The organism is Kitasatospora sp. MAA19, from assembly GCF_029894125.1.
Taxonomy (GTDB): domain Bacteria; phylum Actinomycetota; class Actinomycetes; order Streptomycetales; family Streptomycetaceae; genus Kitasatospora.
Genome location: NZ_JARXYZ010000014.1, coordinates 57,672 through 114,292, shown reverse-complemented (window position 1 = coordinate 114,292; position 56,621 = coordinate 57,672). Strand labels below are relative to the sequence as shown.

Below are 56,621 nucleotides of genomic sequence, written 5' to 3'. Positions count from 1 at the left end.
GGCCGCCTCGGCCGGCCTGGTCGCCGCCGGGACGGGCTCCGCCCAGGCCGCGACCCCGCTCCCCAGCCGGGTCTTCGCCCCCTACTTCGAGTCCTGGACCGGACAGAGCCCCGCCACCCTGGCCGCCCAGTCCGGCGCCAAGTACCTGACGATGGCCTTCCTGCAGGCGGCCACCAAGGGCTCCTGCACCCCGTACTGGAACGGCGACACCTCCAAGCCGGTCTCCTCCTCGACCTTCGGTGCCGACATCGCCACCATCCGGGCCAACGGCGGGGACGTGATCCCCTCCTTCGGCGGCTACACCGCCGACAACACCGGTACCGAACTGGCTGACAGCTGCACCGATGTCAACCAGATCGCGGCGGCCTTCGAGAACCTCATCACCACCTACGACGTCAGCCGGATCGACCTCGACATCGAGGACAACTCGCTGACCAACGCGGCCGGAATCGACCGCCGCAACAAGGCGATCAAGATCGTGCAGGACTGGGCCGCCACCAACGGGCGGAACATCCAGTTCTCCTACACACTGCCGACCACCACCACCGGGCTGGCCTCCAGCGGCCTCGCCGTACTGAAGAACGCGGTCAGCAACAACGCCCGGATCGACGTCGTCAACATGATGACCTTCGACTACTACGACGGCGCCACCCACGACATGGCGGCCGACACCCAGACCTCCGCGCAGGGCCTCTACAACCAACTCGCCAAGCTCTACCCGGCCAAGACCCCCGCCCAGCTGTGGGGTTCGATCGGCATCATCGAGATGGTCGGCATCGACGACTACGGCGCGGCCGAGACCTTCACCGTGGCCAACGCCACCACCGTGTACAACTGGGCGGTGTCGAAGGGCATCAACACGCTGTCCTTCTGGGCACTGCAGCGCGACAACGGCGGCTGCCCGGGCAAGGGCGGAGACGACTCCTGCTCAGGGATCAGCCAGAACACCTGGGACTTCACCCACATCTTCGCACCGTTCACCAGCGGCTCGACGGTGACCAACGACTTCTCCGTGGCCGTCAACCCCAACTCCGCGACGGTCACCGCAGGTTCGTCCACCTCGGCGGCGATCGCCACGGCGGTGACGGCGGGCTCGGCGCAGAGCGTCAACCTGTCGGTCAGCGGCGCCCCGACGGGCGTCACCGCCACCGTCACCCCCGGCAGCGTCACCGCCGGCACCGGCGCCACCCTCAACATCGCCACCACCTCGGCCGCTGCGGCGGGCACCTACCCGCTCACCGTGACCGCCACCGCGCCGTCCGGCACGCACACCGCCACGTACTCGCTGACCGTCACCGGGACGACCCCGCCGCCGACCGGCCTGGCCAACGGCGGCCTGGAGAGCGGCAGCCTCGCACCGTGGACCTGCCAGAGCGGCGGCGCCGTGGTCTCCACCCCGGTGCACTCCGGCTCCTACGCGCTGCAGGCGGCGGCCGCCGGCCAGACCGGCGACTGCTCGCAGACCGTCACGCTGAAGTCCAACACCAGCTACACGCTGAGCGGTTGGGTGCAGGGCAACTACGCGTACCTCGGCGTGAGCGGCGACGCCACCGCCAGCACCTGGGCCAACGCCTCCGGCTGGACCAAGCTGAGCGTCCCCTTCACCACCGGCGCCTCCGGCACCGTCACCGTCTACCTGCACGGCTGGTACGGCCAGGGCAACGTCTACGGCGACGACTTCTCGATCGCCTGAGAGCGCGTAACGACCGACGGGTCACAGGTATCGGGTAACAGATGACAGCTGACAGATTTCAACATCTGTCAGCTGTCATCTGTTTGTTGTTCGCCGTTCGCTGTTCGCCGTCAGGCGTCAGGCGTCAGGCGTCAGGCGTCAGCCGTCAGGCCCCCTCCGTCAGCTCCCTGCCACCACCCCGGACGCCTCGGCCTCCGCCGCCTTCATCCGTGCGGGCCGACACAGCGTCACGTACGCCACCATCGCCAGCACCCCGCACGCCAGGACGACCACCGCCAGCAGCACCGCGGACGGCCGCCCACCAAGGCTGCTCAGCGGCGCGACCACCGCCCCGCACAGGAAGTTGCCGGTGCCGAGCAGCGCCGACGCCGTCCCGGCCGCCCTCGGCTCGACCAGGCTGAGCGCCTGCGCGGCCGTGTTCGGCAGGACCACTCCCATGCTGCCCATCATCACGAACAGCGGCGGACAGAAGCCGAGCAGCCCGAAGTCCCAGACCGAGGTCATCAGCACCAGTGCCACCCCGGCGACCACCGCCGTCCCGAGCCCGGCCAGCATCAGCCCTCGCGGGGTGAAGCGGCGCGCGAGGACCCGCCCGTTGAGCTGCGTCATGACGACGATGGCCAGCGAGTTCGCCGCGAACAGCAGGCTGTAGGTCTGCGGCGACACCTGGTACACGTGCTGCAGCACCGTGGACGACCCGCTGATGTAGCCGAACAGCGCTCCGAAGGCGAAGGCGCTGGTCAGCGCCAACCCGAGGAACGGCAGGTCACGCAGCAGCCGCCCCATCGTGCGCAGCGCCGCGCCCACCCCGCCGGTGCCCCGGGCCTGCGCCGGCAGCGTCTCGCGCAGCACCCCGAAGGCGACCAGGGTGAGCATCAGCCCGAGCGCGGTCAGCGCGCCGAAGGTGCCGCGCCACGACGTGAACCGCATCAGTTGCGCCCCGAGGATCGGGGCGAGGATCGGCGCCAGCCCGGATATCAGCGCGATCGAGGCCAGGAACCGCAGCATGGCGACGCCCTGGAAGCGGTCCCGGGCGACGGCCCGGCCGATGACCAGCCCGGCGGATCCGGCCGCGCCCTGGATGAAGCGGGCGACGATCAGCACCGTCAGGCTCGGCGCGATCACGCACACCACGCTGGCCAGGGTGTAGACGACGAGCCCCGCGAGCAGCGGCGGGCGGCGCCCGTAGCGGTCGCTGAGCGGTCCGAAGAGCAGCTGCCCGGCCGCGACCCCGAGCATCGAGAAGGTGAGGGTGAGCTGGACGGCGGCCGGCTCGGCGGCCAGGTCGTCGGCGATCGCGGGCAGCCCGGGCAGGTAGAGGTCGGTGGTGAGCGGGCCGAGCGCGACGAGGCCGCCGAGGACGGCGACGGTGGCCTTGCCCGGGCCGGCCTGGCCGGTGGTCGGGGAGGTGGAGGGGGCGGTCGACGTGTCGCCGGCGGGGCCGACGAGCGGGCCGGGCATGGGGCTCCTCACGGAACGGGGGACGGGATGGGACGGGGACGGGGACAGGGACAGGGACAGGGACGAGTTTGTCCACGGTCCGTCCTATCGCAGCCCCGGCCACCTCCGATAGCGGGGGGCCGTCCCGACGGTTCACCCTCGGCCACACCGTCGGCCAAACCATCGGCCGGATCGCGCAGCCGGCCCACCGACCGAACCCACGGCACCCGGGCAACACGACGGCCCACCCGCACCATCAGGTGCGAGCGGGCCGGTCGGAGTCTGGCAGCCGGATCAACGCATGGCGCCATCAGCGCCCGGCAGCCGGCTCAGTGCTTGGTGGGCCGCTCCGCGCGCAGCGCCGCCTGTACCGCCGCGCCGTCCTGCCACGCGTAGAGCTGGTTGCCGGTGAGCGTCACGTTGTAGTGCCCGCAGCTGCCGCTGGCCTTGGCCGCGACGCCCTCGGGGAACCAGCCGGCCTTGAGCGACATCGGCACCGAGTGCGCGGACTTGCCGGGCAGGCCGGTGGTGCAGCCCGAGGGCAGCCGACCGTCCGGGAGGGTGGCGCGCAGCAGGCGGTCGTCGCCGATGGTGGACATCAGGTACTTCACCGAGGAGGCGTTGTCGGGCAGCCAGGTCGGCATCGAACGGCGCTCGGCCTTGGCCTGGCTGCCGGTGTCGTAGGTGGCCTGTTCCTGGTGGCGTCCGTCGTACCACTCGGACACCCGCGGGCCGATTGCCACGGCGGCCACGGCGACGGCCATGCCGGTGCCGGCAACTCCCAGCGCCACCTTGCTCACGATGCCCTTCATGCCCGCCTGTCCTCTCCGTCTCCGCCTCTGGGCCGGCCGACGAGGTCCGCCGTCCGGTTGTATCCATCGTGGCCCTCGTCACCCTGCCGGAGCGTCACCACGAGGTCGCGATCTTGTCTCCATCCCACGGGGTAGCGTCTCCACCTTCAGAGGTATGTCCAGCGACCCGGTCTCGGGGCTACACGGTGGGGAGCCCAGAGCGGCGCATCGTCCTCACGTGCCGTCCGGGCCCCGATCGAGCGTCGCTCAAGCCGGGCTCCGGCGCAGCCCGGCCTGCTGCACCCGGGCGCATCGGCCCAGCTTCTGAGGCTCCGTCGGGCCCGGGGCGACGCCGCTCCGACCGTCGGTCAGACTGCCGCGGGCACCACGGTAGAGGCCGGTCGGGCGACCGGGAAGGGGCGGCCGTCGAGGGTCCAGTGCGGGTCGATGGGGCGCAGCAGGGAGGCGTACACCTGGGCGGCGACGTCCGGGTGGCGGATCTCCCCGGTGGGCGGGCCGGCCGGGATGTCGTGCCCGGCGCAGGCGACCCAGGCGGTGCGCTCCTCGACGGTGCGGCCGCCGTGGCCGCCGGCGTCGACGTGTCCGTGGTCGGTGACGACGATGACGGTCCACTGCTCGTCGGCGTAGCCGGCGCGGCCGCGGACGGCGTCGAGCAGCCGGCCGAGGCGTTCGTCGGCGGTGCGCATGGCCGCCCGGTACTCGTCGCCGCAGCCGAGGAAATGGGCGGTCTCGTCGACGGCGCCGAGGTAGACGAAGGAGGCCTCCGGGTCCGCGGTGCCCAGGACGTGGACGGCCTCGCGGGTGACCTCCTCGTCGACGGCCTCCCACGCCTCGGGGGTGTCCTCGGCCGGGGCCATGTAGGAGAGCCGGCCGGGGGCGCGGAACAGCGGGCCGCCGGACTCGTTGATCATCAGCGGGTCCCAGCCGGCCGCGACGAAGGTGCGGCGGCGGTCGCCGCGGGCGAGCCGGGTGGCGAAGTCGGGGAACACGTCGAGCCGGTTGCCGCCGAGGTGGTTGCCCCAGACACCGTGCTTGGCGGGCTCGACGCCGGTGACGATGGTGGCCCAGCACGGCCCGGACATGGTGGGCGTGGTGTCCGCCACCGTCACCGGCACCAGGAACCCGGCCTCGGCGAGCTCCTGGAGGCGCGGCATCGGCACGTGCTCCAGGTAGTCGTGGCGGACACCGTCGATCCCGACGACGAGCACTCGGGGGCAGGGCCACTGGGCAGTGGACATGGCGGGGTTCCTTTCGGTCGTACACACCCGGCCGCGCCCGTCGAGGGCGCGGCCGACCGCGCCATGCTTCACCTCCCGCCGTACCGCCCGGTTTCCGCCCGCCGAACGCGGGGTGTCCGCCAGGTGTCAGACGGCCGTACGGACGAACCGGCGGTCGACCTGTGCGAGTTGGGCGGCCGGTCCGGCGGCGCGCAGCACGACGTCCAGGACGCGGTCCGGGTCGGCGGCGTAGCAGTGCGCGAACCACGGCATGTTCGCCTCGACCACGGCCCAGTGCTCGGCCGGGTCGTAGGGGTCGGCGATCGGTCCGACGTCCAGGGCGACGGCGCTGGGCAGGGTGTCGCCGACCGCGGCGAGCGGGCGCCGGGCGAAGGCGGTGGCCTCGGCGGTCAGCGGCGCCGGGTCGAGCCGGCCGAAGCGGGCGTAGCGGCTGCCGGTGAGCACCTCGCCGTCGCGGACGAACAGCCGGTACTCGGCGGCGAAGGTCACCGGGTCGCTGACCAGGACGGGCGTGTCGGGGCCGATCCGCTCTCCGGTGCGCGGCAGGCGGCTGCCGTCCGGGTAGACCGCAGGCGGGAGCGACTTGTCGGCGGGCGGCTTGACGAACGCCGGGTGGCGCAGCGTCCACGCCTCGGCGAGGGTGGTGAGCTCGATCCGTCGCCGGGTGAACTCCTCGGGGAGGCGGGTGAGCCAGTCGTCGTCGGGTTCGAGCAGGGCGAGGCGGAGCGGTCCGGCGATCCGGGCCGCGGCGAGCGGGCCGCCGTACCAGTGGACGCGCCGTCCGGCGAGGCGCTCGACCGTGCCGGGGCCGTCGAGGACGGCGGTGTCGAGGCCGCGCCGGGCGGCGGCCTCGGCGAGCAGGGCGGTGGTGCTGGTCGGCTGGGCGGAGGTGAGCAGCACGCGGTCCGCGCGCTCCTCGTGCACCGGCGCCGCCGGGGGCTGCACGGTGGAGGACGTCACGGCCGGCCGTGTCACCGCCGGGCGGGTCACGGCTGTACGTGTCACGGCTGTACGTGTCATGGCTGTGGGCGGAACTCGTGGACGACCGTGATGCGGCCGACGATGTGCCGATTGAACTCCGGCAACTCGCCTGCCGGGACCCAGAGTTCGAGGATCGTCCGACCGCCGGCCTGCTGCACGGGGTAGCGGGCGAGGAAGGCGGTGTCGACCTCGAAGCTGGTCACGTAGCCGACGCCGGAGGCGGGGACGTTCCAGTCGCGGGCGATGCGGATCGCGTAGTCCTCGGTGAGGACGGGGTAGAAGATCGGCTGCTCAGGCAGCCTGGGCGGCCAGGCGCGCCAGCCGGACGCCTCGACCAGGGCCAGCTCCTCGGGGCCGGTGGGGCGCCAGAGGGTGGTGGTCGGGGCGGTGCTGGGCGTGGCGGGCCGACTGTTCATGGTCGGGACGGTAGCCGGGCCGCCGCGGGCCCGGCCACCGGATTTCCCGAGGTGGACGGGCCGTCAGCGGTACGCGGACTCGCCGGTGATGGCCTCGCCCAGGACCAGGGTGTGGATCTCGCTGGTGCCCTCGTAGGTGAGCACCGACTCCAGGTTGTTGGCGTGCCGCAGCACCGGGTACTCGGTGGTGATGCCGTTGGCGCCGAGGACGGTCCGGGCACTGCGGGCGATCTCCAGCGCGGTGCGGACGTTGTTGAGCTTGCCGAAGCTGATGTGCGGCGGGCGGGCCGCGCCCTGCTCCTTGAGCCGGCCGATCCGCAGGGCGACCAGGTAGGCCTTCTCGACCTCCAGCATCATCTCGACGAGCTTGTGCTGGGTGAGCTGGAAACCGGCGATCGGGCGGTCGAACTGGATCCGGCTCTTCGCGTAGTCGAGGGCGGCGGTGTAGCAGTCGCGGGCGGCGCCGACGGTGCCCCAGAGGATGCCGTATCGGGCCTCGTTGAGGGAGGAGAGCGGTCCGCGCAGGCCGGTGACGCCCGGCAGGACGGCGTCGGCGGGCAGCACCACCTCGTCGAAGGCGAGTTCGCTGGTGACGGAGGCGCGCAGGGAGAGCTTGCCGTGCACGTCGGTGGCGGTCAGGCCGCGGGTGCCGCGCTCGACCAGGAAGCCGCGGACGCCCTCCTCGGTCTGCGCCCAGACGACGGCGACGTCGGCGATGCTGCCGTTGGTGATCCACATCTTGCTGCCGGAGAGCACCCAGTCGCCGCCCTTGCGCACCGCCCGGGTCCGCATGTTGGCCGGGTCCGAGCCGAAGTCCGGCTCGGTGAGGCCGAAGCAGCCGATCAGCTCGCCGGCGGCCATGCCGGGCAGCCAACGCAGCTTCTGCTCCTCGGAGCCGAAGGCATGGATCGAACGCATCGCGAGCGAGCCCTGCACGGAGACGAAGCTGCGCAGCCCGGAGTCGGCCGCCTCCAGCTCCATGCAGGCGACCCCGTACGCCACCGCGTCGGCGCCGGCGCAGCCGTAGCCGTCGAGGTGCATGCCGAGCACGCCGAGGGCGCCCAGCTCGGGGGCGAGCTCGCGGACCGGGAAGACCCCGCGCTCGAACCAGTCGCCGATGTGCGGGCGGATCCGCTCCTCGGTGAACCTCCGGACGGTGTCGCGGATCAGCCGCTCCTCGTCGGAGAGGAGGTCGCCGACGGCGAGCAGGTCGGACGGGTCGATCCGGGTCGGCTTCGTCATCGAAGCTCCTTGTAGTCTCGGCGGGATACCGGTCGCGGCGGAGTACCGGCGAGTATTCCGCACCCGGCCGAGCGGCGGGCGTGGGCGAGCGAGTGAGGAAGACGACATGGGCGGCGACGGGTACGCGGTCGGGCTGGTGACGGCGGAGGAGCTGCACGGCGCGGCGGAGGAACTGGCCGGGCTGCTGGTGGACACCGTCGACGGCGGCGCCTCGCTCGGCTTCCTCGCGCCGCTGGGGCAGGACGAGGCCACCGCGTGGTGGCGAGCGCTCGCGCCGGAGGTCGCGGCCGAGCGGCTGCTGCTGTGGACGGTCCGGGCGCAGGCCGACGGGCGGCTCGCCGGGACGGTCCAGCTGCGCCCGGCGACGACTGCGAACGGCCGGCACCGGGGGGAGGTCGCCAAGCTGATGGTGCACCCGGCGGATCGCGGGCACCGGCTGGCGGGGCGCCTGCTGACGGCGCTGGAGGAGCAGGCGGCCGGGTTGGGGCTGCGGTTGCTGGTGCTGGACACCGAGACGGACAGCCCGGCCGAGCGCCTGTACGAGACCGCCGGGTGGACCCGGGTCGGCTCGGTGCCGGACTACGCGACCGACCCGGCGGGGGTCCCGCACCCGACGACGATCTTCTTCAAGGCGCTGGGCGGCTGACGGCGCGACGGATTCCGGGTGACGGACGGCGGCGAACAGCGAACAGATAACAGATTTCGAAATCTGTTATCTGTTCGCTGAAAGTTGTCATCTGTCATCTGTCACCTGTTCGCCGTCGCCCTCACCCCACCCCGCACAGCCGCAGCAGCGCCGTCGTCGCCGCGCCCGCGACGACCACCAGCGGGAACGGCGCGCGCCGCAGCGCGAGCACACCGGCGACCAGGACACCCGCCGGGCGGGCCCAACCGGCGAAGCCGTGGCCCTGGGTGAGGGCGCCGGTGGCGATCAGGGCGACCAACAGGACGGCCGCGGCGACGGCGAGCAGACGCCGCAGGCGCTCCGAGAGGGCGAGCCGGCGACCGAGCAGCGGCCCGGCCAGGCGGAAGGCGTACGTCCCACCGGCCAGCAGCAGCACGGCGTACAGCGGCATCATCGGACTTCCTCCCGCTCGACCACCACGACGCCCGGCCGTCCGGCCGACTCCGACCCCGACCCCGACGCCCCTTCCGACATCCCCACCCCCGGCCGCCCGGCGAACAGCAGCCCGACGAGGGCGAGCAGGACGGGCAGCCCCGCCGGGACGAACGGCGTGGCCGCGACCGCGACGACGGCGCCGACCACGGCCGCGGTACGGGTGCGCCGGTCCGCGAGCGAGGGCAGCACGAGGGCGAGCAGTACGGCCGGGAAGGCCGCGTCCAGGCCCAGCGCGTCCGTGTCGCCGATCAGCCCGCCGGCCAGGGCCCCGAGCAGCACCGAGACGTTCCACACCACGAACAGCGCGAGCCCGCAGAGCCAGAACGCGGCCCGGCGCCGCCGCCCGGTGTCCTGCCGCAGGACGAACGCGGCGGTCTCGTCGGTGATCAGCTGAGCGCCGAACAGCCGCCGCCACCACGGGCCGTCGAGCGCGTCGGCCACGGTGAAGCCGAAGGGCAGCAGCCGGGCGTTGAGCACCAGCCCGGTGGCGACGGCGGCGAGCACGCCGCCGCCGGACAGCACCACACCGACGACCGCGAACTGCGAGCCGCCTGCGAAGACGAGGATGGAGAGGGCGACCGGCACCCACAGGGGCAGCCCCCCGGCAACGCTGATCGCGCCGAAGGAGGCGCCGACGAGCGCGTCGGCCAGGCAGACGAGAGCGATGTCACGGAGGGTGGCACGCTCCAGTGTTCGGAGTAGCGAACGCATGTCCATTAGAGTGAACCCGTCGCCCATGGTTCGTCAAGGCGAACGAATGGACTGACATGACGAACGCGCGAGGATGCGGGCAGCCGACGTCGCCGGTGGCAGCATGAACGTCACCAGCCGTACCGGGAGCCGGAGTAGGAGCCAGAAGAATGCGTGAGTGGCGAGCATGAGTGACCGGACCACCCCGACCACGGGTTCCGACGTGGAGCTGATCGGCCTGATCGCGGCCTCCATCCGGCGTGAGCGCGAACGCTGCGGGCTGTCCATGGCCGAACTGGCCCGGCGCGCGGGCATCGCCAAGTCGACGCTCTCCCAACTGGAGTCGGGCGCGGGAAACCCCAGCGTCGAGACGCTCTGGGCGCTCGGCGTCGCACTGAACGTGCCGTTCAGCCGCCTGGTCGACCCGCCGCGCCCGATGGTCAAGGTGATCCGGGCCGGCGAGGGCCCGGTGACCCACTCCGCGCGCGCCGACTACGCGGCGACCGTCCTGTCTTCCTGCCCGCCGAACGCCCGGCGCGACATCTACCGGATCGAGGCGCAGCCGGGCGAGACCCGGGCGTCCGACCCCCACATGCCCGGCACCGTCGAGCACGTGATGATCGGCGCGGGCCGGGCACTGGTCGGGCCGACGGAGGACCCGGTCGAGCTGGGCCCGGGCGACTACGTGAGTTACCCGGGCGACGCCCCGCACATCTTCCGCGCGCTGGCGGCGGACACCCTCGCGGTGATCGTGATGGAGCACATCTGACAGAGCACATTTGACAGACCACATCCGGCAGAACGCATCCGACTGATCGTCAGAACCCGGTCACATGCGCTTCACTGCTTCAACAGCCCGTCCAGGAAGGGGTTTCCGAACACCCGGTGCGGGTCGTTCCGGTCCAGGACGGCGATCGCCTCGTCCCAGCCCGGGCCGCTGCCGCTGCCGTCGCCGTCACGCAGGCTCGCGGGGATGACCCGGCCGAGCACGTCCGGGTCGGACCAGGCCGCGTCGGCGGTGTACGCCCAGCCCTTGGACCACTCGACCCGCAGGCCCGCCCGGGTGCCGTCGAAGGTGCGCAGCAGCCACTGCTCCAGGTCGCGGGCGAAGCGCTCCAGCCCCGGGGTGCCGGGGAAGGACAGGACGTCGAGCCAGACCGCGGTGTCCCACTCCGGACGGTCCGCCCGCGGGCGCAGCGCGGACAGCAGCGGCGGCCGCGCACCCGGGACTCCGGAAGAGGTCGGGTCGTCCACACCGGTGACCCGGATCTCCACCGCGCCGTTCACCGGGAACTCCCCCCGGGCCTGGTAGTCGGCGAGCAACTTCCGGTAGTAGGCGGCGAATTCGCTGACCACCCACTGCAGGTCGGCGCGCTTGGCGAGAACGGCGTAGCCGTTGGCGGTGACCCTCAGGGTGGTGGGTCGGACGTACTGCAGCAGGGTGCGTGAGGGTCCCCAGAGGTCGGAGCGCAGGCCGCCGGCGAGCAGGTGGGTGAGCAGGTCGCCGCTGAGCAGGTCGCGGAGCAGTCCGCCGGAGAGGAGGACGTCCGTGAGGTCGCCGGTGAGTGCCACCTTGGCGATCAGGTACTGGAGTTGGCCGAACAGCGGGGCCGATCCCCAGGCACCGGCGATGATTTGGCCGGCGAGCCGGGCGACCGGTTCCGGGATGATGTCCGAGAACGGGTAGTTGTAGGGCTGGTCGACGGCCCGGGAGGCGAGCGGCTTGGCCGGGGTGACGCTCCAGGTCTTCAGCCAGGGGTACTCGGTGTAGGCGAACCAGATCGCCTCGGCTCGGCCGTCGCGCTCGACGAACTCGGCGAGGGTGCGCGGGCCGCCACCGCCGAGCAGGCCACCGAGCAGCCCGCCCCCGGAGCCTCCGCCGGCGCCTGCGCTGCCGGGGCGGGCGAACAGTTCGCTCGCCGGGATGTCGAGGCGGCTGACGCAGCGCAGCGGCCGGTCGGCGCCGGCCCGCAGGACGACCTCGGTGAGGAACGCCCGGCCCAGGTGCACCAGGAAGGCGGCGCTGTCGGCCTCGGCGCGGTCGAAGGTGCGCAGCGTGTAGCGGCCGGTGGCCGGGTCGAGGACGACGGCGGTGAGCCGGACGACCTGGTTGCTGACCGAGCCGTAGCCGTGCCCGTCCGGCCGGAGTTCGCCGGCGGCGGGGACGGCGGTGCCGTGGCCTCCGATGGCGAGCACCCCGCCGACGGTGAGTTCGCCGGGCGCCGGGCAAGCGGTCAGGCCGAGTCCCCGGCCGGCCAGGTGGGCGAGCAGGTCCTCCATGGTGGCGCCGGTCTGGACCCGGACGGTGGTCGGCGAGTCGGCGGTGATCGCGGTGAGGTGGCGGCCGGTGTCCACGAGCAGGACGCGGGCGCTGTCCGGGGTCCCGTTGGCGACGGTGAGCGGCGCCCAGGTGTGCCGGTAGCCGGTGGCGCGCAGGCGCCAGCCGTTGGCGTGCGCCCAGTCGGCGAGGACCGGGACCTCCTCGGGGGTGCGGGGCGCGCAGGTCCACAGCTGGTCGGTGCGGATCTCGCCGGACCAGTTCTGGAAGACCCGCTGGTACAGCTCGGTGCCGGCGGGCAGACCGGGCGGCACCGGGGTGGCGGCCTCGGCGCTGTCCGGGCCGACGGTGCCGCGCAACAGCCAGGCCGCGCCGCCCAGGGCGGCCGACGCGCCGAGCATCTGCCGCCGGGTGAGCCCGCCGCCCCGGCCACCACCCTGCCCGCTCCCCAGGCCTCCGCCCCGGCCACTCCCCCGGTCCTGCTCCCCGCCGTCGTCCCCGCCCCCGGTCATGCCCTGTCCTGTCGTCGTCATGCGTCCGCCCCCCTGTCGCTGGTCACCCGGGCCGAACGGCGGCGAAACCGAACGGCGGCAACGCCGAGCAGCAGCACTCCGGGTGGGCCGGTGCGTGCCCGGCCCGGGCAGGAGCGTATGGAGCGGCGCACGGCAGTTTGAAGCGATCCACGCAGTTATTCATCCGTTCGAGTGACCATGTCACCGTCCCGGCCTCTCCCGTCCACCACCGCCGGAGGCCTTGTCCAGCACGCGGACCACCACATGAGTCGATCTTTTCCACCTCATGCCCGGAGGCGGGGTGGGTCGGAAATACCCGGGGCCCGCGCGCGGCTGTGGTGATCGAAGACCACTCGGGGCCGTACCGGCCCGTTCAGGAGGTGCAGCGCGACATGGGCGACGAGCAGGAGAAGCCGCAGGGGGACCCGCAGGCGAACCCGCAGGGGGACCCGCAGCAGTACCGCATCGAGCACGACTCGATGGGCGAGGTCCGGGTACCGGCCGCCGCGAAGTGGCAGGCGCAGACGCAGCGGGCGGTGGAGAACTTCCCGGTGTCCGGCCAGCGGCTGGAGCGCGCGCACATCGCCGCGCTGGCCCGGATCAAGGCGGCGGCGGCCCGGGTGAACGCCCGTCTCGGCGTCCTGGACGAGGAGACGGCGGCGGCGATCGCGGCGGCGGCCGAGGAGGTCGCCGAGGGGCGCTGGGACGGCGAGTTCCCGGTGGACGTGTTCCAGACCGGTTCCGGCACCTCGTCCAACATGAACGCCAACGAGGTGATCGCCACGTTGGCCACCGAGCGGCTGGGCCGTCCGGTCCACCCGAACGACCACGTGAACGCCAGCCAGTCGTCCAACGACGTCTTTCCGTCCTCGATCCACATCGCCGCCACCGCCGCCGTGACGCAGGACCTGATCCCGGCACTGGAGCACCTGGCGGCGGCGCTGGAGCGCAAGGCCGCCGAGTTCGCGCAGGTGGTCAAGTCGGGCCGGACGCACCTGATGGACGCCACACCGGTCACCCTGGGCCAGGAGTTCGGCGGCTACGCGGCGCAGGTGCGGCACGGGCGCGAGCGGCTGCTGGCGACGCTCCCCCGGGTCGCCGAACTGCCGCTCGGCGGTACGGCGGTGGGCACCGGGATCAACACCCCGCCCGGCTTCCCGGCGGCGGTCATCGAGGAGGTGGCCCGCACCACCGGCCTGCCGCTGACCGAGGCGCGGAACCACTTCGAGGCGCAGGGCGCCCGCGACGCCCTGGTCGAGCTGAGCGGCCAACTGCGGACGGTGGCGGTCGGGTTCACGAAGATCGCGAACGATCTGCGGTGGATGGGATCCGGCCCGCGCACCGGCCTCGGCGAGATCAACCTGCCGGATCTGCAGCCCGGTTCGTCGATCATGCCGGGCAAGGTGAACCCGGTGCTGCCCGAGGTGGTGCTGATGGTCGCGGCCCAGGTGGTCGGCAACGACGCGACGGTGACGCTGGCCGGTGTTAGCGGCAACTTCGAGCTGAACGTGATGCTCCCGGTGCTCGCCCGCAACGTGCTGGAGTCGGTGCGGCTGCTCGCCAGCAGCGCCCGGCTGCTGGCGGACCGGACGGTGGACGGCATCACCGCCAACGTCGAACGCGCCCGGGAGTACGCGGAGTCCTCACCCTCGGTGGTCACGCCGTTGAACCGGTACATCGGCTACGAGGAGGCCGCGAAGGTCGCCAAGCAGGCGCTGGCCGAACGGAAGACGATCCGCCAGGTCGTGCTGGAGCGCGGTTACGTGGAGCAGGGCAGGCTCACCCGGGAGCAGCTCGACGAGGCCCTGGACGTCCTGCGGATGACCCGCCCGTGACGGCCACGGCGAAGCCACCCGTGACGGCCGCGGCGAGGCCCGCGGCACCCTGAGGAACGTACGCCGGGGCGCGGAGGGCGGCCGTTGGGCCCTCCGCGCCCCGGACGCGGGCTGTCGGCAGTGTCAGCCCTTGGCCCGGCCGGCCCGGCCGCGCCGCATCGATGCTCCGTTCGCCGTGATCGTGGCCATGGAGATCGCCGCGAGACCGAGCAGGAACATCACGGCACCGAGGATGACGCAGGTGACGATGTTCTTGCCGTGCGCGACCGATCCGGAGACGGCCCAAGGAGAGATGATCGTCCAGAGGCCGAGCACGGTGGCCGCCCAGGCCCGCGCGTGCGTGCGCTCGTAGGCCGACCCGTAACCCGCCATCAGCAGGCAGTAGGCCAGGCCCACGATCAGGCAGGTCACGGTCAGGGTGCTGAAGGTGCTGAAGCCGACGATCCAGGGCGATGCCGCCAGGAAGAGGCCGGCCAGCACGGCCAGGGCCTCCACGCCCTGGGCGCGCGGGGTCGAGGTGATCCGCTCGTAGTGCTCCCGGAGTTCGACGATGTCCGGGTGATGCTCCATGCCCATCGGAATCTGGGTAGACACCGATACCACCTCCTATGGTCCGGAACATGGAGGGCGCGTGGCCCTCTATCCATTCTGGCCCTTCTATAACAATGTGCGACTTTTTGTCCTAAATGATCGATAACCATCCGATCACGCCGGTGACCTGCGTCTCACCACTCCGATGTCCCATTGCCTATGCAATTCGTTGCATAGGAGGATGCCGGTCATGGCACTGGAGCACGCGATCCTCGTCTCACTGCTGGAGCAGCCGGGCTCCGGCTACGAGCTGGCCCGGCGCTTCGACCGCTCCATCGGCCGCTTCTGGACCGCCACCCACCAGCAGATCTACCGGGTGCTGCGGCGGATGGAGGCCGACGGCTGGGTCGCCGCCGAGGAGGTCGCCCAGGACGGCCGACCGGACAAGAAGGTCTACTCGGCGGCCGGCGCCGGACGGGCCGCGCTCGCCGGCTGGCTGCGCGAACCGGTCGAGCCGGAGTCCGTCCGGCACGAGCTCGCGGTCAAGATCCGCGCCGCCGCCTTCGACGACCCGGCCGCGCTGGTCTCCGAGGTCGAACGGCACCGCGAGAGCCACGCGGCCCTGCTCGCCCGCTACCTGCACGGGGAGCAGCGCGACTTCCCCGACCCCACCGCGCTCGACGCCCGCCAGGCGCTTCAGCACGTGGTGCTGCGCGGCGGCATCGAGTACGAGCGGATGACCCTCGCCTGGCTCGACGACGTGCTCGCCACCCTGCACCGCCTCTCCACACCCTCGACCCCCGGGAGCCCGTGATGCTCTTCAACCCGCGTACGTACGACCCCGCGCAGTTCGACGAGCCGACCCGCCGGCTGCTGCGCGCGACCGTGGACTGGTTCGAGTCGCGCGGCAAGAAGGCGCTGATCGACACCTACGTCGACCGCACCTGGTACGCCGACTTCCTGGAGTTCGCCGCCAAGGAGGGCCTGTTCGCGGAGTTCCTGACCCCGTCGGCGGCCGACCCCGACAAGCGCTGGGACACCTCCCGGATCGCCGAGCTGAACGAGATCCTGGGCTTCTACGGCCTCGGCTACTGGTACACCTGGCAGGTCACCATCCTCGGCCTCGGGCCGGTCTGGCAGAGCCGCAACGAGGCCCTCCGGGCCCGCGCCGCACGGCTTCTGGGGGAGGGCCACGTGATGGCGTTCGGGCTCTCCGAGCGCACCCACGGCGCCGACATCTACTCCACCGACATGATCCTCACTCCGGACGGCGAGGGCGGCTTCACCGCGACCGGCTCCAAGTACTACATCGGCAACGGCAACGTGGCCGGCCTGGTCTCGGTGTTCGGCCGCCGCTCCGACGTCGAGGGCCCGGAGGGCTACGTCTTCTTCGCCGCCGACAGCCGGCACGAGGCGTACCACCTGGTCAAGAACGTGGTGAACGCCCAGATGTACGTCAGCGAGTTCCGGCTGGAGGGCTACCCGGTGCGCGCCGAGGACGTGCTGCACACCGGGCAGGCCGCCTTCGACGCCGCGCTGAACACCGTCAACGTCGGCAAGTTCAACCTCTGCACGGCCTCGGTCGGCATCTGCGAGCACGCGATGTACGAGGCCGTCACGCACGCCCACAACCGGGTGCTGTACGGCCGGAAGGTCACCGACTTCCCGCACGTGCGGCGAGAGTTGACCGACGCGTACGCCCGCCTGGTGGCGATGAAGCTGTTCAGCGCGCGGGCCGTGGACTACTTCCGCACCGCCTCCCCCGAGGACCGCCGGTACCTGCTGTTCAACCCGATGACCAAGATGAAGGTCACCACCGAGGGCGAGAAGGTCATCGACCTGATGTGGGACGTCATCGCGGCCAAGGGCTTCGAGGCGGACACCTACTTCGACAAGGCGGCGAAGGACATCCGCGGCCTGCCGAAGCTGGAGGGCACCGTCCACGTCAACCTGGCGCTGATCCTCAAGTTCATGGGCAACTACCTGTTCGCCCCGGCCGACTACGCTCCGGTGCCGACCCGGCTGGACGCGGCCGACGACGCCTTCCTGTTCCGCCAGGGCCCGGCCCGCGGCCTCGGCGCGATCCGCTTCCACGACTGGCGTGCCGCCTACGACCGGCACGCGCAGCTACCGAACGTCGCCCGCTTCCGCGAACAGGCCGACGGCTTCTGCGAGTTGCTTCTCAGCCACGCGCCGAGCAAGGAGCAGCAGGCGGACCTGGACTTCCTGCTGGAGATCGGCCAGCTGTTCGCGCTGATCGTCTACGGCCAGCTGGTGCTGGAGCAGGCGGAGCTGACCGGCGTGGACGAGGACGTCCTGGACCAGATCTTCGACGCGCTGGTCCGCGACTTCTCCGCGCACGCCACCGAGCTGCACGGCAAGGCCTCGACCACCGAGCAGCAGGCCGCCTGGGCGCTGGCGAACGTGCGCCGGCCGGTCGCGAACGCCGAGCGGGCGGCCGCGGTGTGGGCCCGGGTCGAGGAGCTGTCGGGCGCGTACGAGATGCAGCCGTAGCGGCCCGTCGGCCGCGGAAGGACCCCGGGGGTGCCGGTCGGCGGACCGGCACCCCCGGTCTGTGTCCGGCCGGGGCCGGCTGTGCCCGGTGCGTGCTCGGCCGCTCCCGCGTGCCTGCCCCGTCTCGCACCGCACTGCACCGGGCCGCACCGGGCCGCACCGGGCCGCACCGGGCCGGGCCCGCGCCCGCCGGTGCCCGCGCCCGGCGCCGCCCCGACGTACGGTGGAACACGGAGGCCGCGTCATGCACGTCACCGGGACCCACTTCACCGACCGCACCGACGCGGGCCGGCGGCTGGCCGCCCGCCTGGCCCACTTGGGCGGCCCCGACACCGTGGTGGTGGCCCTGCCCAGGGGCGGGGTGCCGGTGGCCGCCGAGGTCGCGACGGCGCTCGGCGCACCGCTGGACATCTGCGTGATCCGCAAGCTCGGCGTGCCCTTCCAGCCCGAGCTGGGCATGGGGGCGATCGGAGAGGACGGCGTCCGGGTGCTGAACGAGCAGGTCATCCGGCTCGCCGGGATCGGCGACGACCAGCTGGCCGAGGTCGAGCGGCGCGAGCGCGCCGAGTTGGAGCGCCGGGCCCGCCGCTACCGGGGCGGCCGCCCGCCCACCGACCTTCGCGGCCGCACGGTGATCGTGGTGGACGACGGCGTCGCGACCGGCTCCACCGCCCACGCCGCCTGCCGGATCGTCCGGGCCCGGGGCGCGGCCCGGGTGGTGCTCGCCGTCCCGGTGGCCCCCGGGGACTGGACGGACCGCCTGGCCGGGGTCGCCGACGAGTTCGTCTGCGTCGGCACGCCGTCCCCGTTCTTCGCGATCGGCGAGTTCTACGGCGACTTCGCGCAGACCGGCGACGAGGAGGTCCTGCGGCTGCTCGCCGAGGCCCTGGACGGGCGGGCGCCCGGGCCCGTCGGCGTGGACCGCGAGCTGGTCCTGCCCGCCGTCGGCGTGCGCCTGGCCGGCCGGCTGACCGTCCCGGCCGCCGCGCGCGGCATCGTCGTCTTCGCGCACGGCAGCGGCAGCGGCCGGCGCAGCCCGCGCAACCGCCACGTCGCCCGGCACCTGAACCACTCCGGGCTGGCCACGCTGCTGTTCGACCTGCTCACCGAGGCCGAGGAGCCGGACCGCCGCAAGGTGTTCGACGTGGGCCTGCTCGGCGACCGGCTGACCGCCGTCGCCGAGCGGCTGAGCGCGCTGGACGAGACCCGGGGCCTGCCGCTCGGCCTGTTCGGCGCCAGCACCGGCGCCGCCGCCGCGCTGCACACCGCCGCAGCGCTCGGGCCCGCCGTCGGCGCGGTGGTCTCGCGCGGCGGGCGCCCCGACCTCGCCGGGCCGGACGTCCTGGGCCGGGTGCTGGCCCCGACGCTGCTCGTGGTCGGCGGCCTCGACGGCACCGTGATCGACCTCAACCGGCGGGCCCTGGCCCGGTTGCACTGCGAGAGCGAGCTGGTGGTGGTGCCGCACGCGGGCCATCTGTTCGAGGAGCCGGGCACGTTGGACCAGGTGGCCGAGCTCGCCGGAGACTGGTTCCGGCGCCATCTCGCCCCGCCCGGGGCCGGCGCGGACCCGGCGCCGCCGACCTCATGAATCACCTCGATCGGCAGCACATTTTGCGCAGCCGAACGGGGCATTTCCTGATCAGCTTGTACACATTGAACAGTGAAATCCCGACCTGTTGCCCAGCCCACCGGACAGGAGCAAGCTCTCCGCCAACCGCACCGCCCACCCATCCGCGGCGCGGCCGCCTCAAGCGGATGCCTCGGAGTCGAGGCCCAAAGTGGAGGAACGACCGATGACCCCGCAGTCCCACGCCCTTGAGCTGACCCCCGAGGAGCGCGAGGCCGGCCTCGACGCCGAGCAGCTGCGCCGCCTCGTCGGCCTCGTCGAACACGACCCGGCCACCGACCCGTTCCCCGTCACCGCGCAGGACGCGGTCGTCTTCGTGGTCGGCAACGCCACCCAGACGGCCCAGTTCTACCAGGCCGTGTTCGGCATGGAGCTGGTCGCCTACTCCGGCCCGGAGACCGGGCGTCGTGACCGCAAGGCCTTCGTGCTCCGCTCCGGCTCCTGCCGCTTCGTGATCAAGGGCGGCGTGCTGCCGGACAGCCCGCTGCTGGACCACCACCGCCGCCACGGCGACGGCGTCGTCGACCTGGCCCTGGAGGTCCCGGACGTCGACAAGTGCATCGCGCACGCCCGCGCGAGCGGCGCCACCGTCCTAGAGGAGCCGAACGACGTCTCGGACGAGAACGGCACCGTGCGCCGCGCGGCCATCGCCACCTACGGCGAGACCCGCCACACCCTGATCGACCGCTCCCGCTACCACGGCCCCTACCTGCCGGGCTACATCACCGCCAAGAGCACGGTCAAGCACCCGGAGGGCTCGCCCAAGCGCCTGTTCCAGGCCCTGGACCACGCCGTCGGCAACGTGGAGCTGGGCCGGATGGACGAGTGGGTCTCGTTCTACAACCGGGTCATGGGCTTCGTGAACATGGCCGAGTTCGTCGGGGACGACATCGCCACCGAGTACTCCGCCCTGATGTCCAAGGTCGTCGCCAGCGGCAACCACCGGGTGAAGTTCCCGCTCAACGAGCCGGCCATCGCCAAGAAGCGTTCGCAGATCGACGAGTACCTGGAGTTCTACACCGGACCCGGCTGCCAGCACATGGCGCTCGCCACCAACGACATCCTCACCACCGTGGACGTGCTGCGTGCGCGCGGCGTGGAGTTCCTCAACACCCCGGCCTCGTACTACGAGGACCCGGAGCTGCGCGCCCGGATCGGCAAGGTGCGGGTGGACATCGACGAGCTGAAGAAGCGCGGCATCCTGGTCGACCGCGACGAGGACGGCTACCTGCTGCAGATCTTCACCAAGCCGATCGGCGACCGCCCCACCGTCTTCTACGAGTTCATCGAGCGGCATGGTTCGCTGGGCTTCGGCAAGGGCAACTTCAAGGCGCTGTTCGAGGCGATCGAGCGCGAGCAGGACGCCCGCGGCAACCTGTGAGCACCGGCGGCCGGTGAGCGCCGGTGACCGGTGAGCGCCGGCGGCCCGTGAGCACCGGGGACCGGTGAGCGCCGGCGGCCCGTGAGCACCGGGGAGCTCTGGGAAGCTCTGAGCACGGTCGACCGAGCACCCATCGGCCGAGCACGGTCGAGGAGTCGAGGAGGAGCAGGGAGATGGCGTACTACCGGCAGCTGGGTAGCATCCCGCCCAAGCGGCACACCCAGCACCGCACACCCGAAGGCGGGCTGTACTACGAGGAGTTGATGGGCGAGGAGGGGTTCTCCTCGGACTCCTCCCTGCTCTACCACCGGGGCATCCCGTCGGCGGTGGTGAACGCGGTGCCGTGGGAGCTGCCGGACCAGTCCACGGTGCCCAACCATCCCCTGCTCCCCCGCCACCTCAAGCTGCACGCGCTGTTCGCGGACCAGGAGTGGAAGTCCGCGGACGTCGTCGGCAGCCGCCGGCTGGTCCTCGGCAACGGCGACGTGCGGATCTCGTACGTCGCCGCCGGGGCCCCGAGCGAGCTGTACCGCAACGGGCTCGGCGACGAGTGCGTGTACGTGGAGTCCGGCTCCGGCACGGTCGAGACGGTCTTCGGCTCGATCGAGGTCGGCCAGGGCGACTACGTGATCATCCCGCGCGCCACCACCCACCGCTGGGTGCCGGCCGGGGACGAGCCGCTGCGCGCGTACTGCATCGAGGCGAACAGCCACATCAGCCCGGTCAAGCGCTACCTCTCCAAGTACGGGCAGCTGCTGGAGCACGCACCGTACTGCGAGCGGGACTTCCGCGGCCCGGTCGGCCCGCTCGTGGTCGAGGAGGCCGGGGACGTCGACGTGCTGGTCAAGCACCGGGGCCCGAACGGGGTCGCGGGCACCCGCTACACCGTGCCGCACCACCCGTTCGACGTGGTCGGCTGGGACGGCTGCCTCTACCCGTACGCCTTCAACATCCGGGACTTCGAACCGATCACCGGCCGGGTCCACCAGCCGCCGCCGGCGCACCAGGTGTTCGAGGCCAACGGCTTCGTGATCTGCAACTTCGTGCCCCGCAAGGTGGACTACCACCCGCTGTCGATCCCGGTGCCCTACTACCACGCCAACGTGGACAGCGACGAGGTCATGTTCTACTGCGGCGGCGACTACGCGGCCCGCAAGGGTTCGGGCATCGGCCAGGGCTCGATCTCGCTGCACCCCGGTGGGCACACCCACGGGCCGCAGCCGGGCGCGTACGAGCGCAGCATCGGCGTCGACTTCTTCGACGAACTCGCCGTCATGGTGGACACGTTCCGCCCGCTGGAGCTCGGCGAGGGCGGCCGGGCGAGCGAGGACGGCAACTACGCCTGGACCTGGGCCGGGCGGGGGCCCGGGCGATGAGCGCCTCGTCCGCCGTGGTCGGCGGGGGCGTGATCCCCGAGCTGTTCCGCGGGCTCTTCGACGACGCGGCGGTGTTCCCGCCGGGGAACCTGCCGGTCGCCGAGGCGGTGCCCGCGCACCGTGCCCACCGGGCGGCCTGGTACGCCGAGGCGGTCGGACCCTTGCTCTGCGGGGCGGGCCGGCTGGGCGAGTTGGCCGCGGCGGTCGCGGGCGGCGCGGTGGCCGGGGGCGGCGTAGCGGTGGCGGGCGATGTGCCACTCAGGGTCGGGCTCGTACTGCCGGGGGGCAGTGCGGAGCTCGGCCCGGCGCTCGCCGCCGCCGCGCCCTTCGAGGTGGCGGGCGTCGAGCTGGCCACCCGGGACGCCGCCGAGGCGGTCGCTGCCCTGGACCGGCTGCTGCCGCCGGACGTCCCGGCCGCCGTCGAGCTGCCGCGCGAACTCCTGCGCGGCGACGGCCTGGACGAGGTACTGGACGTCCTGGTCGACAGCCCCTACCGGGCGAAGTTCCGCACCGGCGGAGTGGCGGCGGAGGCGTTCCCGGACGAGGAGGAGCTGGCCGCCTTCCTCACCGGCTGCGCCTTGCGCGGACTGCCGTACAAGTGCACCGCCGGGCTGCACAACGCCGTCCGGCACACCGATCCGGTCACCGGCTTCGAGCACCACGGCTTCCTGAACGTGCTGCTCGCCGCGCAGGAGACCGACCGGGCCACCGCCGCGGCGGTGCTGGCGGAACGCGACGGCGCGGTGCTGGCCAAGGCCGCACACGCACTGGCGGACCGTCAGGTCACGGTGATCCGCAACTCGTTCACCGCGTTCGGCACCTGCAGCATCACCGAACCCCTGGACGACCTGGCCGCGCTCGGCCTGCTGTCGCCCAGTCCACAGCCCCAGGAGGACCGTTGAGCACCCCCCGCAGCTGGCTCGCCAGCGCCCAGGACTCGCCGTTCGGCGTGCACAACCTGCCGTACGGCGTCTTCACCGCCGCCGACCAGCCCGGGCAACGCCGGATCGGCGTGCGGATCGGGGACTTCGTGCTGGACGCCGGGGCGGCCGCCCGCGCGGCCGGGGCACCGTCCGTGCTGCTGACCGCGGACTCGCTCAACCCGCTGATGGCGGCCGGGCGTTCGACCTGGACGCAGGTCCGGGCCGACCTCACGCGGTGGTTGACGGACGAGTCCTACCGCGAGGCGCTGTCGCCGGCGCTGCTGCCGGTGGACGACGTCGAACTGCACCTGCCGTTCGAGGTCGCCGACTACGTCGACTTCTACGCCTCCGAGCACCACGCCACCAACCTGGGCCGGATCTTCCGCCCGGGATCGGAGCCGCTCACCCCCAACTGGAAGCACCTGCCGATCGGTTACCACGGGCGGGCCGGCACGGTGGTCGTCTCCGGCACCCCGGTGGTGCGCCCGCACGGGCAGCGCAAGGCGCCCACCGACCCGGCGCCGTCGTTCGGGCCGACCCGTCGGCTGGACATCGAGGCCGAGGTCGGCTTCGTCGTCGGCACCCCGTCCAGGCTGGGCCGGCCGGTCGTGCTGGACGACTTCCGCGAGCACGTCTTCGGCGTCTGCCTGGTCAACGACTGGTCGGCGCGCGACATCCAGGCCTGGGAGTACGTGCCGCTCGGCCCGTTCCTCGGCAAGTCCTTCACCACGTCGGTCTCGCCGTGGATCGTGCCGCTGGACGCCCTGCAGCACGCCCGGGTCGCGCCGCCCGAGCGCGACGTCGAGCCGCTGGCGTACCTGGACGACCGCGGCGGCGAGCCGTGGGGCCTGGACCTGGCGCTGGAGGTCCGGCTGAACGGGCACCTGGTGTCCCGGCCGCCGTTCGCCTCGATGTACTGGACGGCGCAGCAGCAGCTCACCCACATGACGGTCAACGGCGCCTCGCTGCGCACCGGCGACCTGTTCGCCTCGGGCACCGTCAGCGGGCCGGAGCCGGACACCCGCGGTGCGCTGATCGAGCTGACCTGGAACGGCGAGGAGCCGCTGAAGCTCCCGTCCGGCACCACCCGGACCTTCCTGGAGGATGGCGACGAGGTCACCATCACCGCCACCGCACCGGGGCCGGACGGCACCGTCATCGGGTTCGGCGAGGTGACAGGGCGGGTCCAGCCGTAGCGGGGGGCGGGTCGGCCGACGAACGGCGGCTGACGGCTGACGGCTGACGGCTGACGGCGAACAGATAACAGATGACAGCTGACAGATTTCATCATCTGTCAGCTGTTATCTGTTACCCGCACTTCCCCGCCCGGCCTACAGGCCCGCCCCTCCCGTGGCGTCGATGACCCGGCCGGTGATCCAGCGCGCGTCGTCGGAAGCGAGGAACCCGACGATGTCCGCGATGTCCTCCGGCTGCCCGACCCGGCCGAGGGCTGCGAGCGAGGCCGCATGGGCCTCCGCCTCCGCGTTGCCGCGCAGCCAGCCGGCGTTGACGTCGGTGTCGACGACGCCCGGCGCGACCGAGTTGGCGGTGATGCCGCGCGGGCCCAGCTGCTTGGCGAGGTTGAGGGTGAAGGTGTCGAGCGCGCCCTTGGTCGCGCCGTAGGCGATGATCTCCGGCATGGCGAGGCGGGCCGCACCGCTGGAGATGTTGATGATCCGGCCGCCGTCGCGCAGTCGGCGCAGGCCGTGCTGGACGACGAAGAACGGTGCACGGACGTTGACGGCGAAGACCTCGTCGAAGTCCTCCTCGGTGAGCGTGGCGAGGTCGGCACTGCGCCCGATCCCGGCGTTGTTCACGATGATGTCGACGCCGCCGCCGGGCGCGTGCGCGCCGATCTCGGCATCGAACGCCTCCCACAACGCGGCCGCGTCGCCATGCCGACCGAGTTCGGCGTGCAGCGCGAAGGCCTGCCCGCCGTCGGCGTGGATGCCCGCGACGACCTCCTCCGCCGCATCCTTGTCGCGGGCGTAGCCGACGGCGACGGTGGCGCCGTCGCGGCCGAGCCTGCGAGCGATCGCCCGGCCGATCCCCCTACCACCCCCGGTCACCAGCGCGGTCTTGCCCCTGAGTACGTGCGTGCCCACGACTGAGCCCCCTCCTGCTTCGTTGTCATTTCTTGAGTAGTCACTCAAGAAAGAAGCTAACACACTTGTTGAGTGAGTGTTCTAAAATTCCGGGCATGACCGAGAACCCGACACCGCCCAGGCGCGGACGACCGCCGGCCTTCGACCGGGACGAGGCCCTGACGGCGGCGACCAGGCTGTTCTGGGAGCGCGGCTACGAGGCCACCTCCGTCGCCGACCTGACGGCCGCGATGGGCATCCGGCCCGGCAGCCTCTACGCCGCGTTCGGCGACAAGAAGTCGCTCTTCGAAGAGGTCGTCCGCCATTACGGGCGCACCCCCGTCGGCGCGTTCGCCGGGGCCGCCCTGCGGGAGGAGGCCAGCGCGTACGCGGCCTTCGCCCGCATCCTGCGGGAGGCCGCGGCGATCTACCCCGACCCGTCCCATCCGGCCGGCTGCCTGGTGATCAGCGCCGCCACCAACGTCTCCCCGCAGGACATCGAGGTCCAGGCCCACCTGCGCGACCTGCGCAACAGCAACCTCCGGCTCTTCGAGGCCCGGCTGCGCACGGCCCGACAGGACGGCGAACTCCCGCCCGACGCCGACCCGCACGCACTGGCCGGCTACTTCGCCACGGTCGTCCAGGGCATGTCGCAGCAGGCCCGGGACGGCGCCACCGCCGCCGACCTGGCCCGGACCACCGAACTCGCCCTGCGCGCCTGGCCGTAACAGCGCCGCCCGGCCTGGTGATCACCACTCCACTCCGCCCCCGGTACGGTGGACGGCAGGAGTCGTCACCACCGAGGGGCCGCCCAGGGAACCGTCCAGGGACCACCGGGGAACCACGGAGGGACGACCAGCGACGACCAACGACGACCGACGGACGACCGAGGGACGGGAGCGGGCCCGATGAGCGCAGAGGTGGCGGAGGTCCAGGTCTCCCTGGACGGCGGGGTCGGACGCATCGTGCTGAACCGGCCGCGGGCGCTCAACTCGCTGACCCACGGCATGATCACCGCCCTCCACGCGACGCTGACCGACTGGGCCACGGACGACGGGGTACGCACCGTCGTCGTGACCGGCGCCGGCGAGCGCGGCCTCTGCGCGGGGGCGGACATCCGCGCGTTGCACGACGACGCCAAGGCGGGCGGGGCCGGTGCCCGGGCCTTCTTCCGCGACGAGTACCGGCTGAACGCGCTGATCGCCCGCTACCCGAAGCCGTACGTCGCGGTGATGGACGGGATCACCATGGGCGGCGGCGTCGGCCTGTCCGCCCACGGCGCGGTCCGGATCGTCACCGAGCGTTCCACCGTCGCAATGCCCGAGACCCGGATCGGACTGGTCCCGGACGTCGGCGGCAGCCGCCTGCTCGCCCTCGCCCCGGGCGAGTTGGGCACCCACCTCGGACTCACCTCGGCCTCGATGGGCCCCGGCGACGCGTTGCTGTGCGGGTTCGCGGACCACTTCGTCCCTTCGGCGCGGATCCCGGCGTTGCTCGACGCCCTGGCCGGGGGCAGCGACCCGGCCGCCGCCGTCGCCGGGCACGCCGAGCCCGCGCCGTCGGCCGCGCTCGCGGAGCAGCGGGGGTGGATCGACGCCTGCTACGCGGCCGACACCGTCGAGGAGATCGTCGAGCGACTGCTGAACTCCGGTGTGGCGGAGGCGAAGGAGGCCGGTGAGGCGGTCCTCGGCAACTCCCCCACGGCCGTGAAGGTGACGCTCGCCGCGCTGCGCCAAGCCCGCACGCTCCCCTCCCTGGAGGCCGTGCTCGACCAGGAGTACCGCGTCTCCTGCGCCGCGCTGGCCGCGCACGACCTGGTGGAGGGCATCCGCGCCCAGGTGATCGACAAGGACCGCGAGCCGCGCTGGTCCCCGGCCACGCTCGGCGAGGTCGGGGAGGCCGACGTCGCACGCTTCCTCGCCCCGCGCGGGGACGACGAGTTGGGCCTCGCCTAGGGCCTGTCCGGCGGCGGCGCCGTCCGCCCCGCACTCCCCCGTCGAGCCCGTCGAGCCCGTCAAGCCCGGATAGGCCGAACCGCCACCCACCCGGCCGGCGCCGATCGACCGACACCACTCGACCGCCCCCGCCCCACCTGCACCGCCATGAACCGTGAACCGTGAACCGCGAGCCAGGAGCCTGCATGACCCGCCCGACCCCGCCGCCCTCCGGGGACGCCGACCCGCTGTCCCGGGTGCCGCTCGGCGAGCAGGTGCGCGGACTGCTGCTGGAGGGCCTGCTGAACGGGCGCTGGCGGCCCGGGGACCGGATCGTGGAGCGGCGCCTGGCGGCCGAGTTGACCGTCAGCCAGGCGCCGGTGCGCGAGGCGCTGCGCTCGCTCCAGAGCCTCGGGCTGCTCGACGCCGAGCCCAACCGGGGTGTGCGGGTGCGCGAGATCAGCCCGGCCGAGCTACGCGAGGTCTACCAGGTGCGGGCCGCGCTGGAGCGGCTGGCCGCCGAGTCGGCGGTCGTCCGGCTCGCCGGGGACACCGCCGCGCTGGAGCGGCACGCGGAGCGGATGGCGGCGGCGGCCGGGACGGGTGACGCGCTCGGCCAGGCCCGGCACGGCGTGGCCTTCCACCGCGAGATCGTGGCCGCCTCCGGCAACGGCGCACTGCTGCGGACCTGGGAGGGCCTGGGCGTGGAGGTGTGGACGGTGCTGTCGCTGCACCGGGTCCGCCCGGAGCTGCACGAGAACGCGGCCGATTACCAGCCGCTGATCGAGGCCTTCCGGCGGCGGGATCCCGAGGTCGGGCGACTGCTGGCGGAGCACGTCCTGGAGTACGCCGACCGCTCCGTCTGAGCGGATCCGGGCCGTGCTCGCACTCGGCATTTTCGTTCGCATAAAGATGATCGATCATCGCTCGCATTACCCCCCAGTAACGGTTGACGAGTGGCCGGATCACTACCTACCGTCCATAGGAGCCTTCCGTAGAGAGAAACGCCATTCCGCATCCCGGAATCCCCCCCCCCCCCCCGAAGCACCGGTAAAGGGGAACCATCCGTGTCCCAGCTCGACCAGCTTCCCGACCACGACCCCGAGGAGGTCGCGGAGTGGCGCGCCTCCCTCGACGCCGCCCGCGACTTCGGCGGAGCGCACCGCGCCGCCCACCTGCTGCGCCGCCTCGTCGAGCACGCCGAACTGCGCCGGCTCGACGTCCCGCCGCTGCTGGACACCCCGTACGTCAACACCATCCCGACCGACGCCGAGCCGGACTTCCCCGGTGACGAGGCGATGGAGCGGCGGATCACCGCCTGGAACCGCTGGAACGCCGCTGCCATGGTGACGAGGGGCAACCACCGCGGCGGCCTCGGCGGGCACATGGCCACGTACGCCTCCGCCGCCTGGCTGTACGAGGTCGGCTTCCAGCACTTCTTCCGCGGCAAGGAGGCCGACGGCTCCGGCGACCAGCTGTACGTCCAGGGCCACGCCGCGCCCGGCGTCTACGCCCGCGCCTTCCTCGAAGGGCGCATCGACGAGGCCCAGTTGGACCGCTTCCGGCAGGAGGCCGGCGGTGACGGTCTGCCCTCGTACCCGCACCCGCGCCGGCTGCCCTGGTTCTGGGAGTTCCCGACCGTGTCCATGGGCCTCGGGCCGCTGTCGGCCATCCACCAGGCCCGGTTCAACCGGTACTTGACCGCGCGCGGCATCAAGGACACCTCCGGCTCGCACGTGTGGGCGTTCCTCGGGGACGGCGAGATGGACGAGCCGGAGTCGACCGCCGCACTCGCGCTGGCCGCCCGCGAGGGACTGGACAACCTCACCTTCGTCGTCAACTGCAACCTGCAGCGCCTGGACGGGCCGGTGCGCGGCAACGGCAAGATCGTGCAGGAGCTGGAGCGGCAGTTCCGCGCGGCCGGCTGGAACGTCGTCAAGTCGCTGTGGGGCGAGGCCTGGGACGAACTCCTGGCGCGCGACACCACGGGCGCGCTGGTACGCCGACTCGGCGAGGTGCCGGACGGGCAGGTCCAGACCTACGCCGCCTCGGACGCGACCTATGTCCGCGGGCACCTGTTCCGGACCGCGCCCGAACTCCGGGCGATCGCCGAAACCGTGGACGACAGAAGGCTGTTGGAGATCGTCGCGACCTCGCGCGCCGGGCACGAGCCGCGCAAGGTCCACGCGGCGTACCGGGCGGCACTGGAGCACCGGGGCGCGCCCACCGTGATACTGGTGCAGACGGTCAAGGGCTGGACGCTCGGCCCCGGCTTCGAGGCCCGCAACGCCAACCACCAGATGAAGAAGCTCTCCGGCGCGGAGTTCCGGGCGATGCGCGACCTCCTCGAACTTCCCATCCCCGACGCCGCGTTGACCGGCGATCTGGTCCCGTACGCGCACCCCGGACCGGACTCTCCGGAGGCCCGCTACCTGCGGGATCGGCGCGCCGCGCTGGGCGGTCCGGCGCCCGCCCGCCGGGTCCGCTTCACTCCGCTGCCCGAGCTGCCCGCGAAGCCCTTCGAGACGCTGTTCAAAGGCTCCGGCACCCAGGAGATCGCCACCACCATGGCGTTCGTCCGACTCGTCAAGGACCTGATGCGGGACAAGGCCACCGGTCACCGCTGGGTCCCGATCGTCCCGGACGAGGCGCGCACCTTCGGCATGGAGTCGCTCTTCCCCAGCGCGGGCATCTACTCGCCGCTGGGGCAGACGTACGACCCGGTCGACCGCGACCAGCTGCTCCACTACAAGGAGTCGGCGACCGGCCAGATCCTCAACGAGGGCATCACCGAGGCCGGTTCGATGGCCTCGCTGACCGCCGCCGCGACCGCGTACGCCACCCACGGCGAGCCGGTGATCCCGTTCTACATCTTCTACTCGATGTTCGGCTGGCAGCGCACCGCCGACCAGATGTGGGCCCTGGCCGACCAGTTGGGTCGCGGCTTCCTGATCGGCGCCACCGCCGGACGCACCACGATGACCGGAGAGGGCCTGCAACACGCCGACGGACACTCCCAGTTGATCGCCTCCACCAACCCGGCGGCACTGTCCTACGACCCGGCGTTCGGGTACGAGGTGGCGGTGATCGTCCGCGAAGGCCTGCGCCGGATGTACGGCACCAGCGCCCAGCACCCGCACGGCGAGGACGTGTTCTACTACCTGACCGTCTACAACGAGCCGCTGCCGCAGCCCCCGCTGCCGGCTGGCGAGGACGTCGCCGACGGCGTCCTGCGCGGACTGTACCGCTACCGCCCGGCGGACCCGGCAGCGGACGGCGACGCGCCGCGGATCCAACTGCTCGCCTCGGGCACCGCCGTGCGCTGGGCACTCGCCGCACAGCAACTGCTGCGCGAGGACTGGGGCGTGGCGGCGGACGTCTGGTCGGCGCCCTCCTGGACGGAGCTGCGCCGGGAGGCCCTGGACTGCGACACGGCCAACCTGGCGGAGGCGGCGACCGGGACGGGCGCGGCGGCGCGCGTCCCCTACGTGACGCGGGCGCTGGCGGGGGCACCCGGACCGGTGCTGGCGGTCAGCGACTGGATGCGCGCGGTGCCGGACCAGATCCGCCCCTGGGTGGAACAGGACTGGACCTCGCTGGGCACGGACGGCTTCGGCCTCTCCGACAGCCGGGAGGCGGCGCGGCGGCACTTCGGCGTGGACGCCCAGTCCGTGGCGGTGGCGGCGCTGGCCGCGCTGGCCCGCCGGGGCGAGGTCAAGGCCGAGACCGTCCGGCAGGCGGCCGAGCGCTATGGCGTCCGGTTCTGACCCCTGGGCTGCGCCTCCGCCCCGGACTCGTGACGACTGTCTCGCATACCAAGACTGGCGCGAGGCGGGGCGCGTCGTAGATCGTTGGGTGGTCAGGGCGCGCCCGTGCGGCGCCGAGCAGCGGAATGGGAGTCAACGGCGATGACCGAGACCGAGACCTACGAGACGATCCTGGTCGAGCGCAAGGGCCGGGTCGGGCTGATCACGCTCAACCGGCCGAAGGCGCTCAACGCGCTGAACACCCAGCTGATGAACGAGGTGGTCGCGGCCGCCACCGCCTTCGACCGGGACCCGGAGATCGGCTGTCTGGTGATCACCGGCTCGGAGAAGGCGTTCGCGGCCGGCGCCGACATCAAGGAGATGCAGGGCAACCGGTTCCCGGACGTCTACCTGGACGACTGGCTGGGTCCGTGGGACCGGCTCGGCGCGCTGCGCAAGCCGGTCGTGGCGGCGGTGGCCGGGTTCGCGCTGGGCGGCGGCTGCGAGCTGGCGATGCTGTGCGACATCCTGCTGGCGGCGGACACCGCGAAGTTCGGGCAGCCGGAGATCAAGCTCGGCGTCATCCCGGGCATCGGCGGCTCGCAGCGGCTCACCCGGGCGGTCGGCAAGGCGAAGGCGATGGAGCTGTGCCTGACCGGCCGGATGATGGGCGCCGAGGAGGCCGAACGGGCTGGCCTGGTCTCCCGGATCGTCCCGGCGGACCAGCTGCTGGCCGAGGCGCTGGCCACCGCCGAGACCGTCGCGGCGATGTCCACCCCGGCGGCGATCATGCTGAAGGAGAGCGTCAACCGGGCCTTCGAGACCACCCTTGCCGAGGGCGTCCGGTTCGAGCGCCGGATGTTCCACGCGGCGTTCGCCACGGCGGACCAGAAGGAGGGCATGGCGGCGTTCGCGGAGAAGCGCCCGCCGTCCTTCACCAACCGGTGACGGGCGGCCGACCGGCGGCGGAGGGCTGCTGACGGCTGGCGACCGGCTGGCTGGCTGGCGAGAGCTGACGGCCGACAGATAACAGGTAGCAGATAACAGCTGACAGATTTCGTTATCTGAAATCTGTCAGCTGTTATCTGTCAGCCGTCATCCCTCCGCCCCCGTCACCCCTCCTCGACCAACACCGTGTTGATCCGGGCGAGCCCGCTGCGGGTGGCGGCGACCACGATCTGGTCGCCCGGAGTGAGGCGCCGGGTGCGGTCGGGGAAGTTCCACTGGAGCTGCGCGCTGCGGGCGAACCGGACGGCGATCACCCGGACGCCGCCCGGGTCCTCCAGGTCGTGCCGGTTCATGCCGATCAACCCGCTGCCGTCCTCCACCGTCAGCTCGGCGATCAGCAGCACGTGCCGGAACACCGAGAGCATCCCGCGCACCTCACGCCCCATCAGGGCGGCGGCGAAGGCGGGCGCCGCCAGGTACGAGACCGAGCGCGAGGCCGCGTTGTCCAGCGTGGCGTAGAAGTGGCCGGCGAAGTTGTCGTCGAACAGCCGCACCACCACCCGGACTTCGGGATTCCCGTGGCGAGCCTCCAGGGCCGCCTCCAGGTTGGTGGCGTCGTCACCGCTGACCGCGACCAGCGCCCGGCTGTGCTTCAGCCGGGCCCGGCGCAACTGCTCCTCGAACGGGCCGTCGCCCAGGACCACCGGGATGCCGAGCGCCCGGGCGGTGGCGATGCCCCGGGCCTGCGGGTCGCGCTCCATGCAGACCACCGGTACGCCCAGCTCGTGCAGTTGGGCCGCGACCCGGGTGCCGACATTGCCGAGGCCGACCACGATCACGTGGTCGCGGGTGCCGGCCCCGGGGTTGCGGGGCTGACCGCGCCGCCCGGAGCCGAGCACCTCGACCGCGATGGCGGTGGCGACCGGAGCGAAGGTGATCCCGCAGATGGTGATCACCACCTGCGCCACCCGCTGCCACGGCCCGCCCGTCCCGGCCCCGTTCCCGGCGGCGATGTCGGAGAGCTGGTCGGGCTGGGCGGCGCCCGCGAGGTCGAGCAGCGAGATGTAGACGGTCCAGCCGAAGTTCCGGTTGAGGTACCAGAGCACGCCGAAGGCCATCAGGACCGCGGCGAGGGCGATGAGCAGCACCAGCCGCATCCGGGCACTGGTGAAGAAGCGCATCATGTCGAGCAGCCGCCAGCGCACCCGCCGCACCCAGCTGATCGGTTCCCTGGGTTCGATGCGCAGCGCCTGGAGGGCGGCGACGCCACCCGGTTCCTCCTCGGGCTCGGGCGCCGGTTCCGGTTCACGGCGGACGCCGCCGGGGCGGACCGGCCCGTCGTCGCCGAACTCGCTGGCGAGCCGGACGAAGTCGGCGGAGTCCCCGCGCTGTTCGGGCAGCAGGCGGATCTTGCTGAGGTCCTGGCGGTCGATGTGGTCGGCGACCACGCAGATCCGGTCGGAGGTGATGGCGTCGTCGAAGGCGATGTGCAGGAAGCGTCCGCCGATCTCGACCGAGTTGGGCCGTCCGAGCGCCGCCGCGGCGAAGGCGGGCGCGGCGGTGGCGGAACCGGAGAGCGCGGCACCGTTCCTGAGCAGTCGTTCGATGTTCTCGCCGAGGCGCTGGTTGAACATCCGGAGCACGATCCGGAGGTCCTGGTTGTGGCCCTGTGCGCTGAGTGCGGCGTGGATGTTGTCCTGGTCGCTGCCCTCGACGAGGGCGAGGCCGCGGGCGGTCTCTATCGACACCGCGCGCAGCGCCTCGTCGGTGATGCTGGCGTACTCGACGACGGCGGCGACGCCGGGCAGTTGCTCGATCTGCGGCGCGTGGTCGCGGGTGCGGTCGGCGACCAGGACGACGACCGGGACCTCGTAGTGCTCGACGAGTTCCAGGACCAGTCGGTGCGCCAGCGCGTTGCCCCCGCAGACGATGTAGTGCTGGCTGATCGGCTCGACCGGTCGGGTCCCCCACCCTTCAGAAGTCATACCGCCGGATGATATCGACGGCAAGTGACCGGACGGTGTCGTTCCGGCGACCGGCAGAACACCGATTCCGCTTCTCCGAACAGTCGCGTCCATTCATCGCACAAACGGTCGGACTCGCCCGCGCCGTGAGGTCCGCGATGCGGCCCGTCCCCCGAACGGCCGTACCCGACGCGCCGGGCTACCGCTGCCCGGCCAGGCTGGGCTTCGTCCCCTGCCCGTCCCCGGCCTGAGGAGTTCACCACCGTGGTCACCCCGATCATCACCCCCGACGGTTCCCCGGTCCAGGGTCCGCTCGGCATGCTCGCCAAGGCCGCCTGGCAGGTCGTGCTGGCCGCCGGAGTCGTCTCGCTCGCCCTCGGGATCGTCGTCTTCGCCTGGCCGAAGCAGACCCTGCTGGTGGTGGGCGTGCTGTTCGGCCTCTACCTGCTGGTCATCGGCATCGTGCAGTTGGTCGCCGCGTTCGGCACCCACGCGACCACCGCGCTACGGGTGCTGGCCTTCATCAGCGGGGCGATCTGCGTCCTGCTGGGGCTGCTCTGCTTCCGCAGCGCGGTCCAGTCGCTGCTCCTGCTCGCGATCTGGATCGGCATCGGCTGGCTCTTCCGGGGCATCACCCAGCTCGCCGCCGCGGTCTCCGACCCCCTGATGCCGGCCCGCGGCTGGCAGGCCTTCGCGGGCGTGGCCAACACCGTGGCCGGCGTGCTGCTGCTGGTCTGGCCGGTCGGTTCGATCGCCGCGCTGACCGTCCTCGCCGGCTGCTGGCTGCTGATCCTCGGGCTGATCGAGATCGTGACGGCCGTCCAGATGCGCGGCCGGGCCAAGCAGATCCCGTCAGGGGTCTGACGCCGTGGCTCTGACGTCAAGGGTCCGACGTCGGGAGTCCGACGTTGAGGATCCGACGTCGGGAGTCCGACGTTGAGGATCCGACGTCGGGAGTCCGAGGTTGAGGGCCCGACGGAAGGCCAGGAGGCCGCCACGCCCCGGCCCAGCGCTACCGCGCCGGTGCGTAGCAGATCCGGAAGGTGGCGGTCTCCAGCCGTTCCGGCGTGAGCCGGACGTCGGTCAGCCGCTCGGCCAGCGCGAACGCGGCCTCGGTGTGCAGGTCGTGGCCCTCCCCGTCGAGCTGGAAACCGCAGGCCGTCAGCAGCTCGGGGACACCGGGGGCGTCGGCGTCCGAACCGTCCCGCTGGGCGGGGAACAGCGGCTCGAACTGGAGCCGGCAGCCGCCCTGCTCCCACCAGTTGAAGTGGTCCACCGCGCTGGCGTTCCGGAAGTGCGAGACCAGCCGGGTGCCGTCGGCGAGACGGCGGATGACGTCGGGCAGGCTACCGAGGTAGCCGAAGACCTCGACGGCGAGGGCCCAGCCGTCGAGTTCGGTGACGGCGACGAGCAGCCGGTCCTCCTCCGGCTCGAACCGGGCCTCGGCCTCCTCGTCCTCCCCGTCGTCGAAGGTCTCCCAGGCGGCCACCACCGCGTCCAGGCCGGTGACCTCCCGGCCGGGCAGGGCCCCGAAGCGGCGCAGCAGTTCGTCGGCGGTGATCCCCTCGACCAGGGCCAGGCAGTAGGCCTCACCGGGGATGGGGTAGCGCTGCTCGAACCAGGTGTAGTCGGTGGCGTGTGCGGTCATGCGCCGATGCTGCCAGGCGCCTGTGACACCGTCGGCGCCGGGTGAGGCGCCCTCAGAGCCAGACCGGCGCGTCCGTCCCCCAGCGCCCCGGCGGGCGGGACCAGTCGGTGGGCGCCCCGGTGTAGGCGATGGGCGGCAGGGCGTGGCGCAGCCGTCCGTAGGCGGAGTCGGTCTCGGCGAGCCACCGCGCCGGGTCGTACGGCCGGGCGTCCGGCCCGGCGGGCGCGGGCGCGGGCGCCTCGGGTGCGATGCCGTGCAGCAGCCAGGAGGCCGTACCGGCGAGGGAGAACCGCAGGTGGCGGCCGCCGGGCCGGCCGGTGCGCTGTTCGGTGAGGGCGCGCAGGACGGCGGCGGCGACGAGGTAGCCGGTGCCGTGGTCGAGGGCCTGGGCGGGCAGCACGCCGGGGCGTCCGTCGGGGCCGGCCTCGTGGGCGGCGATGCCGACGCCGGCCTGGACGAGGCTGTCGAAGCCGCGGCGGTCGGCCCAGGGGCCGGTCCAGCCCCAGGCGCAGATCTGCGCGAGGACCAGGCCGGGGTGGCGCGCCGACAGCCCGTCGGGGGCGAGGCCGTGGGCGTCGAGGGCGCCGGGGCGGTAGCCGGTGACGAGGACGTCGGCGGTGGCGAGCAGGCCCTCGAAGACGGCCCGGTCGGCGGGGTCGGCGAGGTCGAGGCGGGTGGAGCGCTTGCCGAAGCCGGTGTCGGCGTGGGCGTCGTCGGCCTCGGGGAGGTGGGGCGGGTCGACGCGCAGGACATCGGCGCCCAGCAGGGCGAGGGTGCGGGTGGCGACCGGTCCGGCGATGACCCGGGTGAGGTCGAGGACGCGGATCCCGGCGGCGGGCCGGCCCTCGTCGGCCTCGCCGAGCGGGCGCACGGGCGCGGAGCCGGTCACCCGGCTCTCCACCAGGGGGTGCACGGTGGCACTGACCGGCGCGACGGCCACGGCGAGCGCCCCTGCTGCGTACGCCCGTTCCTGGATCTGCTCGGCCGGCAGTTCGCCCAGCACCTCGGCGAGTTGCTCGGGCCCGGCGTCGGCGGGCAGACCGAGGGCGGCGAGCAGCCGGGTGCGGTGGTGCGGGTAGTTGGCGTGGGTGCGGACCCAGCCGTCGGCGGCGCGCCAGAAGCCGGAGTGCGGGGCGAAGTTGACGGGCGTACGACCGTCGACGGCCAGGTGGCGCTCGCTGACGAAGGCGGTGGCGACGGCGCCCTGGTCCACCCGGACTTCGGGGACGACGCCGCCGGTGCGGTGGGCGGCGAGTTCGGCGGCGGCCAGCGAGCAGGCGGCCACGGTGGCCCGGGCGAGCCGGCGCACCGGCAGGCCGGAGGACAGGACGCCGCCGGGGCCGTGGAAGGAGACCCGCTCCAGCAGGTCGGCCGGCCCGCCGAGGGCGGCCCAGGCGTGGGCGGTGGGCCGGTCCGCGGGTTCGCCCCGGTTCGCACCGGCAACGCCGTCAGCCCCGTCCGTACTGGCGGCACGGTTCGCACCGGAGGCACCGTTCACGGCTTCAGCACCGTTCACAGGTCCGCCGCCGTTCACGGCTTCACCGCCGTCCCCCGGCTCGCCACCCTTCGCGGGCTGCTCGGTGGGCCGGTTGCCGTGGGAGATCGAACGCTCTGTCATGCCCGGTATTGTGCGCGGTTTCTCAGGCGCTCGCCGTGACGCCCGCCACCAGCATCAGCAGCACCGCCGACACCAGGGTCATCCGGCGCGCCGCGCGCGGGGTGCCGCCGAGCCGGCCGCCCAGGCGTCCGCTGGCGTGCGCGACCAGCCCGTACACGACGGCGCAGGCCAGCACGTTGAGCGAGCCGAGCGCGAGCACCTGCCCGCCGACCGGCAGCGCGGCGCCCGGGTCGACGAACTGCGGCACCAGGGAGAGGTAGAGCAGCAGCCCCTTGGGGTTGAGCAGGGCGGTCAGCATGCTCTGGCGCAGCACGGTCGCGGTGGGCTGCGGCTTGGGCGCGGCGAGGGCTGCGGCGCCCCCGCCCTTGCGCAGCGCGAGCAGCATGGTGACGGACAGCACCAGCAGGTACGCGGCGCCGGTGAGGCGCAGGACGGGCAGGGCGGCGGGGACGGCGCGCAGCGCGGCGGCCAGGCCGGCGCTGGAGAGCAGGGTGTGGACGGCATAGCCGGCGCAGACGCCGCCGACCGCGGTGAAGGCGGCGCGCCGGCCCTGGCCGAGGCCGCGGGCGGCGATGTAGAGCCAGTCGGGGCCCGGCGTGCAGACCAGCAACAGGTCGACTCCGAGGAAGAGGAGGAGGGCGTGGGTGTCCATGGGTGGCGGTGACCTGTCGTGCTCGTTCGGGCGGCTTCCCGGCGGCTGGTCCGGTGACCGCGGCACCTGTCCGGTGCGTGCGGTCACTGAAGGTAGCCGGACAGCCCTGGCATGCGATGGCCACTTCATGCTCGCCGGGCCCACGTTTTGGCAGAATATTGCGCCATGGACCGAATCGACCGCAGAATCCTCCGCGAGCTCCAGCAGGACGGCCGCCTGACCAACGCCGACCTGGCCGCCCGGGTGGACCTGACCCCCTCCCCTTGCCTGCGCCGGGTCCGGCAACTGGAGCAGGACGGCGTGATCCGCGGCTACCGGGCGGTGGTGGACGGCGCGGCGGTCGGGCGCGGCTTCCAGCCGTTCGTCACGATCACCATGCGTCACGAGGACCAGGTGACGGTCGCCGAGTTCGAGCGCCGGGTGGCGGAACTCCCGGAGGTGGTGGAGGCGCACCGGCTGTTCGGGGAGCCGGACTACCTGCTGCGCATCGCGGTCGCCGACATCGCCGCGTACGAGCGCTTCATCACCGGCGTGCTCTCCGGGCTGCCGGGGATCGCGCAGGTCAACTCGCACCTGACGATGAAGCAGGTGAAGACCGACCGGGGGCTGCCGATCGGCGGGTAGGGTGCGAACGGGGCGCCGCCACGGCCGCCCGCACGGGGACAGCGCGACAAGGGGGCCCTCTATGCACGCGATCCGCCGCCTCGATCTGGGGTACTTCGTCCGGCCCGCGTCCGAGGTGGGCGGCCCGGAGCCCCGGGTGGAGCCGGTGCTGGCGTACCTGGTGCGCCGGCCGGAGGGGCTGCTGCTGTTCGACACCGGGATCGGCGCGGGCGATCCGGAGACCGAGGCGCACTACCGCCCGGTCCGCCGCCCGCTGCCGGAGGCGCTCGCGGCGGCCGGCGTCGGCGGCGCCGACATCGACCTGGTGGTCAACTGCCACCTGCACTTCGACCACTGCGGCGGCAATCCGCTGCTGGCCGGGACGCCGGTCCTGGTGCAGGCGGCCGAGCTGGCCGCCGCCCGGCGCGGCGGGTACACCATCGACGCCCTGGTCGACTTCCCGGGCGCCGACTACCGCGAGCTGGACGGCGAGACGGAGGTCTGGCCGGGCGTGCGGATCCTGCCGACTCCCGGGCACACCGGCGGCCACCAGTCGCTGGTGGTCGAACGCCCGGGCGGCGGCGCGGTGGTGCTGGCCGGGCAGGCGTACGACTTCGCGTCCGAGTACGGCCAGGCGGTGCTCGCCCGGCGGGCGGCACGCGAGGGCGTGGCGGCGCCGCTGCCCGGCTACCGGGCCTGGCTGGACCGACTGGCGGAGTACGGGCCGCGCCGGGTCCTGTTCGCGCACGACCACGCGGTCTGGGAGCCGGTCGTCGGATAGCAGGCCTTCCGGCGGTTCAGCCGGTGTCCTTCCGGCGGCTCGGGAGGTGCAGAAGGTACAGAAGGTGCAGAAGGTTCAGAAGGTGAAGCGCAGCGACCGTACGCGGTGGTCGAAGTTGGACGGGACGAGGTCCGGCTCGCCCGTCGACCGCACCTCGGGCAGCCGGGAGTACAGCTCGCGGAACAGCACCTTCATCTCCTGCCGGGCCAGGTGCGCGCCGATGCAGTAGTGCGGCCCCCCGCCGCCGAAGCCGAGGTGGGGGTTGGGCGTGCGGGTGATGTCGAAGGCGTCCGGGTCGGGGAAGACCGTCTCGTCCCGGTTGGCCGAGCCGAAGAACAGCGCGACCTTCTCCCCCGCTCGCAGCAGCGGGCCGCCGGGGCCGCCGAGCTCGTGGTCGGCGGCGAGGGTCCGGCGGAAGTGGATGATCGGCGTGGCGTGGCGGATGATCTCGTCGACCGCGCCGCCGAGCCTCCCGTCGAGGTCCGCGAGCAGCAGGGCGCGCTGCTCGGGGTGGACGGTCAGCAGGTGCAGGCCGTGGGCGAGCGCGTTGCGGGTGGTCTCCACTCCGGCGACCAGCAGCAGGGAGAAGAAGGCGCCGAGTTCGCGTCCGGTGAGCCGGCGGCCGTCCACGTCGGCGGTGACCAGGGCGGAGATCAGGTCCTCCGCAGGCCTGCGCCGGCGCTCACGGCCGACCGCGGCGACCATGCCCTGCATGCGGGCCAGTGCCATCAGCCCCCGCCCGGGCATCCGGATCCGGCGGCGCAGCGGGCGGGCCACGCCGGTGTGTTCGGAGGCGTGGTTGACCTGGTCCAGGATCGCCCGGCGCGGACGCTCCGGGATGCCCATCATCGTGCAGATCACCTGGAAGGGGAGTTCGGCGGCGACGGCGGTGACGAAGTCCTCCGGCCGCCGGCGCTCGACGTCGTCGACCAGTCGGGTGGCGACGCGGCGGATGTCCTCCTCGACCCGGCCGAGCAGCCGGGGCGTGAAGGCCTGCGAGACGATCCGGCGCAGCTGGGCGTGCCGGGGGTCGTCGAGGTTCACCATCGAGTCGCCGAACACCAGCCGGACCCAGCGGGCCGGTTCCGGGACGGTGACGCCGGGGCCGCTGAGGAAGACGGCGGGGGTGCGGCTGGCCTCGACCACGTCGGCGTGGCGGACCAGGGCGTGGAAGCCCCGGCCGGTGGCGGGGTCGCCGAAGAACACCGGAGCGGGGCGTCGGCGCAGTTCGGCGAAGGCGGTGGCGCGGGCGGGGGCCGGCAGCTGCCAGAAGCGGGGGTCGGCGAGGTCGGCGGCGGGGGCCGCCGAGTCGGTCGAGGTTTCCATGGCCGGGGCCTCCTGTTCGCGTACGACGCCCACCGGGCGCCCACCGTCGGTGCCGGGGTGTGCACATCTAGTGAGCAAGCGGTGGGAGATGTCAAACCGCACTGATGGTCGTACGAACGGGCTGCCGGGGTGGCGTGCCGGCCGGGTCGGGCATCCGGACCGGGTGTCCGGACCCGGCGCCCGGCGGCCGCGCCCGACGTCTCGGCGCGGGGCCGGGCATGGTCTCACGGGACGGAACCGGCCAATACCGCAGGGTGCGGTACGGGCCGGGCGGGGCGGGTGCGACGATGAGTGTCATCGTGATGACCGACCGGATCCGCCTGCTGCGTGCCGTGGTCTTCGCCGCGCTGTGCGTGGCGCTGGCCGCCTCGGCGCACGTCGCCATGGCCGGGGCCGGGGTCTCGCCGCCGGTACTGGCCTGCGCGTTCGGAGCCGTCCTCGGCCTGACCTGGCTGCTCGTCGGCAAGCGGCGCGGGCTCGGCGCGATCAGCGTCTGGATGGTCGCGGCGCAGAGCGCGCTGCACCTGCTGTTCGAGCAGGCCGGGGCGCTCGGCCGCGGAGGCGGTGGCCTCGGCAGGCTCGCCGCCACGGACTGGGCCGCCCTGCTGCTCTGCAACCCGGAGCGGATCCCCGGCGGGCTCTCCCCCGTCGAGCTGGCCCGGATGGCGGGCCTCGACCCGGACGTCCCGCCCGCCACCGGTGGCCTGCACACCATGGCGGGCATGCACCACGGTGCGGCCCCGGGAACAGCCTCGGCCTCGGGATTGACCTCGGCCTCGGCCGACGGGATGGCGTTGGACATGGCCGGGATGGCGGGAATGCCCGGCGGCTCGGCCGTGTCGAGCATCCCGGGCGCGTCCGGGGTGCCCACCACACACGGCATGTCCCCGGGGATGACCCATGGCATGGCGCACGGCATGGCGCACGGGATGTCCCTCGGGATGATCGCCGCCCACGCGCTCGCCGCGCTGGCCTGCGCGCTGCTGCTGTGGCGCGGTGACGCCGCGCTGGTCCGGCTCTTCGACCTGCTCGGTGCGCTCGGCACCGTGGTCGCGGGGGTGCTGCCGCTCCCGCTGCTGGCACTGTTGGCGCGCCCTTTCGGCTACCGTCCGCCGGCTCCGCCCCGGCCCACCGGCCGCCAGGCCCGGCCGCCCCGGCCGGTGCTGCTCACCCATGCCGTGGTGCGGCGCGGCCCGCCGGCGTTCGCCCTCGCCTGCTGACGCGCCCGCCGCCTTCCCCCACCCGACACCGCCCCTGGCCGCTCACGGCCGCCCGGGACGGCGGGGCCCAGGGGTTTCGCGCCACGGGCAGGTCGCCCTGTCGCCCGGCCGCGCCTTCGCCGCCACGCCGTCAGGGCCCGGGCCCGCGCCCGCCCGCCGTCTCCTCCAGGAGGCGCCGCGCGGCGCGCGGAAGTCCACGGACGTTGGCGGCGCCGCCTCGGGTGGCGCCGCTCCCAGCCTTCCCCTCAGGACCTTCGCATGCCTGACTACGACGGCGCACCGGTTCCGGCCGGCGCCACCGTCCTACCGCTCCTCGGCCTCCGGCCCGTCCGGAGCCTGACCGCCCCCGGCCCCCCGCGCTCCGAGTCCACTCAGCAACCGGGCCGACCACTGCTCCGAGGGCCCCTCGGCGGCGCTCGCCCGTACTCGGCCGCGCAGCTGCTCGGCCCGCTCCAGCCACCCGCGGCAGCCGGCGCAGCGCGCGACGTGCCGGTCCAGGCGGGCGCCCAGCAGGCCGGTCGGTTCGCCGTCGAGCCGGGCCGACAGGGCAGTACGGAACTGCGCGCATCTCATAGGACCATCGTCCCGCACTGCCATCGCAGCGGGACCGGCCGGGTGGGAGGCCGCCGTGGATGACGAGCAGCTCACCGCACTCGCCCTGACCGCCCGCGCGGGCCGGGCCCCGGACGTCGAGGCCTTCGTCCGGGCCACCCAGCGGGACGTCTGGCGCTTCGTCGCCCACCTCACCGACGTCCAGTCCGCCGACGACCTCGCCCAGGAGACCTTCCTGCGCGCGCTGCGCGGCCTTCCGGCCTTCGCCGGGCGTTCCTCGGCCCGCACCTGGCTGCTGTCGATCGCCCGGCGCACGGTGATCGACCGGTACCGGACGGCTGCCGCCCGACCGCGCTGCGCGCCGCTGCCGGACTGGCAGGAGGTGGCGGAGCGGCAGGGGTCCGAACCGGCGGCCGGGTTCGAGGAGGGCATCGCGCTCGGGGACCTGCTCGACCGGGTGCCCGCCCAACGGCGGGAGGCCTTCGTGCTGACCCAGGTGGTCGGTCTGAGCTACGCCGAGGCGGCGGAGGTCGCCGGCTGCCCGGTCGGTACCGTCCGCTCCCGGGTCGCCCGGGCCCGCGAGGAGCTGATAGCCCGACTGCGCGCGGCCGAGAGCGGGGAGCTGGCTGCAGCCTGCTGAGCGGGAGCGGAGTGGGCGGCGGGCGGGCGACGGGTGGCGGGTAACAGATGACAACTGACAGATAACAGATTTTGAAATCTGTTATCTGTTACCCGTCAGCTGTCAGCCACCAGGCGCCGGCCGCCCACCACCCACCCGTTCGAAAATTCCTTCGCCTGTTCGGAACTGGAGCCGCCGCGCCTCCGACTGCTGTACCGGACCCCGCCGCCGAGGCGGCGTCCGGTACAGCAGTCGGGCAACGGAGGGACTTCATGGCAGCGCAACCACCCCCGACCGCAAAACTCCTGACAGAGCATCAGTTCGAAGCGACGGACCGGTGGAGCCTGGTCGTGGCCGCCGGACTGCTCTCGTTCGTCGCGATGCTCGACATGAACGTGGTCAACCTGGCGCTCACCGACATCTCGACCGGTCTGCACGTGTCCCCCGGGGTCGCGCAGTGGGCCGCCCTCGGTTACCAACTTCCCCTGGTCGCCCTGCTGTTGCCCGCCGGGCGATGGCTGGACCAGGTGGGCACCCGCGCGGCGCTGCTGCTCGCGGTCAGCTGCTTCGCCGCGTGCAGCGTGCTGGCCTCCCTCGCCCCCTCGGCGGGCTGGCTTATCGCCGCCCGGCTGTTGCAGGGCACGTTCGGCGCGGTGCTGTTCGTCCTGATGCCGGTGCTCGCCGCCACCTCCGTGCGCCCCGAGTCGCGCGGGCGGGCGATGAGCGTCCCGGCGACGCTCGGCCCGCTCGGCGCCGTCACCGGGCCGGTCATCGGCGGCCTGCTGCTGGACCACTTCGGCTGGCGGGCCGTCTTCCTGGTCAAGCTGCCGGTCTGTCTGGCCGCCGTGCTGATCGTGCACCGGCACGCCCCGCGGCGCGGCAGGCTGCGCCCGCCCGACCGGGGTTCACTCGGCGACGCCGCCCTGATAGGCACGGCCGTCGCCGCCGTGCTGCTCGCGCTGACCCTGACCCCGGAGGCGCCGCTGTGGCTGCTGCTGGCGCTGCCCGCCGCCCCGCTGGTCCTGTTCTGGCTGCGCCGCCCCGGCGGCAGGCCGGTCGCCGAGGTGCTGCGGGCCGCCGGAACCGTCGGGGTCAACGCCTCGGTGCTGGCCCTCGCCGCCGGCTTCGCGGCCTGCCACTATCTGCTCGCCCAGCACCTGCGCGGTCCGGGCGGCGAGAGCGCCACCGCCACCGCACTCACCATGCTGGCCTTCCCGCTCGGCATGGTGCTGGCCGGCCGGGTCGGCGGGCGGCTGGCCGACCGCTGGGGCGCCCGCCCGACCGCGCTCGCCGGCGCCGCCGTCACCACCCTCGGCCTGGCGCTGCTCGTCCCACTCAACGCCGACTGGTCCGCCTCGGACATCGCCTGGCGGCTCGCCCTGGCCGGTATCGGGATGGGCCTCAACGGCGGCCCCACCCAAGCCCTGGTGATGACCGCCTCGCCGCCCGGCAAGCTCGCCACCGCGGGCTCCGCCGTCCAGCTCGCCCGCAGCCTGGGCTTCGCCCTCGGCCCCGCCCTGGCCGGTGCCGCCGCGCTGGCCGGCGACCGGGCCACCACCGGCACCCGGGCGGGCATCGCCCTGGCCTCCGTGGTCGCGGCGACGGCCGTGCTCCTGCTCGCCCTGCACCGCCGCCCACGGTCCTGACCACCGGCCCACCGGGCGCCGGCCCACCCCGGCGCCGGCCCACCCAGCCACCGCCTGCCTGCACCACCGATACCCCGCACCACCGCCATGCCCGCACCACCGGAGGAGCACCACAGATGACCGACACCGTCCGCGATCCGGCACCGGCCAGCCCGGCGGGCGAACCGCGCTGCCCGTACGGGTACGACCAACTCCCCGACCCCGTCCCGCTGTACGGGCCCGCGTACAAGAGCGACCCCTATCCCCTCTACCGGCGGATGCGCGAGGCCGGGCCGGTGCACCGGGTGGAGTTCCCGAGCGGCATCCACGCCTGGCTGGTCACCGGCTACCAGGCCGCCCACGAGACCCTCAACGACCCCCGCCTCGGCAAGAACCACGCGCTGGGCAACGAGAACTGGCACAGGCTGGCGTCGATCATGCCCGAGCCGCAGCACTCCCGGCTGCAGGTCCACCTGCTGCACCAGGATCCGCCCAAGCACACCGCGATGCGCCGCCTCGTCCTGGACGCCTTCGCCCCGCGCCGGGTGGAGTCGTTGCGCCCGCGCCTCCAGGAACTCGCCGACGCCCTGGTCGACGAGCTGCCCGAGACCGGTGGTGCCGATCTGGTGGCCGGCTTCGCGGCCCACTTCCCGTTCCGGGTCCTCGCCGAAGTCATCGGCCTGCCCGCCGAGTTGGCGGTGCGCTTCGACCGCGACTGGGGCAAGGTCGTCCAGCCCGTCGGCCCGCACGACCCGGGCCGCCCGGCGTACGAGGCGCGGCTGCGCCGCCTGCAGACGTACATCGCCGACGTGGTCGCCCACAAGCGCGCCGGCCGGCACACCGTGAACCGCGCCGAACATCCCACCCACCACGACCCGGTCACGGCGGGCGACGACCTGCTGGGCCGGCTCGTCGCCGCCCATGACGCGGGCGAGTTGAGCCGCGAGGAGCTCGACTCGATGGTGTTCCAGCTGCTGGTCGCGGGCCAGGAGCCGGTCACCAACCAGATCACCACCATGCTGATCACCCTGCTGCGCCACCCCGACCAACTCGCCCGACTGCGCGACGCCCTGGCCGAAGGGCCCGCCCACGACCCCGGTCCGCTCGCCCGCGCGGTGGAGGAACTGCTGCGCCACGACGCCGCGTTCGAGCTCACCACCTGGCGGTTCTTCGCCGAGGACAGCGACCTGTTCGGGACCACCGTCCCGGCCGGCGACTCGGTGATCGTCTCGCTGTGCGCCGCCAACCGAGACGACGCGCGGTTCCCGGACGCGGACCGCCTCGACCTCGACCGAACGCCGAACGCCCACCTCGCCTTCGGCCACGGCATCCACTACTGCCCCGGCGCTGCCCTGGCCCGGGCCGAACTCCAGGTCGCCATCGCCACCTTGCTCGCCCGGCTGCCCGGGCTGCGTCCGGCCGAGGCGGCCGGTGAGGGTCTGGACTCCCTCGCCTGGATCCCCGCCGTACTGGCGCGCGGGGTCAACCGGCTGCCCGTCGCCTACGACCGACGTTTCTGAGACCGGCGCGCGGCCGCGCCCGCCCGACGCCCGTACGACCTTTCCCGGAGGACCACCATGCCGCCCGCCGGCACCGTTTCCACCCGCCACCGTCACCCCACCGCATCCACACCGCCGCCCACGAACGCGGGCACAACCACAGGTACGCCAACGGGCACGCCCACGGACACGAGCACCGAACGGCTCGCCGCCCAGATCCTCGGCCTGCTGCTGCCGCACCGCCGCGCCTCCGACCCCGGGCTGGACACCAGGCCGGAGCACTTCCCGCACCAGCTGGCGCAGTTGGCGGACTTCGTCGCCGCCGGCGACCCGATCCTGTTCACCCTGCCCGGCTTCCCCTGCAAGTCGCCGAACCCCGCGAAGGTGCTCAGCCACCTGCCCGACGAGGGCGAGCGCCTGTCGCTCACCTTCCTCGACGGGCTCTGCGCGGAGATCGGCCGCCGCTACGAGCCCGGCGCACACATCCTGATCTGCTCGGACGGACACATATTCGGCGACCTCGTCCACGTCCCCGACGACCACATCGACGAGTACTCCGACGCGTTGACGGCGATGATCGAGCGCGAGGGCCTCAGCCACCTCGCCACCTTCGACCTGCGCGCCGTCCTCGGCGACCTGCCGTTCGACGACAAACGCGCCCGGGTGCACGCCCAGTACGCGCCGAGCGTCGAGGAGTTGCGCGAGCTGGTGCTGACGGACGAGGAGACCCTGCGGCTCTACCGCGGCATCACCCGCTTTCTGACCGAGGACACCACGGGCTTCACCGGCACCCGCTCCGCCCTGCAGCGCGACTGCCGCCGCCGCGCGTACGGGGTGATCCAGCGCAGCCGCGCCTGGGGCGAGTTGATCGCCGCGCAGCACCCCCGGTCGGTCCGGCTCTCCATCCACCCGCAGCCGGCGGGCGCACCGAAGTTCGGCATCCGGCTCCTGGAGGCGGCCGATGCCTGGATGACGCCCTGGCACTCCTCGGTGCTCCACCGACCGGACGGTGAATGGGAGTTGCTGCGCAGCGAGGACGCCGCGCAGCTCGGCCGGCTCGTCGAGCGCGACGGCCGGCCGAGCCACTACGAGGCGTTCTGACGGGCGGGCCCCGCCCCGGCTCCGGCCCCCAGCGCTCCCCCGCCCCCTCCCTCCGCCCCGGCCCCGGCACCCGCTCCCACTCCCGGCCCCACTCCCACCCGCAACGGAGCGGAGGCCGGGGTGCGGTGGTCGAAGGCGATCAACGGGTCGCCGGTGAGCGGGTGTTCGACCACCGCCGCCCGGACGCCGAACACCTCGGCCAGCAGGTCCGGGGTCAGCACCTCGCGCGGCGCCCCGGAGGCCACCAGGGCGCCGCGGTGCAGGACGTGCAGCCGGTCGCAGACGGAGGCGGCGGCGTTGAGGTCGTGCAGGGCGACCAGGGTGGTGCGGCGCTGTTCCCGGAGCAGGGCGAGGAGTTCGACCTGGTGCCGGACGTCCAGGTGGTTGGTCGGCTCGTCCAGCACCAGGACGTCCGGCTGCTGGGCGAGCGCCCGGGCCAGCAGCACCCGCTGCCGTTCGCCCCCGGACAGTTGGGCGAACCGGCGGCCGGCGGCGTCCGCCATGCCGACCCGCGCCAGCGCGTCGGCGGCGATCCGGTGGTCCTCGGCGTCGTCGGCGGCGAACGCCCGCTTGTAGGGGGTGCGGCCCATCGCGACCACCTCGCGGACGCTCAACTCGAAGTCCCCGCCGCGCTCCTGCGGCAGCGCGGCGATGTGCCGGGCGGACTGCGCGGGCCGCAGCCCGGCCAGGTCGCGCCCGGCCAGCAGCACCCTCCCGGCGCTCGGCCGCAGGTGCCGGTAGACGGTGCGCAGCAGGCTGGACTTGCCGCTGCCGTTGGGCCCGACCAGTCCGGCGACCTCCCCTTCCTCGGCGACCAGGTGGACCCCGGCCACCACCGTCCGCCCGGCCAGGGTGACGCTCAGTTCCTCGACGGCGATCCTCACGTGCGCTCCAGTCGTCGGTCCAGCAGGTAGAGCAGGGTGGGGGCGCCGAGGACGGCGGTGACGACGCCGATCGGCAGTTCCTGGCCGTCCAGCGCGGTGCGGGCCACGGTGTCGACCACGACCAGCAGCAGCGCACCCGTGAGCGCGGACAGCGGCAACAGGCGCCGGTGGTCCCCGCCGACGAGCAGCCGGCAGACGTGCGGCACCATGAGCCCGACGAAGCCGATCGCGCCGGAGACCGCGACCAGCACGCCGGTGAGCACGCTGGTGACCACGAAGACCTCGCGGCGCAGCCGGGTGACGTCCACGCCGAGCCCGGCGGCCGTCTCGTCACCCATGAGCATCGCGTTGAGCCCGCGGGCGCGGGCCTGCAGCAGGGCCAGTCCGAGCGCCACCGCGACGGCGGGGACGGCGAGTTGGGCCCAGACGGCGCCGCCGAGGCTGCCCATGAGCCAGAACAGCACACCGCGGGTCTGCTGTTCGTCGCGGGTCTGCAGGACGAGGTAGCTGGTGATGCCGCCGAGGAACTGGGCGATGGCGATGCCCGCGAGGACCAGGCGCAGCGGGGAGAAGCCGCCGCCGCGCCGGGCCGTCAACCAGACCAGGGAGAACGCGCCGAGGGCGCCGGCGAAGGCCGCCAGGGAGACGGTGAGGCCGAGCGCGCTGCCGAAGGCGAGGTCGAGGCCGAGCGAGGTGCCGAGGACGATCGTGGCGACCGCCCCGAGGGAGGCGCCGGAGGAGATGCCGAGCAGGTAGGGGTCGGCGAGCGGGTTGCGGACCAGGGCCTGCACGGCGGTGCCGACCAGGCCGAGCCCGGCCCCGACCGTCGCCGCCAGCAGGGCGCGCGGGACGCGCAGCTGCCAGACGATGAGGTCGCGGGTGCCGGGCTCGGGGGCCCGCCCGGTGAGGTGGCGGGCGACGACCGACCACACCTCGCCGGGCGGGATGTCCAGTGAGCCGAACGACACCGCGGCGGTCAGGGCCAGCACCAGGGCAGTGGTCAGCGCGACGGCCAGCGGCCCGGCCCGCAGGGTGCGGGCCGGGCGGGCATCCCTCCCCTCGCGCGTGCGAGCGGTCGTGCCGGGCGCGCCGGAGGCATCGGGGACGCCGGGAGCATCGGGGGCGGCCGAGGTCACCGCCTACTGCCCGTTCTTGACGAGGGTCGGGTGGATGGTCGCGGCGATCTGCCGGACGGCGTCGGCGTTGCGCACGCCCGCGATGGTGGTGACCTCGGAGCCGAGCCGCACGAAATGGCCCTCCTGGACGGCCTTCAGGCCCTGGGTCGCGGGGAAGCCGCGCAGGAACGCCTCGGCGTCGTCGAAGGCCTTGCGGGTGGCCTCCTCGCTGCCCCGGTTGCGGACGGCGAGCTGGATCCAGTCCGGGTTCTTGGCGACGACGTCCTCCCAGGAGCCGGGCTTGAAGTCGGCGTCGCAGTCGGCGAACACGTTGCGGGCCCCGGCCTGGGTGATCACCGCGTTGGCGACCTGGCGGCCGCAGACCGCGACCGGCTGCTTGGTGCCGGCGTCGAAGTCGAAGACGAAGTAGCCGGGACGCTGCGCCTCCGGGACGCCGGCGAGCGCGGTGCGGACCTCGCCGACCTGCTTCTCCATGCCTGCGACGAGCTCCTCCGCGCGGGCGGCGGTGCCGGTGACGGCGCCGAGGCGGCGGATGTCGTTCTCGATCCCGGAGAGGTCGGTGCGCGGCGCCTTGGCCGCCTTCGGGGTGCCGGCGCAGGCGGTGGACAGGAGGTAGACGTGCTGGATGCCGGCCGCCGCGAACTCCTCCTCGCTGGGCCCGGTGGCGCCGCCGCCCATCATCGGCATCGCGCCGAAGGTGTCGATGTAGAGGTCGGCGCCGGAGCCGAGCAGCTTCTCCTTGGGGATGGTCTTGTCGCCGAGCACGGGCACCTTGGCGCCCTGTTCGGCCAGGGCCGGCGGGAGGGTGCCGTGGCCGGGCGGGAAGCCGGTGCCGATCACCCGGTCGCCCGCGCCCAGTTGGAGCAGCAGCTCCAGGGCGGCGGCGTTGCTGGTGACGATCTTGGCGGGGGCCTTGGCGATGGTGGTCTCCCGGTCCGTGCAGTCGGCGACCTTGACGGGGTAGCCGCCGGCCGGGGCGGCCTGGGCGGTGCCGGTGGCGCCCCGCTCTCCGCCTCCCCCGCCGCCGCTTCCGCAGGCCGTGGCGAACAGGGCGACGGCGGCCGCGATTCCGCAGACAACGCGAGGGCGCATGACAACTCTCCTGGTCGGTGATCGTGCTGGGGGCCCGTCCTGCGAACCCGGTCCAGGTAGTCGGCCGGATCGTTCGGCGGGTTCCCGGGGATTTCCGCTCCGTCCGGCGGCCGTCCTCGAACCCCCGGCGTAGGGTGGCCGGATGGCCGATCCCACCGTCCTGCGGGACGATCTCGACCTGCCCGTACGGCTCGGCCCGCGCCCGACGCGCCGGGTGGTGTCGCTGGTGCCGTCGCTGACCGAGGCCGTCGCCGTCACCGCGCCCGGGCTGCTGGTCGGCGCCACCGACTGGTGCAGCCACCCGGCCGACCTGGCCGTCACCAGGATCGGCGGCACCAAGAACCCGGACGTGCCGGGCATCCTCGCTCTCGCCCCGGATCTCGTCCTGGCCAACGACGAGGAGAACCGGCGCCCCGACCTGGACGCGCTGAGGGCGGCCGGCCTGCCGGTCTGGGTCACCGACGTCCGCACCCTGGACGGCGCGTTCCGCTCGCTCGACCGGATGCTCACCGCCGCCTGCGCGCTGCCGCGCCCGGGTTGGCTGGACGAGGCCGAGGCGGCGTGGGCCGCCGTCCCGCGCCCCTCGGACGGCCCGCGGGCGATCGTGCCGATCTGGCGCCGCCCGTGGATGGTCCTCGGCCGCGACACCTTCGCCGGGGACCTGCTGCGCCGGTTCGGCGTCCGGCTCGTCCACGCCGGGCACGCCGAGCGCTACCCGGCCGTCCCGCTGCCCGAACTGCTCGCCTGCCGACCGGAATTGGTGGTGCTGCCGGACGAGCCGTACCGCTTCACGGCGGAGGACGGCCCGGAGGCGTTCCCGGGTGTCCCGGCGGCGCTGGTCAGCGGACGCCACCTGACCTGGTACGGACCCTCCCTGGCAACGGCTCCGACCGTCCTCGCGCAGGCATTGGAGCACCCGTTCATGCCAGGGCACCCGTCCGGACCAGGGGAAAAGAGCACATCGTAGGATGACCGCCACTCGCCGGAACCGCCGGTGACAAGCGGGGGAACCACCGATGGCAGTGGGCACGTCCGGAGAGCCCCTGGTCCTGGTGTCGGCCGTGGGGGTCTCGACGGTCGTCCTGGCCATCCCCAGCCCGGGGTACGTGGCCAACGTCAAGGCGCTGATCTCCAACCGACCATGGAGCAAGGCGGGCTGACGTTCTCGGGCACACGCGGTACGGCGAAGGGCCCGGGACGCGCGATCGCGTGTCCCGGGCCCTTCGCCACTGTTCCCCGGAGGTCAGCCCCGCGCAGCGGTGACGGCGGCGCCCAGCGCCTCCTTGATCCGCGGCCCGAGACGGGCGAAGCCCAGCTCCTTCATCGCCGCCCGCAGCAGCTCCTCGTCCGTGCGCTCGACACCGTCACCGTCCACCCACCGGACGACGGCGAGCAGTTCGTCGGCGGAGTAGGCGGTCACGGGCCGACCGGGCGTGAAGTCCGGCTTCTCGGGCCGGTCAGTGGCGGCGGGCTCGGCCACCGGCTCGGCGGCGGGCGCCTCCTCGACGGCCTCGACCTCGGCCACCGGCTCCTCGGCCTCGATGACCTCCACCGCTACGACCAGCTCCTCGGCAGCAGCAGGCTCAACAACCGCCTCCACCTCGACAACCGGCTCCACGACGACCGCAGACGCCTCCTCGACAACCTCTACCTCGACCTCGACCACGGCCACCGGCTCCGCGGCCTCAACCACCTCTACCGGTACAACCGGCGCCTCGACCTCGGCCACCGGCTCCGCGGCCTCGATGGCCTCCACCGCCACGACCGGCTCCTCGGCAGCAGCAGGCTCAACAACCGCCTCCACCTCGACAACCGGCTCCACGACGACCGCAGACGCCTCCTCGACAACCTCGACCACGACCTCGGCCACCGGCTCCGCGGCCTCAACAGCGGGAGCCTCGGCCGCCTCCACCTGGGCCACCAGCTCGGGCTCGGGCTCGGCAGCCGTCTCGACGGCCTCCTCGACCGCCTCCGGCTCGACGACCGGCGCGTCCTCCAGGGCGGGCGTCTCCTCCGCCGACTCGGCTTCGACCTCGACCTCGACCTCAGCCTCGGCTTCGGCGGCGGGGGTCTCGACGACGGCCTCGGTCTCCGTGTCCTCCGGCGCCTCAACGGCCGCCGTCGGCTCGGCCACGGCCTCGGCCGACTCCGCGGCCTCCGCCAGCGCAGCAGTCGCGGCGGTCGCGGCGGCCACCAGATCGTCGGCGGCCGGGGACGGCGCCGGGAGGGAGACCACGGTGACGGGGGCTTCCTGCGCCACCTCCGCCACCTTCTCCTCAATCACCTCGACGGCGGCCTCGACCGCAGAGCCAGCCTCGACCGAGTCCGAGTCCGAGTCCGAAGCCGAGCCCTGCTCCGACTCCAGCTCCGCCTCGGTCACCACGCCGCTCGCCGGCTCCTCCACCGGCTCCTCCGCCGAGGCAGGAGCCGAAGCCGGAGCAGGAACCGCAGCCTCGACGGCGCTCCCCGCCCCCGCGAGCCCGTCACGCTGGCCGCCGGCCAGGGCCTGGCGGGCGCCGTAGGCGGCTTCGGCGGCGCTGCGGTCGGCCTGGGCGGCGGTGAGTTCGGCGAGCAGGTCGCCGAGGCCGGCCTCCTCCAGGGTGGCGCGCAGGCCGCGGATAGTGGGCAGGCGGTAGAGCGTGCCCTCGTCGGCGGCGAGCCGTTCGACCAGGTCGACGAGGTCGGCGAAGGCCAGCCCGTCGAGGTCGTGGTCGGGGAGCATCCGGGCGAGGCCGCGCAGGCCGGTGTTGATCGCCTCGAAGGCCTGGGCGGTCCGCTCGACCAGCGCGCCGTCGGTGGGCACGACCGGGAGGGTGCCCGCGGGGGCGATGGCGACCCAGGCACGGCGCTCGATCTCGGCGGAGGCGAGTGCCTCGTGCAGGTCCTCGCGGCGGACCCGGCGGTCGGTGGCGAGGGCCGTGGCCTGCTTGCGCAGGGAGCGGGCGCGCAGCCAGGAGAGCTTGACGCCGTGCTCGCGGCGCCAGGTGCTGTCCGCGGTGGCGGCGGTGAGGGCGTCGAGGTCGGCGTCGTAGGCGGCGGCGGTGAGGGTGGCGGAGGTGCGCTGGACGCGCTGGAGCAGCTCGACGAGCAGGGCGGTCTTGGCGACGGTGTCGGGTTCGTCGAGCTTGACCTCGGCGGCGAGGGCGGTGACGGCGTCCCAGGTCTGGCGGAGGTCGCGGCCGCGCAGTTCGGCCAGCGCGGTGGAGGCGGCGCGGGCGTCCTCGGGGGTGGCGACGGTGTCGACGGCCGCGTACCAGGCGTGGGTGTCGGCGGTGAGGGTGAAGGCCCCGAGTTCGGCGTAGCGGCCGAGGTCCTCGCGGAGGTCGCTCTCCGCCGTGGCGGCCTTGGCGTCCTGGGGGTCCTTGACGTCTGCGGCGTCGGCGACGTCCGCCGGGTCGGCTGCGTCGGCGTTGCGCGAGTGAAGCACTGTCATGTGAGGTCCGGTTCTGGGCGACGACGGCGGGGCTGGCGGCGAGGGGGCGGCGGACCGGTTGCGCGGAGCGCCCCGGAACGGGGCTGGGGGGCGCGCGGTAGGGCCGCCGGTTGTGGACGCCCAGAATACGGGTGCCCGTTCGAGCCTTGCACGCACCCACCGCCCGACGGGCCGGTGTCGTGTGCCATACCGCCCACCTGGCCGCTACTCGGGAGGGCCACCTGGGTGGTGGGGCGTTGGGCCGGACGGGTGCTCGGGGCTTCGGTCCCCGGCTCGGCCGGACGGTCTTCCCGACCGGGCCCCGGGCCGCCGTGGCCGGTCCAGCGGCACGGTGCGGAGCCGTCGGCCGAGGGGTGCGCGGTACCCGGCGCGGGCGAGGGAGGCGAGGTCGACCGGCGCGAGGTACTCGTAGAGCGCGGTGCGGTGCCACCACGCACCGGTTTCCCGCAGTTCGCGCCAATCGGTGAACCGGTAGAGGTAGAGGGTCGCCCGGACGTGGGTCGGCGGGGTGCCGGGGAAGGGGTTGTGGCGCAGCAGCCGGAGGGTGGCGCGGTCGCCGGCGAGCAGGCGGGCGACGAAGGGCAGGAACCAGGGGCGGGCGTAGGCGGGCGAGATGCCGGCGAACCACATCAGCCAGTCGAGCCGCAGGTGGTAGGGGGCGTACTGGCGTGGGAGCCGGCGCACGTCTCCGGGTTTGCCCTTGAAGCCGTACTCGTGCCAGACCGTGTGCGGGGTGAGGGTCGGTTCGTCGGTGCCTTCGACGACGATCTCCTGGCGGATGCGGTTGATGCTGCCGAAGGCGCCGTAGGTGTTGACGAGGTGCAGCCGGTTGAAGGAGCGGTTCATGGCCTGGCGGCGGGAGACGAGGTTGCGGACCGGCCAGTAGCTGAGGACGGCGACGGCGGCGGTGAGCGCGATCACCAGCACCTCGAACCAGACGGGGGCGCCGGGGCGCGCGTGGGCGTGAACGGGCAGGCCGAGGCGGGCCGGGTCGACGGCGGCGAGGGCGAGTGTGACGGTCAGCCAGTTGAGCCAGGCGAAGTTGCCGGAGGCGATCAGCCACAGCTGGGTGGCGACGACGATGCAGGCGGCGTAGCTCGCGACCGGCTGCGGGAGGAAGAGGCAGACCGGGACGACGAGTTGGACGAAGTGGTTGGCGGCCACCTCGACGCGGTGCAGCGGGTCGGGCAGGTGGTGGAAGAACCAGCTGAGCGGTCCGGGCATGGGCTGGGTCTCGTGGTGGTAGCGCAGGCAGGTGAGGTCGCGCCAGCAGCGGTCACCGCGCAGTTTGATCAGTCCGGCACCGAACTCGACCCGGAAGACCAGCCAGCGCATCAGCCAGAGCACCAGGGTCGGCGGGGCGGTGTCGGCGTTGCCGAGGAAGGCGGCGAGGAAGCCGGCTTCGAGCAGCAGTGACTCCCAGCCGAAGGAGTACCAGGTCTGCCCGACGTTGACGATCGAGAGGTAGAGCCCCCAGAGCACCGCCCACAGCAGGACGGACGCCCAGAGCGGGACGAGGTCGCCGAGTCCGGCGGTCACGGCGGCGGCGAGCGCGGCGCCGCTCCAGGCGACGGTGGCGAAGAAGCGGTCGCTGTAGTGGAGGTGGAACAGCCCAGGCGCGTGGCGGAAGGGGACCCGGGCGGTGAAGCGGGGCACCGGCAGCATGCCGTCGGTGCCGATCAGGGCGCGGAACTGCGCGACGGCGGCGAGGAACCCGACCAGGTAGAGGCCGGCGAGCAGGCGTTGGACGAGCAGCCGGCTCAGCCAGTAGTCGGGGGCCGCGAACCAGTCCATGCGGCCCATGCCTACCATCGGCGCCCTTCGGGCGGGCCGTGGCCGGGGCGCGGGCGGGGCCGGTTCACCCGCTCGGCCTCGGACGCCGGGGTACTCCGGGCGGCCCGGTGCCCCCGGACGGCACCGTGGCGGGGAGCCTCTCCTCGGGGGTGAGAGGCGCCCCGCCACGGTGACGGATGTCGCGGTGGTGCGGTCGCAGGTGGTGCGGTGGTCAGTGCTGCGATTGCGAGAGGTGCGGTCGCGGGTGGTGCGGTCACGGGTGGTGCGGTGGTGCGGACCGGTGGGCGGTGGTACGGAGGGGGACTGCGGCGCCGCACGCGGACGGCAGGTCGGCGGCTCAGCTCGGCAGGATGAGTCCGGACTCCCCGGCGAGGCCCGGGCGTCCGACCGGGGTGGCGCCGTTCTGCTGGAGCCGGTCGACCAGCAGCGCGGCCAGCGTGCCGAGCTCCTCCTCGGTGCGGGACTGCGCGGTGACGTCCATGCCGACGGTGAGGACGCCGTTGACCTGGCCGGTGCGCGCGGTCCGCAGCGGGGTGCAGGTGAAGCTGAAGATCTGCTGGATGCGCTGGGCGTCCGGGCGGCCTGACTGGATCCGGACGTCGTTCAGGACCGTGCTGCGCCCGGTGTGGTAGGCCTCCACGACGGCCTGCTGGAGTCCTGCCGCGCCGAGCTGCGGGTAGGCCGCGCCGATCGCCCCGTACGCCGCCGGGGCTCCGAAGGTGTCGGCGTGCTGGGCGTTCGCGTAGCGGATCTCCTGGCCGGGGCCGTCGGTGAGCATGATGGGGAACGGGGAGCCGTCGAAGGCGGCGAACATCTCCTGCTGCTGGGCGAGCAGGTTGTCGCGCAGCCGGATCTCGGAGAGCAGCGCCTCGGCGAGGTGCTGGATGTCGCGCAGCCGCTCGCGTCCCCACTGCCGGGGTTCCCGGTCGAGGACGCAGACGGTACCGATGACGGTTTTGGTGTCGTCGACGAGCGGGGCACCGAGGTAGGCCCGCACGCCCAGTTCGTCGACGACCGGGTTTCCGGAGAACCGGGGGTAGGCGAGGATGTCGTCGAGCGCGAGGGGGGAGCGCTGGGCGACGACGTGCGGGCAGAAGCCGTGACTCAGCGGCATCTGACGGGTCGGAAGATCGAAGGCGATGCCCCGATCGGCCCAGGAAGCGCCTTCTTCGGACGCGACGTCGCTCGAGTTTGGCGGAATGTAGAGCCCCCGGAACATCTGGCGCTCGTCGTTGATGAAGTTGACCATCGCGATGGGAGCGCGGGTGATGCTGGCGGCCAGGTGGGCGAAGCGGTCGAAGGCCTCGTCCGCGGACGGTTCGTTGAGACCGAGGCTGCGCAGCCTGCGGGTCCGCTCGGACTCCCCGGGGGCACCCGGGAACTGGCCTTGAGTGCTCATCACATCAGTCATGGCGCACATGTAATCAGACATCAGGGCGCTTCGGCTCGCTCGGTCCGGTTCGTCACCTTTGCTGATGAACAGTCAAAGCCGCATGTGAGCGGCCGCTCAGCAGGTTGTCGCGGCGGGGAAGGATCAATCCCCACTCGGCGTCACGGCCAAACACCTCAACGTCAGGACGGGCCGATTTCCGCCAATCGAAGATCGACTCTGGGTCAGCACAGGAGACCCATATGACAATGAGCCCTGCCGAAGACACGGACGGTATTCCCAACCCCGGGAAAGCCGCCCCGAGTTCCGCTTGCACCGATTGCAAAGGGGCAGTCGGCCACCACCACCTCCACACCCCACTCA

The 56,621-nt window shown here is 73.3% G+C and carries 49 protein-coding genes (1 of these 49 only partly in view); 26 read left to right on the top strand and 23 right to left on the bottom strand.

Going from position 1 to position 56,621, the window contains the following annotated elements; all coding sequences use genetic code 11:
- On the top strand, nt 1-1,693 hold the 3' portion of the coding sequence (locus P3T27_RS22095; protein ID WP_280681036.1) for a glycosyl hydrolase family 18 protein. 50 nt of this gene lie to the left of the window's left edge; the window shows 1,693 of its 1,743 coding nt (coding positions 51-1,743); its start codon lies beyond the left edge, outside the window; its stop codon occupies nt 1,691-1,693.
- A gap of 159 nt (nt 1,694-1,852) precedes the next feature.
- Here the strand turns inward: P3T27_RS22095 and P3T27_RS22090 are convergent, their stop codons facing one another.
- The 6 genes from P3T27_RS22090 to P3T27_RS22065 form a co-directional block, all read right to left on the bottom strand.
- Complete coding sequence (locus tag P3T27_RS22090; protein WP_280681034.1) at nt 1,853-3,154, bottom strand: multidrug effflux MFS transporter; 1,302 nt, start codon at nt 3,152-3,154, stop codon at nt 1,853-1,855.
- Nucleotides 3,155-3,462: 308 nt separating this feature from the next.
- Nucleotides 3,463-3,945: a hypothetical protein gene (locus P3T27_RS22085; RefSeq protein ID WP_280681032.1), complete on the bottom strand. Its 483-nt coding sequence runs from the start codon at nt 3,943-3,945 to the stop codon at nt 3,463-3,465.
- Between the two features lie 347 nt (nt 3,946-4,292).
- Nucleotides 4,293-5,183: an alkaline phosphatase family protein gene (locus P3T27_RS22080; protein WP_348534122.1), complete on the bottom strand. Its 891-nt coding sequence runs from the start codon at nt 5,181-5,183 to the stop codon at nt 4,293-4,295.
- A 126-nt stretch (nt 5,184-5,309) separates the two neighbouring features.
- Entirely contained in the window at nt 5,310-6,083 is a 774-nt protein-coding gene (locus tag P3T27_RS22075; protein ID WP_280681215.1) for an ATP-grasp domain-containing protein, read from the bottom strand.
- A gap of 116 nt (nt 6,084-6,199) precedes the next feature.
- On the bottom strand, nt 6,200-6,580 hold the full coding sequence (locus P3T27_RS22070; RefSeq protein ID WP_280681031.1) for an ADP-ribosylation/crystallin J1: 381 nt from the start codon (nt 6,578-6,580) through the stop codon (nt 6,200-6,202).
- Nucleotides 6,581-6,643: 63 nt separating this feature from the next.
- The gene (locus tag P3T27_RS22065) at nt 6,644-7,822 is read right to left on the bottom strand and encodes an acyl-CoA dehydrogenase family protein (RefSeq protein WP_280681030.1); all 1,179 of its coding nucleotides are present in this window, start codon (nt 7,820-7,822) and stop codon (nt 6,644-6,646) included.
- A gap of 106 nt (nt 7,823-7,928) precedes the next feature.
- On the opposite strand from P3T27_RS22065, the gene P3T27_RS22060 reads away from it, so the two are divergent.
- Complete coding sequence (locus P3T27_RS22060; RefSeq protein WP_280681028.1) at nt 7,929-8,468, top strand: GNAT family N-acetyltransferase; 540 nt, start codon at nt 7,929-7,931, stop codon at nt 8,466-8,468.
- A gap of 121 nt (nt 8,469-8,589) precedes the next feature.
- On the opposite strand, the gene P3T27_RS22055 is transcribed toward P3T27_RS22060, so the two are convergent.
- Together P3T27_RS22055 and P3T27_RS22050 are read right to left on the bottom strand one after the other, a co-directional pair.
- On the bottom strand, nt 8,590-8,901 hold the full coding sequence (locus P3T27_RS22055; RefSeq protein WP_280681025.1) for an AzlD domain-containing protein: 312 nt from the start codon (nt 8,899-8,901) through the stop codon (nt 8,590-8,592).
- Entirely contained in the window at nt 8,898-9,653 is a 756-nt protein-coding gene (locus tag P3T27_RS22050) for an AzlC family ABC transporter permease (protein WP_280681023.1), read from the bottom strand. The genes P3T27_RS22055 and P3T27_RS22050 overlap by 4 nt, the downstream gene beginning before the upstream one ends.
- A gap of 166 nt (nt 9,654-9,819) precedes the next feature.
- On the opposite strand from P3T27_RS22050, the gene P3T27_RS22045 reads away from it, so the two are divergent.
- Nucleotides 9,820-10,401, top strand: a complete 582-nt coding sequence (locus P3T27_RS22045; RefSeq protein WP_280681022.1) for an XRE family transcriptional regulator — start codon at nt 9,820-9,822, stop codon at nt 10,399-10,401.
- A 71-nt stretch (nt 10,402-10,472) separates the two neighbouring features.
- On the opposite strand, the gene P3T27_RS22040 is transcribed toward P3T27_RS22045, so the two are convergent.
- On the bottom strand, nt 10,473-12,443 hold the full coding sequence (locus tag P3T27_RS22040) for a cholesterol oxidase substrate-binding domain-containing protein (RefSeq protein ID WP_280681021.1): 1,971 nt from the start codon (nt 12,441-12,443) through the stop codon (nt 10,473-10,475).
- 371 nt (nt 12,444-12,814) lie between these two features.
- Here P3T27_RS22040 and P3T27_RS22035 point away from each other — a divergent pair, with 371 nt between their 5' ends.
- On the top strand, nt 12,815-14,257 hold the full coding sequence (locus tag P3T27_RS22035) for a class II fumarate hydratase (RefSeq protein ID WP_280681019.1): 1,443 nt from the start codon (nt 12,815-12,817) through the stop codon (nt 14,255-14,257).
- A gap of 123 nt (nt 14,258-14,380) precedes the next feature.
- Here P3T27_RS22035 and P3T27_RS22030 read toward each other — a convergent pair whose 3' ends face one another.
- Complete coding sequence (locus P3T27_RS22030) at nt 14,381-14,851, bottom strand: SPW repeat protein (protein ID WP_280681015.1); 471 nt, start codon at nt 14,849-14,851, stop codon at nt 14,381-14,383.
- A 187-nt stretch (nt 14,852-15,038) separates the two neighbouring features.
- Between P3T27_RS22030 and P3T27_RS22025 the strand changes: the two genes are divergently transcribed.
- From P3T27_RS22025 to fahA, 7 genes are all read left to right on the top strand, one after another.
- The gene (locus P3T27_RS22025; RefSeq protein WP_280681014.1) at nt 15,039-15,602 is read left to right on the top strand and encodes a PadR family transcriptional regulator; all 564 of its coding nucleotides are present in this window, start codon (nt 15,039-15,041) and stop codon (nt 15,600-15,602) included.
- Nucleotides 15,602-17,302 (top strand): acyl-CoA dehydrogenase family protein, encoded by a 1,701-nt coding sequence (locus P3T27_RS22020; protein ID WP_280681013.1) that lies wholly within the window; start codon nt 15,602-15,604, stop codon nt 17,300-17,302. The genes P3T27_RS22025 and P3T27_RS22020 overlap by 1 nt, the downstream gene beginning before the upstream one ends.
- Nucleotides 17,303-17,546: 244 nt before the next feature.
- Nucleotides 17,547-18,890: a phosphoribosyltransferase gene (locus P3T27_RS22015; RefSeq protein WP_280681012.1), complete on the top strand. Its 1,344-nt coding sequence runs from the start codon at nt 17,547-17,549 to the stop codon at nt 18,888-18,890.
- Between the two features lie 205 nt (nt 18,891-19,095).
- Nucleotides 19,096-20,310 carry a 4-hydroxyphenylpyruvate dioxygenase gene (gene hppD, locus P3T27_RS22010; protein ID WP_280681011.1) on the top strand — a complete coding sequence of 405 codons (1,215 nt, stop codon included), beginning with the start codon at nt 19,096-19,098 and terminating at the stop codon, nt 20,308-20,310.
- Between the two features lie 173 nt (nt 20,311-20,483).
- Nucleotides 20,484-21,686, top strand: coding sequence for a cupin domain-containing protein (locus tag P3T27_RS22005; protein ID WP_280681010.1), 1,203 nt, complete (start codon nt 20,484-20,486; stop codon nt 21,684-21,686).
- Nucleotides 21,683-22,588 (top strand): hypothetical protein, encoded by a 906-nt coding sequence (locus P3T27_RS22000; RefSeq protein ID WP_280681007.1) that lies wholly within the window; start codon nt 21,683-21,685, stop codon nt 22,586-22,588. The genes P3T27_RS22005 and P3T27_RS22000 overlap by 4 nt, the downstream gene beginning before the upstream one ends.
- Nucleotides 22,585-23,805 (top strand): fumarylacetoacetase, encoded by a 1,221-nt coding sequence (fahA, locus tag P3T27_RS21995; protein WP_280681005.1) that lies wholly within the window; start codon nt 22,585-22,587, stop codon nt 23,803-23,805. Before P3T27_RS22000 ends, fahA begins: the two co-directional genes overlap by 4 nt.
- Nucleotides 23,806-23,940: 135 nt before the next feature.
- Here the strand turns inward: fahA and P3T27_RS21990 are convergent, their stop codons facing one another.
- Nucleotides 23,941-24,714, bottom strand: a complete 774-nt coding sequence (locus P3T27_RS21990; RefSeq protein ID WP_280681003.1) for an SDR family oxidoreductase — start codon at nt 24,712-24,714, stop codon at nt 23,941-23,943.
- Nucleotides 24,715-24,809: 95 nt separating this feature from the next.
- On the opposite strand from P3T27_RS21990, the gene P3T27_RS21985 reads away from it, so the two are divergent.
- From P3T27_RS21985 to P3T27_RS21965, 5 genes are all read left to right on the top strand, one after another.
- Nucleotides 24,810-25,421, top strand: coding sequence for a TetR/AcrR family transcriptional regulator (locus P3T27_RS21985; RefSeq protein ID WP_280681001.1), 612 nt, complete (start codon nt 24,810-24,812; stop codon nt 25,419-25,421).
- A gap of 180 nt (nt 25,422-25,601) precedes the next feature.
- Nucleotides 25,602-26,648, top strand: a complete 1,047-nt coding sequence (locus tag P3T27_RS21980; protein ID WP_280680999.1) for an enoyl-CoA hydratase/isomerase family protein — start codon at nt 25,602-25,604, stop codon at nt 26,646-26,648.
- A gap of 185 nt (nt 26,649-26,833) precedes the next feature.
- The gene (locus tag P3T27_RS21975; protein ID WP_280680996.1) at nt 26,834-27,493 is read left to right on the top strand and encodes a GntR family transcriptional regulator; all 660 of its coding nucleotides are present in this window, start codon (nt 26,834-26,836) and stop codon (nt 27,491-27,493) included.
- A 201-nt stretch (nt 27,494-27,694) separates the two neighbouring features.
- A complete protein-coding gene (aceE, locus tag P3T27_RS21970; RefSeq protein ID WP_280680993.1) occupies nt 27,695-30,394 on the top strand; it encodes a pyruvate dehydrogenase (acetyl-transferring), homodimeric type in 2,700 nt (899 codons plus the stop codon).
- Between the two features lie 141 nt (nt 30,395-30,535).
- Nucleotides 30,536-31,321: an enoyl-CoA hydratase gene (locus P3T27_RS21965; protein ID WP_280680991.1), complete on the top strand. Its 786-nt coding sequence runs from the start codon at nt 30,536-30,538 to the stop codon at nt 31,319-31,321.
- Nucleotides 31,322-31,485: 164 nt separating this feature from the next.
- Here P3T27_RS21965 and P3T27_RS21960 read toward each other — a convergent pair whose 3' ends face one another.
- Complete coding sequence (locus tag P3T27_RS21960) at nt 31,486-33,306, bottom strand: NAD-binding protein (RefSeq protein WP_280680989.1); 1,821 nt, start codon at nt 33,304-33,306, stop codon at nt 31,486-31,488.
- A 243-nt stretch (nt 33,307-33,549) separates the two neighbouring features.
- Between P3T27_RS21960 and P3T27_RS21955 the strand changes: the two genes are divergently transcribed.
- Complete coding sequence (locus P3T27_RS21955) at nt 33,550-34,149, top strand: HdeD family acid-resistance protein (RefSeq protein ID WP_280680986.1); 600 nt, start codon at nt 33,550-33,552, stop codon at nt 34,147-34,149.
- A 148-nt stretch (nt 34,150-34,297) separates the two neighbouring features.
- Here the strand turns inward: P3T27_RS21955 and P3T27_RS21950 are convergent, their stop codons facing one another.
- The 3 genes from P3T27_RS21950 to P3T27_RS21940 all read right to left on the bottom strand — a co-directional run bounded on the left by P3T27_RS21950 (nt 34,298) and on the right by P3T27_RS21940 (nt 37,203).
- The gene (locus P3T27_RS21950; protein ID WP_280680985.1) at nt 34,298-34,933 is read right to left on the bottom strand and encodes a DUF6461 domain-containing protein; all 636 of its coding nucleotides are present in this window, start codon (nt 34,931-34,933) and stop codon (nt 34,298-34,300) included.
- Nucleotides 34,934-34,985: 52 nt separating this feature from the next.
- The gene (locus P3T27_RS21945; protein ID WP_280681214.1) at nt 34,986-36,299 is read right to left on the bottom strand and encodes a CoA transferase; all 1,314 of its coding nucleotides are present in this window, start codon (nt 36,297-36,299) and stop codon (nt 34,986-34,988) included.
- 274 nt (nt 36,300-36,573) lie between these two features.
- Nucleotides 36,574-37,203, bottom strand: a complete 630-nt coding sequence (locus P3T27_RS21940; RefSeq protein ID WP_280680984.1) for a LysE family translocator — start codon at nt 37,201-37,203, stop codon at nt 36,574-36,576.
- 165 nt (nt 37,204-37,368) lie between these two features.
- On the opposite strand from P3T27_RS21940, the gene P3T27_RS21935 reads away from it, so the two are divergent.
- Nucleotides 37,369-37,827 (top strand): Lrp/AsnC family transcriptional regulator, encoded by a 459-nt coding sequence (locus P3T27_RS21935; protein ID WP_280680983.1) that lies wholly within the window; start codon nt 37,369-37,371, stop codon nt 37,825-37,827.
- A 61-nt stretch (nt 37,828-37,888) separates the two neighbouring features.
- A complete protein-coding gene (locus tag P3T27_RS21930; RefSeq protein ID WP_280680981.1) occupies nt 37,889-38,587 on the top strand; it encodes an N-acyl homoserine lactonase family protein in 699 nt (232 codons plus the stop codon).
- Between the two features lie 75 nt (nt 38,588-38,662).
- Here the strand turns inward: P3T27_RS21930 and P3T27_RS21925 are convergent, their stop codons facing one another.
- Entirely contained in the window at nt 38,663-39,913 is a 1,251-nt protein-coding gene (locus P3T27_RS21925; RefSeq protein WP_280680978.1) for a cytochrome P450, read from the bottom strand.
- A 287-nt stretch (nt 39,914-40,200) separates the two neighbouring features.
- On the opposite strand from P3T27_RS21925, the gene P3T27_RS21920 reads away from it, so the two are divergent.
- Nucleotides 40,201-41,133 (top strand): hypothetical protein, encoded by a 933-nt coding sequence (locus P3T27_RS21920; protein WP_280680972.1) that lies wholly within the window; start codon nt 40,201-40,203, stop codon nt 41,131-41,133.
- Between the two features lie 303 nt (nt 41,134-41,436).
- Here P3T27_RS21920 and P3T27_RS21915 read toward each other — a convergent pair whose 3' ends face one another.
- Entirely contained in the window at nt 41,437-41,706 is a 270-nt protein-coding gene (locus P3T27_RS21915) for a zf-HC2 domain-containing protein (protein WP_280680970.1), read from the bottom strand.
- 55 nt (nt 41,707-41,761) lie between these two features.
- Between P3T27_RS21915 and P3T27_RS21910 the strand changes: the two genes are divergently transcribed.
- The 4 genes from P3T27_RS21910 to P3T27_RS21895 all read left to right on the top strand — a co-directional run bounded on the left by P3T27_RS21910 (nt 41,762) and on the right by P3T27_RS21895 (nt 46,529).
- A complete protein-coding gene (locus P3T27_RS21910) occupies nt 41,762-42,325 on the top strand; it encodes a sigma-70 family RNA polymerase sigma factor (RefSeq protein ID WP_280680968.1) in 564 nt (187 codons plus the stop codon).
- 329 nt (nt 42,326-42,654) lie between these two features.
- Nucleotides 42,655-43,950: an MFS transporter gene (locus P3T27_RS21905; RefSeq protein ID WP_280680965.1), complete on the top strand. Its 1,296-nt coding sequence runs from the start codon at nt 42,655-42,657 to the stop codon at nt 43,948-43,950.
- Nucleotides 43,951-44,066: 116 nt separating this feature from the next.
- Complete coding sequence (locus P3T27_RS21900; RefSeq protein WP_280680964.1) at nt 44,067-45,449, top strand: cytochrome P450; 1,383 nt, start codon at nt 44,067-44,069, stop codon at nt 45,447-45,449.
- A 57-nt stretch (nt 45,450-45,506) separates the two neighbouring features.
- Nucleotides 45,507-46,529 (top strand): isocyanide synthase family protein, encoded by a 1,023-nt coding sequence (locus P3T27_RS21895; RefSeq protein ID WP_280680962.1) that lies wholly within the window; start codon nt 45,507-45,509, stop codon nt 46,527-46,529.
- Here the strand turns inward: P3T27_RS21895 and P3T27_RS21890 are convergent.
- The 3 genes from P3T27_RS21890 to P3T27_RS21880 form a co-directional block, all read right to left on the bottom strand.
- Nucleotides 46,514-47,413 carry an ABC transporter ATP-binding protein gene (locus P3T27_RS21890; RefSeq protein ID WP_280680960.1) on the bottom strand — a complete coding sequence of 300 codons (900 nt, stop codon included), beginning with the start codon at nt 47,411-47,413 and terminating at the stop codon, nt 46,514-46,516. The two genes, P3T27_RS21895 and P3T27_RS21890, sit on opposite strands and share 16 nt — an antisense overlap.
- Nucleotides 47,410-48,429: an iron ABC transporter permease gene (locus P3T27_RS21885; RefSeq protein ID WP_280681211.1), complete on the bottom strand. Its 1,020-nt coding sequence runs from the start codon at nt 48,427-48,429 to the stop codon at nt 47,410-47,412. The genes P3T27_RS21890 and P3T27_RS21885 overlap by 4 nt, the downstream gene beginning before the upstream one ends.
- A gap of 123 nt (nt 48,430-48,552) precedes the next feature.
- The gene (locus tag P3T27_RS21880) at nt 48,553-49,641 is read right to left on the bottom strand and encodes an ABC transporter substrate-binding protein (RefSeq protein WP_280680958.1); all 1,089 of its coding nucleotides are present in this window, start codon (nt 49,639-49,641) and stop codon (nt 48,553-48,555) included.
- Nucleotides 49,642-49,783: 142 nt separating this feature from the next.
- On the opposite strand from P3T27_RS21880, the gene P3T27_RS21875 reads away from it, so the two are divergent.
- Entirely contained in the window at nt 49,784-50,608 is an 825-nt protein-coding gene (locus P3T27_RS21875; protein WP_280680956.1) for a helical backbone metal receptor, read from the top strand.
- A 49-nt stretch (nt 50,609-50,657) separates the two neighbouring features.
- Nucleotides 50,658-50,801, top strand: coding sequence for a hypothetical protein (locus P3T27_RS21870; protein WP_280680953.1), 144 nt, complete (start codon nt 50,658-50,660; stop codon nt 50,799-50,801).
- 83 nt (nt 50,802-50,884) lie between these two features.
- On the opposite strand, the gene P3T27_RS21865 is transcribed toward P3T27_RS21870, so the two are convergent.
- The 3 genes from P3T27_RS21865 to P3T27_RS21855 all read right to left on the bottom strand — a co-directional run bounded on the left by P3T27_RS21865 (nt 50,885) and on the right by P3T27_RS21855 (nt 56,267).
- Entirely contained in the window at nt 50,885-53,074 is a 2,190-nt protein-coding gene (locus P3T27_RS21865) for a hypothetical protein (protein ID WP_280680951.1), read from the bottom strand.
- Nucleotides 53,075-53,278: 204 nt separating this feature from the next.
- Entirely contained in the window at nt 53,279-54,868 is a 1,590-nt protein-coding gene (locus P3T27_RS21860) for a lipase maturation factor family protein (protein WP_280680949.1), read from the bottom strand.
- A 337-nt stretch (nt 54,869-55,205) separates the two neighbouring features.
- Complete coding sequence (locus P3T27_RS21855; protein WP_280680947.1) at nt 55,206-56,267, bottom strand: GAF domain-containing protein; 1,062 nt, start codon at nt 56,265-56,267, stop codon at nt 55,206-55,208.
- Between the last annotated feature and the right edge of the window lie 354 nt (nt 56,268-56,621).

Excerpts from the sequence above, each read along its gene's own strand:
- P3T27_RS22090 (WP_280681034.1), bottom strand. The coding sequence starts at position 3,154 with ATGCCCGGCCCGCTCGTCGGCCCCGCCGGCGACACGTCGACCGCCCCC.
- P3T27_RS22085 (WP_280681032.1), bottom strand. The coding sequence starts at position 3,945 with ATGAAGGGCATCGTGAGCAAGGTGGCGCTGGGAGTTGCCGGCACCGGC.
- P3T27_RS22080 (WP_348534122.1), bottom strand. The coding sequence starts at position 5,183 with ATGTCCACTGCCCAGTGGCCCTGCCCCCGAGTGCTCGTCGTCGGGATC.
- P3T27_RS22070 (WP_280681031.1), bottom strand. The coding sequence starts at position 6,580 with ATGAACAGTCGGCCCGCCACGCCCAGCACCGCCCCGACCACCACCCTC.
- P3T27_RS22065 (WP_280681030.1), bottom strand. The coding sequence starts at position 7,822 with ATGACGAAGCCGACCCGGATCGACCCGTCCGACCTGCTCGCCGTCGGC.
- P3T27_RS22060 (WP_280681028.1), top strand. The coding sequence starts at position 7,929 with ATGGGCGGCGACGGGTACGCGGTCGGGCTGGTGACGGCGGAGGAGCTG.
- P3T27_RS22055 (WP_280681025.1), bottom strand. The coding sequence starts at position 8,901 with ATGATGCCGCTGTACGCCGTGCTGCTGCTGGCCGGTGGGACGTACGCC.
- P3T27_RS22050 (WP_280681023.1), bottom strand. The coding sequence starts at position 9,653 with ATGCGTTCGCTACTCCGAACACTGGAGCGTGCCACCCTCCGTGACATC.
- P3T27_RS22045 (WP_280681022.1), top strand. The coding sequence starts at position 9,820 with ATGAGTGACCGGACCACCCCGACCACGGGTTCCGACGTGGAGCTGATC.
- P3T27_RS22040 (WP_280681021.1), bottom strand. The coding sequence starts at position 12,443 with ATGACGACGACAGGACAGGGCATGACCGGGGGCGGGGACGACGGCGGG.
- P3T27_RS22035 (WP_280681019.1), top strand. The coding sequence starts at position 12,815 with ATGGGCGACGAGCAGGAGAAGCCGCAGGGGGACCCGCAGGCGAACCCG.
- P3T27_RS22025 (WP_280681014.1), top strand. The coding sequence starts at position 15,039 with ATGGCACTGGAGCACGCGATCCTCGTCTCACTGCTGGAGCAGCCGGGC.
- P3T27_RS22020 (WP_280681013.1), top strand. The coding sequence starts at position 15,602 with ATGCTCTTCAACCCGCGTACGTACGACCCCGCGCAGTTCGACGAGCCG.
- P3T27_RS22015 (WP_280681012.1), top strand. The coding sequence starts at position 17,547 with ATGCACGTCACCGGGACCCACTTCACCGACCGCACCGACGCGGGCCGG.
- hppD (WP_280681011.1), top strand. The coding sequence starts at position 19,096 with ATGACCCCGCAGTCCCACGCCCTTGAGCTGACCCCCGAGGAGCGCGAG.
- P3T27_RS22005 (WP_280681010.1), top strand. The coding sequence starts at position 20,484 with ATGGCGTACTACCGGCAGCTGGGTAGCATCCCGCCCAAGCGGCACACC.
- P3T27_RS22000 (WP_280681007.1), top strand. The coding sequence starts at position 21,683 with ATGAGCGCCTCGTCCGCCGTGGTCGGCGGGGGCGTGATCCCCGAGCTG.
- P3T27_RS21985 (WP_280681001.1), top strand. The coding sequence starts at position 24,810 with ATGACCGAGAACCCGACACCGCCCAGGCGCGGACGACCGCCGGCCTTC.
- P3T27_RS21980 (WP_280680999.1), top strand. The coding sequence starts at position 25,602 with ATGAGCGCAGAGGTGGCGGAGGTCCAGGTCTCCCTGGACGGCGGGGTC.
- P3T27_RS21975 (WP_280680996.1), top strand. The coding sequence starts at position 26,834 with ATGACCCGCCCGACCCCGCCGCCCTCCGGGGACGCCGACCCGCTGTCC.
- P3T27_RS21965 (WP_280680991.1), top strand. The coding sequence starts at position 30,536 with ATGACCGAGACCGAGACCTACGAGACGATCCTGGTCGAGCGCAAGGGC.
- P3T27_RS21960 (WP_280680989.1), bottom strand. The coding sequence starts at position 33,306 with ATGACTTCTGAAGGGTGGGGGACCCGACCGGTCGAGCCGATCAGCCAG.
- P3T27_RS21950 (WP_280680985.1), bottom strand. The coding sequence starts at position 34,933 with ATGACCGCACACGCCACCGACTACACCTGGTTCGAGCAGCGCTACCCC.
- P3T27_RS21940 (WP_280680984.1), bottom strand. The coding sequence starts at position 37,203 with ATGGACACCCACGCCCTCCTCCTCTTCCTCGGAGTCGACCTGTTGCTG.
- P3T27_RS21935 (WP_280680983.1), top strand. The coding sequence starts at position 37,369 with ATGGACCGAATCGACCGCAGAATCCTCCGCGAGCTCCAGCAGGACGGC.
- P3T27_RS21930 (WP_280680981.1), top strand. The coding sequence starts at position 37,889 with ATGCACGCGATCCGCCGCCTCGATCTGGGGTACTTCGTCCGGCCCGCG.
- P3T27_RS21925 (WP_280680978.1), bottom strand. The coding sequence starts at position 39,913 with ATGGAAACCTCGACCGACTCGGCGGCCCCCGCCGCCGACCTCGCCGAC.
- P3T27_RS21920 (WP_280680972.1), top strand. The coding sequence starts at position 40,201 with ATGAGTGTCATCGTGATGACCGACCGGATCCGCCTGCTGCGTGCCGTG.
- P3T27_RS21915 (WP_280680970.1), bottom strand. The coding sequence starts at position 41,706 with ATGAGATGCGCGCAGTTCCGTACTGCCCTGTCGGCCCGGCTCGACGGC.
- P3T27_RS21900 (WP_280680964.1), top strand. The coding sequence starts at position 44,067 with ATGACCGACACCGTCCGCGATCCGGCACCGGCCAGCCCGGCGGGCGAA.
- P3T27_RS21895 (WP_280680962.1), top strand. The coding sequence starts at position 45,507 with ATGCCGCCCGCCGGCACCGTTTCCACCCGCCACCGTCACCCCACCGCA.
- P3T27_RS21880 (WP_280680958.1), bottom strand. The coding sequence starts at position 49,641 with ATGCGCCCTCGCGTTGTCTGCGGAATCGCGGCCGCCGTCGCCCTGTTC.
- P3T27_RS21875 (WP_280680956.1), top strand. The coding sequence starts at position 49,784 with ATGGCCGATCCCACCGTCCTGCGGGACGATCTCGACCTGCCCGTACGG.
- P3T27_RS21870 (WP_280680953.1), top strand. The coding sequence starts at position 50,658 with ATGGCAGTGGGCACGTCCGGAGAGCCCCTGGTCCTGGTGTCGGCCGTG.
- P3T27_RS21865 (WP_280680951.1), bottom strand. The coding sequence starts at position 53,074 with ATGACAGTGCTTCACTCGCGCAACGCCGACGCAGCCGACCCGGCGGAC.
- P3T27_RS21860 (WP_280680949.1), bottom strand. The coding sequence starts at position 54,868 with ATGGACTGGTTCGCGGCCCCCGACTACTGGCTGAGCCGGCTGCTCGTC.
- P3T27_RS21855 (WP_280680947.1), bottom strand. The coding sequence starts at position 56,267 with ATGAGCACTCAAGGCCAGTTCCCGGGTGCCCCCGGGGAGTCCGAGCGG.